This is a genomic window from Rothia sp. HMSC073B08 (assembly GCF_001812975.1).
Lineage (GTDB): Bacteria > Actinomycetota > Actinomycetes > Actinomycetales > Micrococcaceae > Rothia > Rothia mucilaginosa.
In genome coordinates, this window is sequence record NZ_KV811066.1 from 1 (window position 1) to 45,723 (window position 45,723).

Annotated in this window: 26 protein-coding genes, 1 tRNA gene and 1 pseudogene; 12 read left to right on the forward strand and 16 right to left on the reverse strand. The window is 61.5% G+C overall.

What is annotated here, in order from left to right:
* Positions 1-589: 589 nt before the first annotated feature.
* From HMPREF2884_RS04945 to HMPREF2884_RS04955, 3 genes are all read right to left on the reverse strand, one after another.
* Positions 590-666: transfer RNA gene (locus HMPREF2884_RS04945), tRNA-Met, on the reverse strand.
* A 405-nt stretch (positions 667-1,071) separates the two neighbouring features.
* On the reverse strand, positions 1,072-4,185 hold the full coding sequence (locus HMPREF2884_RS04950; protein ID WP_070616093.1) for a UPF0182 family membrane protein: 3,114 nt from the start codon (positions 4,183-4,185) through the stop codon (positions 1,072-1,074).
* A gap of 273 nt (positions 4,186-4,458) precedes the next feature.
* A complete protein-coding gene (locus tag HMPREF2884_RS04955; protein WP_070616096.1) occupies positions 4,459-5,682 on the reverse strand; it encodes a YlbL family protein in 1,224 nt (407 codons plus the stop codon).
* 321 nt (positions 5,683-6,003) lie between these two features.
* Here HMPREF2884_RS04955 and HMPREF2884_RS04960 point away from each other — a divergent pair, with 321 nt between their 5' ends.
* Entirely contained in the window at positions 6,004-7,467 is a 1,464-nt protein-coding gene (locus tag HMPREF2884_RS04960) for a zinc-dependent metalloprotease (RefSeq protein WP_070616098.1), read from the forward strand.
* A gap of 119 nt (positions 7,468-7,586) precedes the next feature.
* Here HMPREF2884_RS04960 and HMPREF2884_RS04965 read toward each other — a convergent pair whose 3' ends face one another.
* The gene (locus HMPREF2884_RS04965) at positions 7,587-8,225 is read right to left on the reverse strand and encodes a M48 metallopeptidase family protein (protein WP_070616100.1); all 639 of its coding nucleotides are present in this window, start codon (positions 8,223-8,225) and stop codon (positions 7,587-7,589) included.
* On the reverse strand, positions 8,209-10,143 hold the full coding sequence (locus HMPREF2884_RS04970) for an ATP-dependent helicase (protein ID WP_070616102.1): 1,935 nt from the start codon (positions 10,141-10,143) through the stop codon (positions 8,209-8,211). Before HMPREF2884_RS04970 ends, HMPREF2884_RS04965 begins: the two co-directional genes overlap by 17 nt.
* Positions 10,144-10,470: 327 nt before the next feature.
* Here HMPREF2884_RS04970 and HMPREF2884_RS04975 point away from each other — a divergent pair, with 327 nt between their 5' ends.
* On the forward strand, positions 10,471-11,472 hold the full coding sequence (locus HMPREF2884_RS04975; RefSeq protein ID WP_049341877.1) for a phosphotransferase: 1,002 nt from the start codon (positions 10,471-10,473) through the stop codon (positions 11,470-11,472).
* Between the two features lie 1,109 nt (positions 11,473-12,581).
* Here HMPREF2884_RS04975 and HMPREF2884_RS04980 read toward each other — a convergent pair.
* The 3 genes from HMPREF2884_RS04980 to HMPREF2884_RS04990 form a co-directional block, all read right to left on the reverse strand.
* Entirely contained in the window at positions 12,582-17,345 is a 4,764-nt protein-coding gene (locus tag HMPREF2884_RS04980; RefSeq protein ID WP_070616104.1) for an ATP-dependent DNA helicase, read from the reverse strand.
* A 79-nt stretch (positions 17,346-17,424) separates the two neighbouring features.
* Positions 17,425-21,276: a UrvD/REP family ATP-dependent DNA helicase gene (locus tag HMPREF2884_RS04985; protein WP_070616106.1), complete on the reverse strand. Its 3,852-nt coding sequence runs from the start codon at positions 21,274-21,276 to the stop codon at positions 17,425-17,427.
* A gap of 218 nt (positions 21,277-21,494) precedes the next feature.
* Positions 21,495-23,189, reverse strand: coding sequence for an SIR2 family NAD-dependent protein deacylase (locus HMPREF2884_RS04990; protein ID WP_070616108.1), 1,695 nt, complete (start codon positions 23,187-23,189; stop codon positions 21,495-21,497).
* A gap of 381 nt (positions 23,190-23,570) precedes the next feature.
* On the opposite strand from HMPREF2884_RS04990, the gene HMPREF2884_RS04995 reads away from it, so the two are divergent.
* From HMPREF2884_RS04995 to HMPREF2884_RS05020, 6 genes are all read left to right on the forward strand, one after another.
* Positions 23,571-24,266: a 3'-5' exonuclease gene (locus HMPREF2884_RS04995; RefSeq protein ID WP_012903182.1), complete on the forward strand. Its 696-nt coding sequence runs from the start codon at positions 23,571-23,573 to the stop codon at positions 24,264-24,266.
* 152 nt (positions 24,267-24,418) lie between these two features.
* On the forward strand, positions 24,419-25,786 hold the full coding sequence (locus HMPREF2884_RS05000; RefSeq protein ID WP_070616110.1) for a threonine/serine exporter family protein: 1,368 nt from the start codon (positions 24,419-24,421) through the stop codon (positions 25,784-25,786).
* A gap of 210 nt (positions 25,787-25,996) precedes the next feature.
* The gene (hemL, locus tag HMPREF2884_RS05005; protein ID WP_070616112.1) at positions 25,997-27,346 is read left to right on the forward strand and encodes a glutamate-1-semialdehyde 2,1-aminomutase; all 1,350 of its coding nucleotides are present in this window, start codon (positions 25,997-25,999) and stop codon (positions 27,344-27,346) included.
* A 32-nt stretch (positions 27,347-27,378) separates the two neighbouring features.
* On the forward strand, positions 27,379-28,560 hold the full coding sequence (locus HMPREF2884_RS05010) for a hypothetical protein (protein WP_049349425.1): 1,182 nt from the start codon (positions 27,379-27,381) through the stop codon (positions 28,558-28,560).
* A 141-nt stretch (positions 28,561-28,701) separates the two neighbouring features.
* Positions 28,702-29,895, forward strand: a complete 1,194-nt coding sequence (locus HMPREF2884_RS05015; protein ID WP_070616114.1) for a carboxylate transporter — start codon at positions 28,702-28,704, stop codon at positions 29,893-29,895.
* Between the two features lie 154 nt (positions 29,896-30,049).
* Positions 30,050-31,135, forward strand: coding sequence for a transcriptional regulator (locus HMPREF2884_RS05020; protein WP_246827928.1), 1,086 nt, complete (start codon positions 30,050-30,052; stop codon positions 31,133-31,135).
* Positions 31,136-31,229: 94 nt separating this feature from the next.
* Here the strand turns inward: HMPREF2884_RS05020 and hemB are convergent, their stop codons facing one another.
* The 7 genes from hemB to hemE form a co-directional block, all read right to left on the reverse strand.
* Entirely contained in the window at positions 31,230-32,231 is a 1,002-nt protein-coding gene (gene hemB, locus HMPREF2884_RS05025; RefSeq protein WP_070616116.1) for a porphobilinogen synthase, read from the reverse strand.
* A gap of 35 nt (positions 32,232-32,266) precedes the next feature.
* Entirely contained in the window at positions 32,267-33,163 is an 897-nt protein-coding gene (locus HMPREF2884_RS05030; protein ID WP_070616117.1) for a uroporphyrinogen-III synthase, read from the reverse strand.
* Between the two features lie 5 nt (positions 33,164-33,168).
* Entirely contained in the window at positions 33,169-34,302 is a 1,134-nt protein-coding gene (locus HMPREF2884_RS05035) for a hydroxymethylbilane synthase (protein ID WP_049354237.1), read from the reverse strand.
* 187 nt (positions 34,303-34,489) lie between these two features.
* On the reverse strand, positions 34,490-35,938 hold the full coding sequence (locus HMPREF2884_RS05040; protein WP_070616118.1) for a ferrochelatase: 1,449 nt from the start codon (positions 35,936-35,938) through the stop codon (positions 34,490-34,492).
* Entirely contained in the window at positions 35,935-36,756 is an 822-nt protein-coding gene (gene hemQ / locus HMPREF2884_RS05045; RefSeq protein ID WP_070616120.1) for a hydrogen peroxide-dependent heme synthase, read from the reverse strand. The genes HMPREF2884_RS05040 and hemQ overlap by 4 nt, the downstream gene beginning before the upstream one ends.
* 134 nt (positions 36,757-36,890) lie before the next feature.
* A complete protein-coding gene (gene hemG / locus HMPREF2884_RS05050; RefSeq protein WP_070616122.1) occupies positions 36,891-38,441 on the reverse strand; it encodes a protoporphyrinogen oxidase in 1,551 nt (516 codons plus the stop codon).
* A gap of 139 nt (positions 38,442-38,580) precedes the next feature.
* The gene (hemE, locus tag HMPREF2884_RS05055) at positions 38,581-39,780 is read right to left on the reverse strand and encodes a uroporphyrinogen decarboxylase (RefSeq protein WP_070616124.1); all 1,200 of its coding nucleotides are present in this window, start codon (positions 39,778-39,780) and stop codon (positions 38,581-38,583) included.
* Between the two features lie 222 nt (positions 39,781-40,002).
* On the opposite strand from hemE, the gene HMPREF2884_RS05060 reads away from it, so the two are divergent.
* The 4 genes from HMPREF2884_RS05060 to HMPREF2884_RS05075 all read left to right on the forward strand — a co-directional run bounded on the left by HMPREF2884_RS05060 (position 40,003) and on the right by HMPREF2884_RS05075 (position 45,217).
* Entirely contained in the window at positions 40,003-41,265 is a 1,263-nt protein-coding gene (locus HMPREF2884_RS05060) for a glutamyl-tRNA reductase (RefSeq protein ID WP_049354232.1), read from the forward strand.
* Positions 41,266-41,491: 226 nt separating this feature from the next.
* Positions 41,492-41,719: a DUF3107 domain-containing protein gene (locus tag HMPREF2884_RS05065; RefSeq protein ID WP_005505268.1), complete on the forward strand. Its 228-nt coding sequence runs from the start codon at positions 41,492-41,494 to the stop codon at positions 41,717-41,719.
* A gap of 502 nt (positions 41,720-42,221) precedes the next feature.
* Positions 42,222-43,937, forward strand: coding sequence for a DEAD/DEAH box helicase (locus HMPREF2884_RS05070; protein ID WP_070616126.1), 1,716 nt, complete (start codon positions 42,222-42,224; stop codon positions 43,935-43,937).
* 8 nt (positions 43,938-43,945) lie between these two features.
* Entirely contained in the window at positions 43,946-45,217 is a 1,272-nt protein-coding gene (locus HMPREF2884_RS05075) for a DNA-methyltransferase (RefSeq protein ID WP_070616127.1), read from the forward strand.
* A 132-nt stretch (positions 45,218-45,349) separates the two neighbouring features.
* Here HMPREF2884_RS05075 and HMPREF2884_RS09280 read toward each other — a convergent pair.
* Positions 45,350-45,723: pseudogene (locus tag HMPREF2884_RS09280) on the reverse strand (heme peroxidase); the annotation flags it as partial.

The window sequence follows — 45,723 nt, forward strand, 5'->3', positions numbered from 1 at the left end:
GGTGACCGCACCCATCACAAGCAACGGGCCGATCACCACACGGTTACACCACTATGCGGGACGCTACTCTTTCACCGCTTAGTTACCGCCTGTTTGAGGCTAAGCGGTATATCGAAAACGTTGGTATATCAGTCAAAACATGGTGTGTTGCCGCCTCTACCGCCTAATTTCTAAAAAGTGTACACGCGAGTGTTCATCTTCCTACATATGCGTGTGTATATATAAAAGTTTTCGGTTTTAGGCGGTGAAGGCGGTAAAGGGTTGGGATTCGGTTGAGATACGAGGGAAAATGCTATACCGCTTTTGCATTTTCAGGCGGTAAACAGCCGGTATCAACGCCGATTAGGCGGTGAAAATCCTCCTCTGCAACCTCCCTCCCACGAGATCATGCACGAGCGAAGATAGTCATACGCCCCGAAGGGGCGTTGGATGATAGTCCTCGATGTTGGGTGATAGTCCCCCCTCCCCCCACCTCGACGACGGGCCTGAGTTTGGCTGAAAGGTAGGGAATAACATAGGGATTCGGTCTCGTCAGGGCAAAACAAAACCCGGTATCTCAGCGACTTTTCGTTGAGATACCGGGTTTTTCTGGTTGCGGGGACAGGATTTGAACCTGCGACCTCCGGGTTATGAGCCCGGCGAGCTACCGAACTGCTCCACCCCGCGGCGACTCATATAACTATACAGACCCGAAACCGGGCGCGCAAGCCAAAATCACGATTTGTAACCAAGCACACAAAAACAGGGGGTGAGGGGCCAGTGCCAGGAGCTACGGGGCAGTACCGGGGGCTGTGGGCAGTATCAGGGGTAGAACGTACAGGAACGGGGTGGAAGCAATACGCTTCCACCCCGTTCCGTCAGATTCAGCCGGAGGTAGCCGCTACCGGCTAGCCGCTGTCGAATAGCCACAGCCGGATAACTAGCAGGAGCTACGCTCGGCGAGCACCCGAGCCTAGCTTCAGGACCTAGCTTCAGAGCCTAGAGCGAGGACGCTAGACCCCTGATTATTCGGCCCGTGAGCATCCGGTATGGGCAGCCGGTAGGCGCTACTCCCCCGCCGCCTCAGGCATCCTAGTGAGAAGTCGAAGGGCTCGCGCTGGGCTTAGCGCTAGCCGCTGCGCTCGGAGCCGCCGAGGCGCTGGGCGCTGCCGATGCAGAAGCCTTAGCGGACGCCGTGCTCTGCGCCTCCTCAGCCTCCAGAGCCTTCTTCACGGCTGCTTCCAGACGCTTCTGAGCCTCACCGTAGGCAGCCCAGTCGCCCTTCTTCATCGCCGCATCAGCATCGGTCATTGCCTTCGAGGCATCCGTCAGAGCCTGCTTCAGCTCCGAAGACTGCGAAGCCGAAGAACCTCCGGTCGAAGCACCCGAAGAACCAGAGGAGCCGGAGGCAGAAGCCGAGGGGCTAGCCGCCGAACCGTCCAGCTTCGCGCCCGAGGAGCCGCCGAACACCTGGTTCAGCGCCTCCTCCAGAGTCGGAGCGAAACCGACCTTATCGCCGAAGCTCACCAGCACACGCTGCAGACGCGGGTACTTAGCGTCACCGCTCGACTGCACGTACACCGGCTGAACGTACAGCATGCCGCCGCCCACCGGCAGAGTCAGCATATTGCCGTTAATCACCTCGGAAGAGCCGCGGCGCAGCAGGTTCAGCTGGTTCGACACCTCAGCATCAGAGTTGAAAATGTTCTGAGCCTGACCAGGGCCGGGAACCACCGAAGAACGCGGCAACTCCAGCAGACGTAGCTTGCCGTAATCGGGGCTACGCTCGCCATCCTTACCGGTACCGGCATCGCCGTTAGCCGCCAGGAAGCCGTACATCACGTTACGAGAGTTCGAATCGCTCTGCTGAGGAATGAACGTGGTCGTCAACGAGAAGTGCGCACGAGAATCGCCGGGCATCTGCAGGGACAGGTAGTAGGGCGAAATCGGCTGGTTACGATCATTGGTCGGGTCGTTCGGAATCGACCAGACGTCGTCACCGGCGTAGAAGCTATTCGCGTTCGTCACGTGGTACTTATTCAGCATGGTGCGCTGAATATTGAACATGTCAGTCGGGTAACGCACGTGGCTCATCAGCGAAGCGTTCATCTCACGGTAGCTCTTCACCGTGCCAGGGAAAACGCCCTGCCATGCCTTCAGCACCGGATCCTCCTCATCCCACGCGTACAGGGTCACCGAACCGTCGTACGCGTCCACGGTAGCCTTCACCGAGTTACGGATGTAGTTCACCGAGTTAGAACGCTGAGCACCCGCAGCGGTTGCCGCATCCTGGGAGCTACCCTGCGCGTAGGGGAACTGATCGCTCGTGGTGTAAGCATCCACAATCCACTGCACGCGATTATTCACAATCGCCGGGTACGGCTTAGAATCCACGCTCAGGTACGGCGCCACCTTACGCACACGATCCAGCGGGTTACGTTCGTACAGAATCTGCGAGCCCTCACGCACCGCATCCGACAGCAGAATGTCAGAGGACTGGAACTTAATCGCGTAGGACAGGCGAGCCAGCAGCGAATCAACGCGAGGACCACCGTAACCGGTGAAGGTGTACTTCGCATCGGAGGCGTTGGTTTCGTCAGCAGAAAGCGGACGGTCCAGCTCCAGGGTGTCACCCTTACCGCCCACAATCGAATACTCCGGCGAGCTCGTGCCGAAGTAAATACGCGGCTCGTAATCCTCGCTCAGGGTACCGGTCGCCTTAATACCGGACTGCAAGAACTTCGGGTTACCCGCAGAATCCACCTGGTTACCATAGGCGGCAATCACACCGTAACCGTGGGTGTACACCACGTGGCGGTTATACCAAGAATCGCCGCTGGTCTGCGCCGGGTTCAGCTCACGAGCCGCCAGCACCGTATCCTGCGTGGTGTTACCCACCGCATAGCGGTCCACCGACAGCTGCGAATCAAAACGGTAGTACGGGCGGAACTGCTGCATCTGCGCAAACGCCGAGGACACAACATTCGGATCCAGCAGGCGGATATTCGCAATGGTCGCGCTCGAAGAGCTCAACGCACCGGCGCGGGTATCAATCGTCGCGTCATACGGGGTGGTCTCAATCTTGTCCAGACCGTACGCGTAACGGGTCGCATCAATATTGCGCTGAATGAACTTTGACTGAGCGCCCTGCTCATTCGGAACCACCTGGAAACGCTGAACAATCCACGGGTACAGGCCGCCAGCAACCACGGCAACAATCACCAGCATCGCGGTGCTAATCAGCGGCAGACGCCAACGATTCATCGAAGCAGCCACCACAAACATGATCGCCACCAGCAAAGCAGAAATCGCCAAAATAGCGTTCACCGGAATCGACGAGTTCACATCCGTGTACATTGCGCCAGCCCAGCGGCCCACCTGCTGCTGAGTCGACGAATAGCGGTCCAACCAGAAGCTCACCGCACGAGTCAGCAAAAACACAGCCACCACAATCGCAGCGTGACGGCGGAACGCCACGGTAGTGCTCACACCACCGGGCTGAACCTTAATACCGCCGTAGAAGTAGTGCATGAACAGACCCGCGAGCGCCGACAGCACCACAGCAGAGGTCAGTAGAGTCACCACCATACGGAAGAATGGCAACGCAAACAGGAAGAAACCGTAATCCAGACCAAACTCCGGGTCAGTCTTACCGAAGGACTGCTGATTGAAGAACAGCGCGACGGTGCTCCACTGAGTCATCGTCGCTGAAGCAATGAACAGACCCAACAGCAGCGGAACCACAATCAGCAGAACCTTACGCGCCTTATCCACGCTCTCGTGGTAGCGGCGCATGCTCTCCTCAGCACGCTGCTGACCAAACACATCACGCAGCATCTGCTCGGCAGCATCCGTGCCGCTCGTCGGCACGCTCTGATTCGGGTTCGGCGCCTCCTGCGGCTCCTTCTCGGACGCCGGCGCCACATCAGCATGACGGACCGCGTAGGACATCGAAGCCCACAGCGGCACAGCAATCACCACGGCAGCCACCACAAACACGGCTGCCTTCAACAAAATCTGGGTAGTGAACACGGTGCTATAACCCAGCTGATCAAACCACAGCCAGTCCGTGTACACCTGGGACGCACCCACAAAAGCAGCAATGAGCACCGCCACCACAGCAATCGTCACCCGCAGGGGGCTACGACGCTTAGGCGTTGACTTCTTCGGCTTGGGATGCGCGGTGTTATTGGTCGACTCAGACACAATTCCTCGCTCATCATACGTTTAGAGAAAATAACTGCCTTTAAGTATCTCAGAGGTACAGCAGAAGGGCAGAACCTCGTAGAAGTTCGGGGCGAAATATGACCGGGTTGAGAGGTTTTGGGACGCGAAATGCTGAGGTGAGAGGTGCTGGCGAGGATTACGGAGACGCAGACGAGGACAGAGAATAGGGTGCAGAACAGCCCCGGTACCGTAAAGTACCGGGGCTGACTTCTACGCTATACGGGTGAGAACCTCGCGGAGAGAAACGTTACGTTAGGAACCGCAGCGGGGCAGGGAATCATCCGGGGTGCCGGACTTAATCGCCTCCACCGTCTTCACCGCTTCATCCAGGGTCGACACCGGCACAACCACCATCGTGCCGCGCACCTGACCGGCATGATAGTAGTTGAACAGGTCGGGGTCCTGCGCCTGCATCTTCACAATCGAATCGCAGTTCTCCTTAGGCGCCAAGAAGTAGCGCGCACCGTAACGGCCCGTCGCCAGGATCTTGTACTTGATGCCGCCAATTGCGCCGACCTTACCGTTCGCATCAATCGTGCCGGTACCCGAAATGTAGCTGCGGTACGGGTCGCCTCCGGCGTCCTCATCGGCGAGCAGAGTACCCTCGCTCAGCTTATCGACCGTGCCCAGTGCCAGCATCAGACCCGCACTCGGGCCGCCCACACCGTCCAGGTTGTACTGCACGTGTGCCGGCAGGTCATAGCTCTGCTTCAAACCCGCGCCCAGAATCCAGCGGCTATCGTCACTGGCACGAACCGGGGTCAGATTAAACGTCTGCTGCTTGCCGCCACGTTCCACAGTCACGTCAATCGGCGAACCGTTCGAGGCGTTCACCGCCTTCGGAACATCGGTGAGGGTCTCAATCTGCTTCTCCCCCACCTTCACGATGCGGTCATCAGCCTTCAGAGCGCTCGCCGCCGGGGAACCCTCCACCGTGGAAAGCACCTGCACCTTCTCGGTCACCGCCATCTTCAGCTGGCGCATCGCCGCGACCTTCGCCTGAGTCTGCGAATCAGCCATCTGCGCGCCGGTCGCCGCCGTCGCCTGCTCATGGCTCACGTGCGGGTACAGGGCATCGGTCGGCACCACGAGGCTGCGGTTACCGTCAAACGCCAACCAGCCGTAGAACGCCTCCGCGCCGGACAGCTCCGTGTACGGGCCGCCCGAAACCGACACCGTGGTCATGTTCATCTTGCCGAACGTCTTATAGCTCGGCGCACCCGAGACCTCAATGACGTCCTTCTCCTGGTAGGTTCCGAGCACATCAAAGAGCGGGCCGGGGCCCTCCTTCACATAGGAGCTGGGCAGAACAAAAGCACCAGCCAGCAGGGCGCACGTCGCCACAGCGCTGACCGAACGCAAGTTCACGCGGCGCGGCGCAAAACGCGAACGGCGCTTAGCCGCCTTCTCATTACTCTTCACGCTCGCGGAGGCGGCGTTCGGCTGCTGCTCAGCATCGGGGGTGGACTTAGTCATGGTTTCTACAGTACCGGATAAACCGGCTTTTCAGCACGCGGGCGGGCACTGTGACAACACGCAGGCGGGCACCGTCACCCCGCTAAAAATAGAGCAACCAGGAGGCGTTCACGCTCTGACCCGCACCGCGCTGTGTCAGCACCCGACGGTGACAGCGGCACGAAAAAGCTCCCAAACCCCGACCCCAAAGACAAGCTTGTGAGCCCTTAGCTGATTAACCCGCCTCCACAGAGTCAGCACGGGAAATTCTCAGCAAAAATCGGTAGGCTGGACAGCGAGCGGGCCAGCTACGCCCACCCCCGGATTACGAAAGGCTTCTACATGTCTGAGAACCCCACCGGCGGCGCCTCCAACGAGCGCGACCCCCTCGAAGAATTCATTAAGAAGATGCAGGAGCAGGGCTTCGACCCCTCCGCAGGGGCAACCGGCCAGGGCGGTAAGGGCGCCTCCTCCAACGCGCAGAACCCCTTCGGCGCGCTCTTCGGCGAAGGCGGCCAGAACCCCTTCGGCATCAGCATCGACCCCGAAGACCTGAAGAACATGGGCATGAGCTTCGACCCCGCCATGATGCAGAGCATGTTCGCGCAGGTACAGGCAATGTTCTCCGGCGCGGGCGCATCCGACAGCCCCAGCGGCGTGAACTGGGACAACGTGAAGAACCAGACCCGCCAGATGCTCGCCGCCAAGGGTGAAGACCCCTCCGTACCCGAAAACCTCAAGCGCGCCGTAGAAGACGCGGCGAACCTCGCCGACCTCTGGCTGGACGCAGTGACCACCATTGAACGCCACAACCACCCGGTACAGGCATGGTCCAAGGCAGAATGGGTTGAGCATTCCTTCGACTCCTGGCGCGAAATGGTCGAGCCGGTCGCAGCCGAAGTCACCCAGTCCATGGTCATGCCCGGCGCACCCGAAGACGTACCCGAAGAGATCTCGCAGATTCTCAACAGCGGTTTCTTGAACAACATTGGTTCCGTAATTTTTGGTGCGCAGATGGCACAGGCACTCGCGCAGCTCGCCGGTGAGGTGTACTCCTCCACCGACGTGGGCTTCCCCCTCGCGCCCGGTTCCTCCGCTCTGCTGCCCAACGGCTATCAGCAGCTCGCCGACAGTATCGAGGTGCCCCCGCAGGAGGTCCTGCTCTACCTTGCCGTGCGTGAATCCGCGCTGATCCGCCTGCACAAGGCAAACCCCTGGCTGCGTGAAGACCTGGTCCAGCTTGTGGCGCGCTACGCCCGCGGCATCCGCGTGGACATGAACCGCATGCAGGACGCCGCATCCCAGGTGGACATGAGCAACCCCGACGCCGTACAGGAAGCATTCGAAGGCGGCATGTTCAGCCCCCAGCGCACCGAAGACCAGGAACTGGCGGTACAGCGCCTTGAGGGTCTGCTCGCCCTCATCGAAGGCTGGGTATCCGTCGTCACCGAGGACGCGACCCGCAACCTGCCCAAGGCACCGCAGCTGACCGAAATCATGGCGCGCCGCCGCATCGACGGCGGCCCCAGCGAGCAGGTCTTCGAGAACCTGGTCGGCCTGGAACTGCGCCCGCGCCTGGTGCGTGAGGCACAGCAGTTCTGGCGCTGGTACGAAAACTCCCACGGCATTGAGGCGCGCGACGGCCTCTGGGACACCCCGGAGACCCTGCCCACCCCCGCCGAGCTGGAAGACTTCACCGCATACGATGCGCGCATGAACGAAATCAGCCTGGACGACGTGGACTTCGACTCGGAGCTGCAGAAGCTGCTGGACGGCGGCTTCGGCGACGCACCCGAAGAAAAGTAGAGCAAAGTAAAACTGAGCGGCGAAAGTAAATAGCTGACAGTCGAGCGGGGGTGGCTTGTGAATGTACAAGCCACCCCCGCTCGAATGTTTCGGTGGGTTGGTAGGTTTTTGGGTCTGCTTTAGTCGGCGCTGTTTTCGTCGCGCTCGCTCTCAGCACCTTCGCCCTCCGCACGCGAGCGCCCCAGCGCGTACCCCTCCAGGTAGGCCTGTGCTCGCAGCAGCTGCGGGTAGCGCGCCTCCAGGGCACGGAACGCCGCCGAATGATTCGGCTGCAACAGGTGGCAGAGCTCGTGGTGAATCACCGAATCCAGCACGTACTCGGGCACGCCCTGCAGCTCCGAGGAGATGCGGATCTGTGTGTTCGCGTAGGTTGCCGAGCCCCAGCGCTGACGTTGGTTGCTCACCCAGCGAATCGACAGCTTCTCGAGCCTGCCCGAGGCAACCAGCTCCGGCAGGTTCTTCTGCGCCAGGTGCAGGGCGCGGGAGCGCAGGTACTCGTCCGTGACCGTCAGCTGCGTGGCACGCTCACGGCGCGCGGCACGACGCTGAATGCGCGGCAGCAGGCGGGCAATATGCTCGTCAATCTCCTCGCTCGTGCTCGCGGCGGGAATGAGCAGGCGGTAGGCGGGGTTGCCGTGCTCATCCACACCGTCGCGTTGCATGCTGATGGTGCGGGTGCGGCGCGCCGAGCGGACTAGCTCAATCTGCGGGCGGTCCTCGGTGGCGGGCAGAATTTCACGTTTAAAACGCTGAGCCATAGTCTCCTCTTCCCTTCGACGAACGGCGAGTCTGAGCCGAGCAGGGCTGAGCCGAACGAGCCTGGCTATACGACGAGCCGGCGCTCTCAGCCCTGCGGCGGCGCTTCGCCGGATCAATATCGTCCAGGAAACGCGAGCGCTTACGCTGACCGCGACCGCCCACGGTGCGGGTCATCGTCCAGGTTAGCCACAGGTACTTGCGGGCGCGCGTAATGCCCACGTACAGCAGGCGGCGCTCCTCATCCACCTCGTCCGGGGTGGTCGCAAAAGTGATGGGCATGAGGCCCTCGTTCAGGCCGCACAGGAACACGGCGTCCCACTCCAGGCCCTTAGCCGCATGCAGGGAGGCGAGGGTTACACCGTTGACCTGCGGTGCGTCGTTGAATTCGCTGCGGTGGTTCAGGGTCGCCACGACCTCGTGCATGGTCAAAGGTAGCGGCTCGGGCACGCCCGGGCGCGGGTTCGCGCGGTGCTCCTGAAGCTGCTCTTGGCGGTGCTGCGCCATCATGTCCACCATGTGCACCAGGGCGGCGAGGGACTCCCACTTCTGGCGGGTGGCGCCTCCCGAAAGGGGGCCTTCCTCCTTATAGCCGAGGCCGCCGAGCACATCGCGGGTGTAGCGGGTGACGTCCTCTGTACCGTCCGTGGACTTCGCCGAACCGCGCAGGGCAAGCATCGCCTGCTTGACCTCGGGGCGCTCAAAGAAACGCTCCGCGCCACGCAGCTGGTACGGAATGTGGACGGCAGCCAGCGCAGACTCAATCGCCGCCGACTGCGCGTTCGTGCGGAACAGCACCGCAATCTCCGCAGGCGGCACGCCGTCCTTCTCAATCAGGTCGCGGATATCCTCGGCAATGCCGGCCGCCTCCTGCTCATCGTCGGCATAGCCGAACCACTCCACATCCACGCCGGGGCCGCGCTGAGACATCAACTCCAGCGGCGGCGCCCACGAATGCGGGCTCGAATCCGGATGCGGACGACGCGCCGCCAATAGGCGGTTCGCCAACTCCACCACCTGCGAATGGGAACGGTAGTCGCGGGTCAGCTTCACCGTGTGCGCGCCACGGTACCGGCGCGCAAAATCCAGCAGGTAACGGCTGGTTGCGCCGGTAAAAGAGTAAATCGTCTGGGAGGCATCGCCCACCACGCAAATATCGTCGCGGCCGCCCAGCCACACATCCAGCAGACGTTGCTGCAGCGGGGACACGTCCTGGTACTCGTCCACCACAAAATGGCGGTACTGGTTGCGGACGGTCGCGGCGAGCTTCTCGTCCTCCTCCAACATGGCGATGGTCAGCAGCAGCACGTCCTCAAAGTCGATGAGGTTACGCTCATCCTTCAAATCCTCATACGCCTGGAAAATACGCTGCATATTCTGCGGGGTAACCGCCGAGGGCAGCTGCTTCTCGCTCAGGCGCTGCATGATGGTGTCCGGGGTGAGCAGCTGAACCTTCGCCCACTCAATCAGCGACGCCAAATCACGCAGCAGGGAACGGTCCGTGCTGATGCGCAGACGGTTCGCCGCCTCCGTAATGAGCGCTGCCTTATTCTGCACGATGGACGGGAACGTACCGCCCACCACCTGCGGCCAGAAATACGCCAGCTGACGCAGTGCCGCCGAGTGGAAGGTACGCGCCTGCACGCCGTGCGCACCCAGCTGGTGCAGGCGGGTACGCATCTCCTCCGCCGCGCGCAGGGTGAAGGTCAGGGCGAGTACGCGCGGGCCCTGGTAGCGGCCGATTGCAATACCGTAGGCGATGCGGTGCGTAATCGCGCGGGTCTTACCGGTACCGGCACCCGCCAGCACGCGCATGGGCCCGTCAAGCTCGGTGGCGACCGCACGCTGGTCCGGGTCAAGCCCGGCGAGGATATCGTCTGCGGAGATTATATGCTGAGGCTGCTGAGGTGTGGCGGTCATAATGCTCCATCAGTAAGGCGGGCGGTACGGGCAGACGGCTTACGCTCGCGCGGGCATACGGACATGTGCGTATGCGGGTGCGCGAGGCGGTGATAGCCGGTCTTCCATTGTATTCTCCCAGACTATGTTCTCCTGACCCGCCGCGGCTTCTTAGCTGTTGCTTTCATTCAGGGCGTGAGGAACCCGCCTCTTTTGGAGTGGGCAAGTAGAAGCTCAACAGGCAGCGCAGGCGAGCACGTTTAGGCTTGTCCACAAGTATCTTCACCACTTGGCATAAAGATCCTAAAAACTACTAAACGGCACACATTGGTTTGGTAACCTTAACCCGTGACTTTATCTCCCCTTCAGCTAGCAGCCATTGTCTCCGCCGGAGTGCCCGGGATTTACCCCGTCGGCGCCGAACCGGTCCGCGAAGACAGCGACGACTTCGACTCGGCAATCATCGCCGACTCCACCGGTCGCCGCTGGCGAGTGCGCGCCCCGCGCCGCCCCGACGCCAGCATGCGCCTGGAAGCTGAACACCTCATCCTGCAGTCGTTCAGCCCCGGCCTGCGCGCCCGACTGCCCTTCGCCGTACCCACCGTCGCCGGCACCGTACCCTACGCGGGCGGCAACGTGTTCGTGTACACGCACATCCCCGGCACCATCTACGACGTGGACCAGCTCGCCGAGCTGAGCCGCCGCGAAGTTGCGGCAAACCGCCCCTCCCTGGCGTCCATCATCGCCAAGGACATTGCGACCCTGCACGTGATGCCCGAAGACATTATTTACGAAGCCGATCTGCCCTCCTACTCTTCGGAGCAGATTCGTCTGCGCAAGAACGCCGAGCTGGAGCGTGCCGCCGCAACCGGTAAGGTGCCCGCCGACCTGCTCGCGCACTGGCGTGCTGTGCTCTCCCCCGGACCAATGTGGCAGTTCCGCCCGCGTGTGGTCCACGGCGACATGGGCGCAGAGAACCTCGTACTGCACGTGACTCCTACGGAGGCGCGCATCGTGGAGGTCACCGGCTGGTCCGATGTGCACGTGGGCGACCCCGCGCAGGACTTCGCTTGGCTGTACTCCTGCCAGGACATCGACTTCACCGACGAGGCAATCGAGGTGTACCGCCAGCAGATGCCTCAGCTGCCCGACGCCTACCTGGCGCAGCGCGCGAACTTCTACGCAGAGTTCGCGATCGCCCAGTGGCTCACCCACACCGTGGAGGTCGGCGACCGCGACGGCGCAACCCACGCGGTGTCCATGCTCCTGGACATTCAGGACGACCTGCGTGCCTCCGGCGAACTGCTCGGACAGGAGGAGGTCGGCCCGCTGGTCGGCCCCGCCGAATAGATATTGGCCGGTCCCGCCGAGGAAGCTCATAAGGTAAGTAGCCGCCAGGTTGTTGTCAGCCAGGGTGTCACCTGCCGCATAGGTTTTTCAGTTCAGCTAGGTTTTCGGTTCAGCTAGGTTTTCAGTTCAGCTAGGTTTTCAGTTCAGCCCCGCAGTACTGCACTGCGGGGCTGAACTGTATCTACTGGGTTGTATATCCGCTGGGTTGTATGTCCGCTGCCTCGCACCCGGTGAAACCAGCTCTCCTGACTGTCTGTCAAACCGACGGGATGATGCCTATAAGGGCTAGTGGAGGGGCCTTAGTGGGCTTTTTACCAAAATTTCTTTAAGTGTTTCCCCTCACCTTTTGAGCACCAGTTTTGCATTTTTGTGCATGAATGACTCAGATTAAGGCTGAGACTTGAAGGTGCGCTAAAGGTGCCATTCACAATATTTCCCGGGCACAAATACGCCACAAACCCACATGAACCAACTTTTGACCTCGGGAGTCCACAGAGCCTCAAGTCCACCTTGAACTATGCTCAAAATAGTGCATTTTAGGGTAAAAACTTACCCTGTAGATTTTTTCAAAAACTCCTGGAATACTTTTGCTGTGCCGCGAGAAAACCAGCGGACACACTCCCCATAGCGCACTGACCAGCGCTGATATCGTGGCAGCGATAAATTGGGGAGACAGATTGGACGGGACCCTGACCGGTCATGTCAGACCCGAGCCGGATTCATGCACCGCGCAACCAATCACCGATGGCAGAAATCTATAGAGTTACTTTCGAGGTTGTGTTTGAGAGTAAAGACGCACGCAAACCCCACGGGGCGCCGGCGGCGCGAGTGAGGCCGCGAGAGCGGCAGTCGTTCGGCGCGATTCTTTCCCGGAGCGTGCGAGGGCACGAAGTACCTCTATAGTTCTTCAGCGGCTGAGGACGCCTCATCACCCTAATGCAGTGGGGTGAAGAGGCGTTCTCTGCCATTAACCGCAGAAGTCCACACAGAAAAGCAGCTCACGAGGCGCAATGCCTCCGTGAGCTGCTTTTCTGTATTCGGTTATTGGCTCAAAGCTAACGCGCGAGCGCATGTCTCCGCCGCCTAGCCTTGCCGCTTAGCCTTGCTGCCTAGCCCTTGCGCGCCTCACGAATCACCTTCGCCAGCTGCGCCTCCGTGGGCAGGCCGCCGCGGATCTGGTGGTCCCACACCTCCGCAACGCCCTTGCCGCCCAGGTACACGAACACGGTGCTGATACGCTCCGGGTCCACGCCCATAATGCGGGAGAACGCGATGCGGTACAGGCCCAGCTGGAAACGTCGAGACTGCATGGTCGCCATCTTCGGGCGGGAGCCGCTCTTCCAATCCACTAGGACCCAGCGTTCGCCGTCCTCGTCCTCGGTGCGGAATACCGCGTCGATACGGCCGCGCAGGCTTACGCCCTCGATGTGGGTTTCGACCGGGTACTCGACCGCCCAGATGCGGTCCTTCCACTCGTCGCTACCCCACTCGCTGGTGGCGAAGCGCTCCCAGAGACGCTGGACGGAGGCGTCCAGTTCGCTCTCGGACTCCTCGAAGTCGTCCTCGAAGGTGAACTCGTCCTGTTCCTGCAGGTCAGCCGAATCTGCAGAATCAGAGGAATCTGCTGGCTCAACGGGCGCGCTGGAGGAGGCGACAGCGGAACCAGGCAGGTCAACGCCCACCGTGTCCTCCGCATCGGGTGCCTCCAGCGGGTCGGCGGTCGGCGCCACTCCGAAGTGCTCCTCAATTAGCGCGTGCACCGCCGTACCAATCGTTGCCGCGCGTGAGGGACGCTGAGGCACCGGGCGCATCAGCTGATGCACCGTGCCCTGCGGGTCCTCGCTCAGGCGAATGAACGCGGATGCGGACAGGTGCCCCGGCAGCTGATCGCTCAGCACCGGGTCGGTCTGACCCATCATGAGCAGTAGCAGGTCGGCTTCGCGTTCCCAGTCCACCGCCTGCTGGCGCAGGGATTCGGGAATGGCGGACTCGCCGTGTACAGCGGGTGCGGCGGTTGCGGCGGTTGCAGGATGGCTTGTGCTCTCCCCCGATACATCCCCGCTCTGGTGCAGGTTATCTTCCCCCGCGCCGACGGCGAGCTCCACCGCCAGTGCGGCACGCTCCACCGCCTCGCGACGGCTCGAGGAGTTAATCTCAATCTCACGTTCCAGCTGCTCGTGCTGGCCGCGGCGAAGCACCGCCTCCGTGCCCCGGTTGAGGGCATCGTCAGAAGCCCAACGCCAAATCACGGGGCGCTCCAGCGGGTCAAAAGGCCACATGGCGGTCAGCACCGCACCCATGTTCGGGTTCCTGTCCTCGTAGTTCTTCTGGGCGAACTGGCCGCGCACCTCAATCGGCAGCGCCGCCGCCACCGTGGGCGAGAAACCAGGCTGAGGCGGTTGCGCCTCACGCCATTTCTCCCGCTCGGTGGCTTCGATAATCCATTCGGGCACCGGCAGGTTCAGGCGGGTACAGTTCTCCGCCACCGTGCGTGCTCGTACGGAAGGAGCCGCCAGCTGCCAATCCTGCGCGAGGGCGGGAGCCATGACCTCAACCAGCGCCCACGCGTAGCGTTGCACCTGCTCGGCGTAGGTTGCCCGAGCGTTCGCGCTCGCCTCCGCCTGTACGGGGGTGAGCTCGTCGGCGTCTAGGGGGTAGAGTTCCAGCTCTTCCAGCAGCGCCGCCTCATCGGGGGCAGGCGGCAGGTTCGAGGGATCCACGACCGTACCGTGCACCAGGGTCACCGGCTCCACCAGACGGTACTTCGACTCAGCCAGCTGCTCAGCCCAGCGGCGCACATGGTTCAGGTGCACCTTCTTGCGCTTATCGGCGGGGTTCGGCATCGTGTACGACAGGCCCATACCCACCAGCTGCGGCGCCGCCCAAGGGGTGTCCATTGTCTCTTCGAAACGCATAGAGGGCGCATCTAGACCCACGAACGGGTTGAAGAGCATCTCCAGCAGCTCCTTCCAGAAGGGCTGCACCGGCAGGGGGAGCATAGCGGCGCTCTTCCAGCGGTAGGCGCTCATCGCCAGCAGGTTACGGGCACGGGTCATCGCCACGTACATGAGGCGGCGGTCCTCCATGCCGGCATGCTCGGCGGCATCATCCTTATGCTCGCCCAGGTAGTCTTCCAGGTCCTTCGCCTTCTCGAAGGCGGTAATCTCCTCCGGGGTCTCAAGGATCGAGGGAAGGTACTCGCGGTCGCCACGCAGTGGCCAGGGCAGAGCCGCATTAGCCGACATCTGCCACAGGTTCGGGGTCTGCCCGCCGGTCGCACTACCGCACAGGCCCGGCAGAAGCACATGATCCCATTCAAGGCCCTTCGCGGCGTGCATGGTCATCAGCTGCACCGCGTTCGGGTCAGGTTCCACAGCGCCCAGCGCCAGGCCCTTCTCCTCGTCATCGGCACGTTCAAGCCACGCGAGGAAGCCCATCACGTAGCTCACGCCGCCCGAAGATAGCAGGAAGCGGCGCGCACCCGGGTCGCCTTCCTCCGCGCTCACGCCGTCAGAGCCGGCGTAAATCATCGCGTTAATACGAGGCGCCGACATGCCGTAGGCGGCGGCCACCTCGTGGAAAGCGTCCAGGTTCGCGCGCGAACCCAGCGGGTCGGTACCCGGGCGGACCGCCAGCTCAATATCCAGCAGCATGGTCCGCTCAATCTCGTACAGAAGCGTGCCCAAATCCTCACTCAAACCGGCACGCAGCACGCGCATCTGCTCGGCGAAAGCACGCAGACGCTCCAGCGCCGCCGGGGAGAAACGGCGGCCACGGTACTGCTCACCGTAGAGGGGTTCGCCGTCCGCGCCGTCCTGCGGTAGGTTCTCCACCGCCTCGATCAGGGAGGCGTAGCCGGAGGAATCCTCCACCGCGCCCTTGAGGGTTTCGTCCAGGCGCTCCTGGGCGGCGCGCAGGTGCTCTGCCTGCAGGTTGATAGCAGCAGCGTCGTCGGCGTCTTCAGCCTCGGCGAGCATACGCAACGCCATCTGCTCGCGCAGGGCACGCTCACGCTCACGCACCAGCGACTGAGCCCAATCACCCAGCGCCAACATATCCGCCGCGCCCAAACGCCAACGCGCACCCGTCAGCAGGCGCGCCAGAGCATCCGAACGGTTCGGATCAGCCAGCACACGTAACGCCGACACCAAATCCACAACCTCCGGTTGGGAAAGCAAACCGCCCAAACCCACCTGCTGCACCGGAATACCCAGACGCTCGCACTCCACACGAATCGGGTCCAGCTGACCGTGCACACGCGCCAACACCGCAATCTCAGGCATCTTCAAACGCGGATGCACAGAACCATCACCGGAACGATGCGCCGCGTAGGCGCGCTCATACTCGCGCACCGCCTGGGTACGCATCGCCGCAATACGCTCAGCGATAGCCACAGCCTCCTCGCGGTCAGAGTCGTGGTACGTCAAATCAACGCGCCCCACCATGCCCGCGGCAGCCTGCTCAAAGGCGGGTGAGCCCGGCTCCCCCACCAGAGCGCAGCGCGGGCGCAGGTCAGGAACCTGAGCGGCGGTAATATCGCCGTCGGCGGCACGCACCCACTCGGGAACCTCCTTCAGCTTCTCCGCCACGTGGTTCGCCGCGTTCAGCACCGAAATGTCGTTACGCCACGCGATGGACAGGAACAGCGGTTGCACATGCTTAGTCGGGAAATGACGGTAGAAGCTGAACATCTGACCGTCCGAAGCACCACGGAAACCGTAAATCGACTGCTTCGGGTCGCCCACAGCCATCACCGGATGCGCCGGAATACCCGCCGCCTCATCGGCACCGTAAATCGAGGAGAACAAGCTCATCTGCGCGTGCGAAGTGTCCTGGAACTCGTCCAGCAGAACCACCTTGAAGCGGGCACGCTCACCCTCGCGAATCGCCGGGTCAGCCTCCGCAATGCGGGCGGCAAAACGCATCAGGTCACCGAAATCCAGCACCTGCATGCGCGACTTCACGCGGGCGTAGCTGATCGCCATACGCGCGTACACTCGGCGGTTCCGCAGCAGACGCTGAACCTTCAGAATGTCCTTCTCAGTCTTCGTCTCGCGGCGCGGATCGGGCACCGCCGCATACGCCGCCAACTGCTCGGTGCAGAAGTCAATAACCTGTTGCGGCTCCACCAGGTGCTCCGCGCACTCGTCAGAAAGCTGCAGCATCTGGTTAATCATGGTCGCCGCAGAGACCGGCACGCCGTCCTTATCGAGGGGAAGCTCCCCCTCCCAGTACTGCACAATCTGCGCGGCAAGCTGCCACTTCTGCGCATCGCCAAGCATCTGCGCGTCCTGCTCCACGCCCAGGCGCAGACCGTACTCCTTGACGAGGTTATTCGCGTAAGAGTGGTAGGTGAGCACGGTCGGGTCAGCGATGCCCTCGCGCAGCTCCTCATCGCTCGGGGCGACGCGGCGGCTACGGCGCAGCGTGTTCAGGCCCGCACGCATACGGCTGCGCAACTCGGTTGCCGCCTTGCGGGTGAAGGTCACGCCAAGCACCTCTTCAGGGCGCACAAAACCGTTATCGACCAGCCAAATCACGCGGTCAACCATGGTCGCGGTCTTACCCGAACCGGCGCCCGCAATGACGAGGGTCGGGGCGGGGCCCGCCTCAATCATGCGGACCTGCTCGGGGGTCGGCTTCTTACCGTCGGCGCCGTTGAGCATCTCGGCAATGTCGAGGGCGCTACGGTAGTCGGCAGGCTTCAGCGCGGGGTCATTCGCGGCGGATTCAGCAGAGAAGAGCACGCCATTGGGCAGCTGCCAGCTATTGTGCTCGCACCACTGGGCGGGGGTGAGCATGCCGGCGCCGGGGGCAGAACCGGGGTTAGTAGCGCTATACATATCAGCGCCGTATGCGCCAGAGTCAGTCATGATTCCTCTTCCTCATGGATCATTCTCATGGGAGGTTCGGGGTGAGTGATATCAAAAGTAAACGTAGGGTACGCAGCTACTAGGGCTGCGTCACCTGACGGCCGCGCGTACAAATCGGGCAGATCTCCGGCAGACGGCACCCATAGCCGCCCTCACGGTGACGAGCCTGCACCTGCGAGCCAGCAATCAGCTCCGCGGCGTGCTGCACCAGCTCAGCCGCCCACGAATCGTGCTCAGTCAGGGCCGGCTGAACCTGCAGGCGAGTCTTGCTCTCGTCGTTCACGCCTGAGGCGCCCAACTGCACGAGCGCCGCGCCTGCGGAATGTCCCGTGTAGCCGGTGTACTCCAGCTCCTGGGGGCGGGCATCCGGTAGCGGTTCACCCGTCTCCAGGGCGGCGGCTTCGGCGCGGTAGCGCTCCTCCAGCTGCTCGCCCGCGCCAGCCTCCACCGCAATCTGGTAGGCGGCAAGCTGCGGATGCGTCTCCATCTCCGAGCCGGTCGGCTTAGACTTACCAGTTTTCAGGTCAACAATGGCGTAGCGGCGGGTACCGTCCTCCGCCGGGGCGGTACCCTCGAGGCGGTCCACACGGCCGGTGAGCAGCGCATCCAGCTCGCCGATCTCACCGGCGGGGTCGAAGGGCACGGGCACACGCACCGCGAAGGAACCTTCAACACCGAGGTTCTGCCAGCCGGCGTCGCCCATGTGCTGACGGTAGTAGTAGCTCAGGCGCAGAATCATGCGCTTGGCGCGCTCGTAGAGGGCGTAGGATTCCCAGGGCACGCGCTCGCGGTACTCTTCATCGGTCTCATCGTCCTTGCGGGCGGGCACGCCGAGGGAGCTAATGCGCTCGTCGAGGGCGGTTTGGAGCTCTTCGAGGGTGCCGGTCGGGTACTCCTCGGCGATGGCGTGAACGAGCGTACCGAGGGAGCGGGACAGGTCGGTTTGGGCTTCCGCGCGGGCGGCGGAAACCAGCCAGTCCAGCGGGGAGCTGTGGATGGTTTCCAGGCGCGAAGGCGAAAGCGTAATCGTGCGGCGGCCGGGCTTTTCAGCCTGTTCTTCGCCGTGTTCTTCGCCGCCTTCACCGTGGTTTTCGTCCAGCTCAGCGTGGTCTGTCAGGCGGTGCGCAAAGAGCAGCTCCGTGCTAGAAAGCGGCAGCAGACCCCACCACTCGTCGGGTGCGGCGCCGGGCGCCTGATCGTTCGCCAGGCGCGCCAGAGTGCGGGAGGCGGCATCGAGTCGGTACGCGGAAGCCTCCGGGGTGAGTTCCTCTTCCTCCGGCGCGTTGTGCCTCGGCGCGCCGTCCTGAGCGTCTTCGGCGCGCATCGCGTTCAGCGATTCCTCAACGAGGGTGCGGCGAAGCTCCGCCACGAGGGAACGCAGGGTCGCGGGGCGGCGCACGCGGGTGATGGGCACGTCCGTGGAGTCGCCGACCGCGTCGGTGGGCAGCACGAAGTCGAAGAACTCGCCGGGTGCCTGATCGTCGTTGCGCACGGCGGTGAGCACGAGGCGGGTGCTAGCTCGGGTGGCGGCGACGGCGAACATGCGCAGCTCGTCGTGGCGGGTGTCGCGCACGCGTTCGGGGTAGCTACGGATGCGGGCGGGCGGCACAGGTTGCTTGCCCTCCCCCGCCTGCTGTTCTGCTTGCTGGGCGCGCTGGCGGAGGCGCGCATCGCACAGATCAACGAGGTCGCCGGTGCTCAGCAGGGAGCCGCGCACGGTGGTGTTGGGCCAGGTGCCTTCCTGCAGGCCGCATACATATACGGTGCGCCAGGACTGACCGGCGGCAAGCGCGGGGGTGAGAATCTCGACCGCGTCTTGGCGTACGCCGCGGGCGGCGAGGGTGTCCATGGGTAGGTCCTGTGCGTCGATGAAGTCGAGGAACTGCTCGGCACCGGCGCCGCGCATCTGCTCGTCGAATCGGTCGGCGGCTTCGAAGAGGCCGATCATGGCGTCGAGGTTTCGGTGGGCTGCGTCGGCGTCGGGGCCTGCGCCGCGCGACTGGGCGACCCAGGTTTTTTCGAGGCCGCTGGCTTCCCAGAGCGCCCAGAGCACTTCGGTGCTGGTGGATTCGGGGCGGGCGAGTGCTTTACGTCCGGCGGAGAGCACGGCCGCGATGCGGTGCACGGCGCGTCCTACGCCCTCTTCGGGGAGGGTTTCGGGGTGTAGCAGGGCACCGAGGAGCAGGTCGTCGCTGGGACGGTGGCCGCCGCTTTGCAGTTCGATGGATCGTAGCTGCTGGCGGAGTCGTCGCACGTCCATGCTGGATGCGCCACCGAGCCGGGAGGTGAGCAGGGTGATGGCGCTCTGCGCGCCGCCGAGGGGGTTGGCGCGGCTTTCTTCGGCGATGACGTCGTCTAGGCTTCGGCGCATGAGCTCTTCAGCTTCGGTGGCGCTGAGGGTTTCGTAGCCGCCACGCTCCGCCGCCTCCGTACCTTCTGCAACGGGCATGTGCACGGCAGGGTTGAGTGCCTTCTCGCCGCGCTTGCGGGCGTAGACGAGCAGGCTGAGCGCGTCCAGGAAGGGGCGTACGGCGGGCTCGTCGCGCACCGGCACGAGCGCCGCGGAGGTACGCGAGGGAATACCGTTCGAGGAGAGCACGCGGCGGATGCGCGCCACGTCCGCGCTGCTACGCACGATGATGGCGGACTCGCGGTAGGGGTGGTTGCCGTAGATGCGTTCTTCGAGCAGCATTTGGGCGATGAGGTTCGCCTCGTCCTGAGAGCTGGAGAGCGCATACTTATACACGCCGGCGGGTGCGGTGCGGTAGTGCGCGGGGTCGAGGATTTTGCCGTCGGCGCCCAGGTGCAGCAGCGGTTCGTCTGCGGCGCCCCAGGTGAGGGCTTCGTCGGCGGGGGTGGTGTTGATGCGTCCAAAGGTTGCGGGCGCACTGTTCTTTGCGCCTCCCTGCACACCATTCTTCGCCCTATCCTGTTCAGCGGTGAGCGGCACGAATCGGGTGTAGCGCGGCAGGCGGCGGCGAATATCCGCCACGAGCGGCATCATGAGTGCGGGCAGGCGGTACGAGGTGGTGAGCGTGCGGGTGCGCATGCTGGGGAAGCTTGTCTGCAGGGTGGTGACGAGGTCGGGGCGGGCGCCTCGGAAGCCCTGGACGACGGCTTCGTCGCTGTAGGTCATGACAACCTGGGGGCCTTCAGCGAAGAGGTCGGGGTGGGTTTCGGTCAGGTGCGCGGCGTCTGCGGGGGCGACTTCTGCGGCGATGAGGCGCAGCAGTCGGTAGATAGAGGGGCTGAGTTCCTGCACGTCGTCGATGAGGATCAGGTCGTAGCGGCGGCGTTCTTCGGCGAGGAATTCGGGGGCGCGCAGTAGCAGCCGGCAGGCGTCGTTGATGAGTACTGCCGGGTCGTAGGCGTTTTTGGCGCGGAGGGCTCGCACGGCACGGTATTCGGTGTGCAGTTGGGCGAGGGCGTGCCAGGCGGGCTGGTTGTGTTCGGTGGCGAGGGCGTGTACGTCTTCGGCGGTGAGGTCGTATTCTGCCATGCGGTCGAAGAAGTCGCGGATTTCGTGGCGGAATCCGCGGGTTGCGAGGGCGTCGCGGAGTACGTCGGGCCAGGCGGGTCCGGGGGCGATGCCTTCGGCGTGGTTGGCGAGTAGTTCGCCGATGATGACGTCCTGCTCGGGGCCGGAGAGGAGTTTGAGGTTGCCTTCTACGCCGCTGAGTAGCCCGCGGGTTTGGGCTCGTTTGAGCAGGTCGAAGGCGTATGCGGCCCAGGCGCGGGTGGGTGCTACGGAGAGGCTGCGGTCGCTGGATGCGGCGATGGTGTCTCGCATGCGGGTTGCGGCGGTGCGGGTGGGTGCGAGGATGAGCAGGCGGGCGGGGTCGTTTCCGTCGGCGAGGTAGCGCAGGGCGCGTTCGGTGAGGTGGTGGGTTTTACCGGTTCCGGGGATGCCGGTGAGAAGTTGGGTTGTCATGGTTTCAGTCTATCGGGTGGGCGGCGGGTACGCCCCGCCGCCCGTCATAAAATATTTCAATAATATCTACAAATATCAAAGAATAAATGTATCTAATTTCAACACCCCCCCAAAAAGAACACCCATTTGAAATATAACAACTTTATCCACAATCATGCGCCGCATGATATAACTGTGAACAAAATTTAAGGGAGCGCAATAAAACCTAATTAAATACTTTACAGTTTCAATACATGTTGAGACACAGGATTGTCTGCATATTTAATATAATCATATAAGCAAATAATTTTCGAATAGACCGACCCATACTTCTCCAATTTATCCTTATTTTCTGATATAAATTTAAATAAATCAGCTTCGGAAATCTTTGATTCATCCATCTTGAGAATTATACTTCCCATATGCCCAACCGTCACGCTCTTCTCTTTGCCAGAATTATCTTTATATTTATGAGCGCCAAGATTTACAACTTGATTGATACTCTGATATTCTCCATTCAACAGAGCAGGAACGTGAATATGCGAAGATTTAATCTTCTCTACTGTTACCTTTTTAACTTCCACAGACAGCATGTTAGCCTCTTCGGTCGATATATTAGATTTAAAATCCTGCAACGAAATCTTTTTAAGATAACGATGTATCGGCAACCACTTACCACTGTTCGGTGTTAAAAAATGCCTTATATATCCATAGACATTCCAGCTAGAGTCCTGACCCAACATAAATTTATCTCGGACAACATCCGCACGCATTGTCTGGAAGCCAGGCCCCAAGCCTATATTCTGTGGATCACTAAAAGTCAACCCAGCAATAAGCTTTTCGCCGTTTCCTTTATTAACTTCCTCCACAATTTCATCTATAGGCCTCAAAAGAATACTACTTATTTTTTGAGGATCACTAAAAGTGTCGTACAGATGTTCCACAAAGAATTTCATAGTTTTAGCTGGAACCTGCAATTTCACATCATTTGCCAAAACATCAAATAGATCAAGATAATTATTTAGATAAACCTTCTGTGCTTTAAATATAATTCCATCAAGAGAGATTTCACACGGTTCAATCCTTGGATACGAGTCACCCCGAGGCCTATCAACAATATACATACGGCTAGAAAATGAATTATACTTTTCTTGATTTCCCCCAATGCAATCAACAATGCCTCGGATAATCTCTTGAATATTTTTATCACTAAGGCTGTACCCTAGGAATACAATCGGGTTTTCAGCAAAAATTGTAAGAATTTTTGCATGCAAGTATTTATCATGCGCTTTAAATCTATCGTAGTCACTTTTAGTCAAAACAATTGAATTCGGAACATTTATATCTCCATGAATTTTATAAATTTCACCGACACCCTGAGTGTGGGACAGAATAAGGTCATCCTGCCCCACAAAAACATCATATTCCAGAAGTTTTTCAATCAAAGAATCATAGTTAGTTGTAATTAGGCACGGAGAATTAATTTTCTGGAATAATTCAAGCTCATCAGACAAAACTTTTTGCGTCTCATACCCTAAGGCAGTTTCAGGAAAATCTCCATTCAAAATATCAGGAAAGGACAAATCCTGACTAAGGACATGACATGCAACTTGTTTTAATGGGCCATAGTCTCCAGCTGCAATTTTTCGGTTTTCATTATCCCCGTAGATATACGAATACCTATCAGAATTCCACCATAAATTTTTAATATCATCTGCCATTTTTTCAGCGTAACCCGGCAAATCTGGTGGAGTTACCTTGGGGTCAATATATTTCTCTTGCGGATATGAATCCCCTAAAGTTGCCCGAATCTTCTCTAACAGCTCACCCCAGGAAGGGGAAGCTAGATATCGTTTTGAAAAACCAGAACCCACGAAAAGGTACGGAGGGTTTTGCCCTTCAAAAGCATTTTTGAGATCTTCTTTAAAAGACATCTTAAATCCTATCCAATATCTTCAAAGTAACAACGCTGTTCACGAGAATATTTCAGGAATCCTCGTACATTTTGAACGACTTCCTCGTTGAGATGGTCATCCTTGATAATTATAAGCTCTTGGAGTGCTCTTCGATACTAGTCAGGCCGAATCTAGCGTCCCACGATGAATAAATAGCGGTGCCAGAGCCTAGACAGAGATTCCATAGCCCAGCTAGGGGTCACCTGAGCTAATTGATGGCCATCGTCCATGACTTACGTACGGATATTAGCGTTGCTTCCGAACAGGTTATATAGCAGGAGAAAGAACCGTTTCTCGCTTATCCACAGCCGCGTGACCACCGGGCGCGCGCCTCCTTCTCTGCTGGGTTAGTCTTATAGCATGACCTGGATGAACGGCCTGCGCGCCACTTTTGACCTTGAAACCACCGGTGTGGACGTCACCACCGCCCGCATCGTGACTGCTTCCCTGATCCTGCTGGACCCTCAGGGTAATGTGGTGCGCCGTGGCGAGTGGCTGGCCGACCCCGGCGTTGAGATCCCCGCCGGTGCCGCCGCCGTGCACGGCATCACCACCGAGTACGCGCGTGAGCACGGCCGTCCCGCCCGCGAGGTCGTGTGGGAGCTAGCCGGCGCGATTGGTGCGCTGAACCTTGACGGTGTGCCGATTATTGCGTTCAATGCCGCCTACGATTTCTCGGTGCTGCACCACGAGATGCTGCGCCACAATATTGCCAATGGTGAGCTGCCGCCGGGTGTGGTGCTCGACCCGTACGTTCTGCATAAGCACGTGATTCCGCGTAAGCGCGGCAAGCGCACCCTTGAGGTTCTTGCCGCCGAGTACGGTGTCTCCCTGGAGAACGCCCACACCTCCGCTGATGATGCCCTGGCGGCGGAGCGTCTGCTGGTGAAGCTGACCGAGCAGTTCCCCGAGGTCCTCAACGTGGATGCGCGCCAGCTGCACGAGCAGCAGATTCAGTGGGCGGCGGAGCAGGCGGCGAGCTTCCAGGCGTGGTTGCGTACGCAGCCGGGTAAGGAATCTGAGGTTATTGACGGCCGCTGGCCTGTGCGCCGATAAAACTGCGCCGCTAAAAACCTAGGCAGCATCCCCAAACACTTCTCCTTTGCTGACGGGCTGACACTATCCCCGTTTGGGCTTCTCCCCTATGCTAGATAAGGAACCACACCTACACGAATAGCACGTGAATAGCACGACCCGGAAGGCCTCTCATGGATGATCAGCCCCGCACTACCGAGCCGTACCCTGACACTAATACGCGCAGTATTTATCTGGGGTCTACCCGTCTGGCTCATGAGCATTTGGTGGCGCAGTCGCAGGTGGTGCTCCGCCTGGGCCGCATCCTGATGAAGTCGGGTGCGAGCGCATACCGTATTAAGGCGTCGATGGCGCGTTTGGCGAAGGCTGTGGGGTTGAAGGAGCATCACGCGCAGGTGACCTTCACCGAAATTTCGACGTCTTCGTACACGGAGGGTAATTTCCGTACCGAGGTGGCTGAGCAGCGCACGATGGGTATTAACGCTCATAAGCTGGATCAGTTGGGTAAGTTCATTTCTGAGCTTCCTGAAAAGATTACTCCGGCGGAGGCGAATGCTGAGCTTGACCTTATTGATTCGGCGAAGCCTCTGTACACCCGCTGGATGTTGGCGCTGGCGTCGGCGGTGGCGTGTGCCGGGTTCGCGTTCTTGAACCGTGGCGGTCTGGTGGAGTGCACGGTGGTGTTCTTCGCGGCGGGTGCCGGCCAGTTTTTGCGTTCGACCCTGCTCAAGCGCGGGGTGAGCCATTTGGCAACGTGGATGGCGTGCGGCTTCCTGGCGGCGGGCCTGTACATTGCGCTTGTTAATGTGCTGGTCGCGGCGGGTTGGATTAGCCCGAACCACATGATTGGTTTTATTTCGTCGGTACTGTTCTTGGTGCCCGGTTTCCCCATGGTGACGGGCATGCTCGATATTTCCCGCATGGACTTTTTGGCGGGTATTTCGCGTCTAACCTATGTGGGTTTGTTGTTGCTGAGTGCGTCGTTTGCGGTGTGGGTTTTGGGTTCGCTCTTCCACCTGCCGTTGGCGGCTCCTGCGCCTCTTAACCTTGACCCGACCCTGTATTTGGTGTTGCAGGTGCTTTCCTCGGGTGTTGCGGCGGCTGGCTTCGCGATGCTTTTTGCCGCTTCCCCGGTGGCGTGTGTGTGGGGCGGCGTGATTGCGGCGGTGGCGAACCCCATCCGTATTCATATGGTGGAGGCGGGTATGCCCGCGCATATGGCAGCGACGATTGCCGTGTTTGGTGTGGGTATTTTGGCTGAGATTGTGGCGCCGCTGCATCAGCGCAAGTACACGCGTATTTCCCTGTCGGTTCCGGCGGTGGTGACGATGGTTCCGGGTGTTCCGTTCTACCGTTCGATGTCGCATTTTGCTAGCGGTGACATGTACTCGGCGGCGAGCGGTTTCGTGCAGTCCCTGCTGATTTTCATGGCGTTGGGTATGGGCCTGGCGTTTGTGCGTCTGCTCTTTGATAAGAACTGGCTGTTCGATCAGGACACTCAGGTGCTCAACCGTCTGGACACTGACCGGCACCTGCGTTAGCGCGTTGCGCATCCTCTCTGTTCCCTAACTTGTCTGTTGTGTTTTATCGTCACCTTTCGGTACGTTCAGGTGCTTGTCACCTGCGGTTCATCTGTAGCGCCTATGATGGTTAGGGTACGGGACGTTAGTAACGTGCGGGCTCTGTCGCCTGCCGTGCGTCGTCCCTTGTAATTCTTTAGTTCGCCGTCTCGTTTGAAAGGCACCGATACGATGACTTCCTCTTCTACTCACCCGCTGCATCATGAAACCAGTGAGAAGCTTTTTGAGCGTTCTCGCGCGGTGATTCCCGGTGGTGTGAATTCCCCGGTGCGCGCCTTCAATTCTGTGGGCGGCACTCCTGCGTTTGCGGCGAAGGCTAAGGGCGCGTACCTGTACGATGCGGACGGCAACGAGTACGTTGACCTGGTCTGCTCGTGGGGTCCGTCGATTCTGGGTCACGCGCATCCGCAGGTGGTTGAGGCTGTTCAGCAGGCGGCTGAGCGCGGCCTGTCGTTTGGTGCGGCGAGCGCGCCGGAGGCTGAGCTGGCTGAGCTGGTGGTCAACCGTATTAACGCGGTGATTCCTGGCGCTATTGATCAGGTGCGTATGGTGTCGACCGGTACTGAGGCGACCATGACTGCGATTCGTCTGGCGCGTGGTGTGACCGGTCGCGACAAGATTATTAAGTTTGCGGGCTGCTACCACGGTCACGTGGATGCGCTGCTCTCTGAGGCTGGTTCGGGTGTGGCTACTTTGGCGTTGCCGGGTTCTGCTGGCGTGACTGCCGCAACCGCCGCTGAGACCATCGTTCTGCCCTATAACGACCTGGACGCTGTACGTGAGGCGTTCGCGAACCATGAGGGTCAGATTGCCGCAATTATTACTGAGGCGGCGCCCTGCAACATGGGCGTGGTGACCCCCGAGCCCGGTTTCAACCGTGGCCTGCACGAGATTGCTCACGCGAACGGTGCGCTTGTCATTTTTGATGAGGTGCTGACCGGTTTCCGTGTGTCTTCGGCTGGTTACTGGGGTTACGCGGCTCCCGAGGATGGCGGCTGGGGTCCCGATATTTTCACGTTCGGCAAGGTCATTGGTGGCGGTATGCCCATCGCGGCGCTGGCCGGTAAGCGTGAGGTCATGGAGCACCTGGCGCCGGTCGGCCCGGTCTACCAGGCGGGTACCCTCTCCGGTAACCCGCTGTCGGTTGCGGCGGGTATTACGACCCTGACCCTGGCTGATGCCGCGGTCTACGCGCATCTGGATTCGCGTAGCGCCCAGCTGCAGCAGGCTCTGACCGAGGCGTTCAACGCCGCCGGTGTGGACCACTCCATCCAGAGCGCCGGTAACCTCTTCTCGGTCGCGTTTGGCACCTCCGAGGCGGGCGTGCACAACTACGCCGACATCAAGGCGTCGGCAACCAGCCGCTACAACGCGTTCTTCCACTCCATGCTCGAATCCGGCGTGTACCTGCCGCCGAGCGCATTCGAGGCATGGTTCGTTTCTGCCGCCCACAATGATGAGGCTATGGACCGTATCATCTCGGCTCTTCCGGCTGCCGCAGCTGCTGCCGCATCCGCGTAAGGGTTCGAGAGACGTAAGGAGGTGAGCCGCTCATGGATCTGAGCGCTCTGGGACTGCCTATGGAGCAGCTACGCGACGTGTGGCTGATCGCCTTCATGGTGTACCTGGGCTTGTGCCTGCTGGTGGATATCGCCTACCCGGTGCCCATCAAGAAGGAGAAGGCAGCCGAACTGTACCTTGAGGTGTCCGGCTCGCCCGTTGATGAGGCGCGCCGCGCCACCGCGGAACGCACCGCGATGGGTGCGCCGCTGAGCTCCTCCCGCAAGGGTAGCGCCACGAAGAAGGCGAAGAAGAAGCTGGATTCTATTGAGGGCGCCGGCGTGTTTAGCGGCTGGTTCCACGTGGTCATGTACCTGTGGGGCTGGATTGTGGCGGTCTCTATCTTCACCCTGTACTGGGATATCGTGTACGACGGTGTTGTACTACCGGCGCTGATTCTGCCGTTCCTCATGGTGTACCTGGGTGCGCGTATTGGCCGCCGTCAGTGGCGTGCAGTTCGCGGATACAGCAAGGACGACCGTGTGCTGGGCATGCCGCGCATCTACTCGGCGACGCTGGGTAAGCTGAGCGCACCGTTCCGTGTGCGCGGCACGGTGCCGGGTGTAGAGCCGATCCGTGACGACCGCACCGCCTACTGGATCCTCGGCGGTATTGCGTTCCTGCTCGCCTCGGTCTTCCTGGTTTCGTTGGCGGGCTGGAGCATTGACGAGGATTGGGAAGCGATCTATATCGGTCACGCATCCTGGTTCTTGCTGGCGGCGGGCGTTCTGCTGATTATCATATTGCTGATGCGTAGCCGCGATTACGTGCTGTACAACCCGGATTCGTTCCAGGCTGGGCGTCTGCTCCTTCCGGCGAAGTCCCGCCCCTACTCTGAGGTTCGCGCATTCCGTGTGTACCCGAAGAACCCGGACGCTATCAAGCTGAACCCGAAGGACGCGAGCCAGTGGACGCTGGAGATTCTGCTCCCCGGCGGCCGCAAGCACGACTATTCGCTGAATGAGCACCAGATTGATTGTTTGGTGGCGCAGATTGCGTTCAATATTGAGCAGGGACGCTGGGCGCAGCTGGATTCGCCGGCGGACCGCGAAATGTTGGCGAAGTACTTCGTGGACGGCCGCGTAATCTGCACGACCATGGGGTATAAGCCTGCCGGTAAGCATGCGGAGGAGGCGGCACGCCGCGCGTCCTTCCAGAAGGCGCAGTACAAGTAGGCGGACTGCTCTTAACCGCTCTTATACCGCGAGAAGCCACATGTGTTTCGAGAAGCCACGTTTTATGCTGCTTTTCGAAACACATGTGGCTTCTCAGCACCGTAGACACACCATCACCGATACCCGTAGAGAGGACAATTCATGGACCTTGCAGCCCTGGGCCTGCCCATGGAGCAGGTGCGCAACGTATGGCTGGTGGCGTTCTTCATCTACCTGGCGTGCTGCCTGCTGGTGGAGGTCGCCTACCCGACGCTCATTGGCGCCTCGCGAGCACGCGAAGTCTACACCTCGGTGATGGGTTCCCCCGTCGAGGATGTGAAGGAGGCAATTACAGAGCTCGCGGATGCTGGCACTCACCTCACGCCCGAGCAGGAAGAAGCGGCATTCCGCAGGGCTGAAGCCCAACTGGAAAGCATTAAGGGCTCGAACATCATTATGGATTTCGGGCATATCCTCGTGTACGGCTGGGCGTGTGTCATCGTCTATTCGACGTTCGTTCTGTACTGGGATATGGCGTACGACGGGATCCTGATTCCGGGACTGCTTCTGCCGTTCCTCATGGTGTATTGGGCGGCGCGCTGGGGTCGCCGCGGCTGGCGGGTCGCACGCGGTTTCAGTCCGAACGAACGTCACCTGGGCATGCCCGCTATCTATACGAGGACGCTGGGTCGGCTGAGTGCCCCGTTCCGCGGCACGGTCGCCATGCCCAGTAGTGAGCCCATTCAGGTTGATTGGAAGGGGCAGGGAATTTTCCTCTTTGTGGCTCTTCCTGTTGGTGGTTTCTTCCTGCTCTGCTACCTGCATTCGCTCGCGAACACCGAGCTACTCGAGTATGTGCCCACCTATATCGGTAAGACGTCAATAGCGTTTCTTGTTGTCTACGCGTTGGCTATTCCGTACCTGTGGTGTACGGTGCGTTCGTACTACCAGTTCACGCCAACCGTGGTGAAGCGCGGGCGGTTTTTCCGTTCGCCTAAGGTCTACCAGTACTCCGATATTGAGCGGTTCAAGGTTTACCCCTGGTACACGGGCGATCCCGAGCACATAGATCCCGATGAGCAGATGCCCAGCGATTGGCGTCTTGCCGTCACCTTCTCCAATGGTGCCCAGCAGATTTTTGGGTTTGGGGATTACCGCATTGATTGTTTGGTGGCGCATATTGCGTTCAACATTGAGCAGGGACGCTGGGCGGATGTGGATTCCCCGGCAGACCGCGAGAGGCTGCCCCTGTATTTTGTGGAGGGGCGCGCCATCTGCCTCACGTTGGGCTACAAACCGACAAACGAGCTGACGAAGAAGGCGGCGCGTATCGCATCCTTCCGCGCAGTGAATTAGTGCCCAGCGAGAAGCCACACATCATCACCGATCATCATCACCGACAACCCCGTAGAGAGGACAACTCATGGAGCTAAGCGCTTTGGGGATACCCCTAGAGCCGGTACGCTACATATGGCTCATCGCCTTTATCGTTTACATAGGGTTATGCGTAGTGCCCGCTATCACCCATCCGGCAACCATCACCACGGAGAAAGCAAAAGAGCTCTACATCGCCCGTTACGGCTCTCCCGTCAACAAGGCGATGAGGTATGCCGAACGTCGCTCCCTGGAGGGTAACCCGCTGCCAAAACATAAACTGCGCTCTAACCTCACCCGTGCCCGCAAAGAAATCGATAGCGTCTACGGTATCTCCTCGATTGAGGCTTGGTTCCACGTGCTCATGTATGTGTGGGCATGCCTTGTCGCACGGTCCATCTTTCGTCTGTACACAGATATTGCCCATAATGGCATTCTGCTACCGGCTCTGTTGTTGCCGTTCTACATGGTGTTCGTGGGTGCACGTTCGGGTCGCCGCACCTGGCGCAAAGCCCGAAGCATCGATACGGATGACACGACAGCCGGGTTGCCTCAAATCTATAGCGCAGCATTGATGCGTCTCAACCTTTTTGCTGTGCCGAATGGGGCTCATCCTCAAGCTAAACCGGTTCGGGCAAAGAATGATTTCTACGTTGAAACCCACTTTGTGTTGGTTGTGGCTCTCATCGTCTTCTTCTATTCGCTTGTCGGTTGGACAGTTCTAGGTGTCCAGCCAATGCCCATTGGAGGAGCTTCCATAACCCTGGCAATTGTTACCACCGTAACTGCAGTAACTCGGTGGTTTCATATGAGGCGGTACTTGCTGTTCAACCCCGATTCGTTCTACGTCGGGCGGCTTTTCCTGCCCGCGAAGAAGTACAGTTACCCCGACATTGAGGAGTTCTGCGTCTTCCCGAAGAACCCCGAACAGATCAAGCCAACCTTCTACGAGCCCTCGCAATGGCAGATAGAGATCAAGGTGCCGTCCAAGATTCCGCCGCACCTCGCTCAGCGCATGCCGTGGCTGCGCAGGCATATTGTGGCGGTGCACGATGAGCGCGTCGTCTGCCTGACCTCCCAGATTGCGTTCTACCTGGAGCAGGAACGCTGGGCGGACCTGCGCTCCCCCGCCGACCGCGAAAAGCTCGCGGAATACTTCACCAACGGCAACATTGTGTGCACCTCCCTCGGGTACAAACCTATCAACGAAGAACAACCATAAACGGCGAAAAGCCACATGTGTTTCGAGAAGCCACCAAAGACGTGGCTTTTCGAAACACATGTGGCTTCTCGGCATTAATGAGGGAGGGAGGGGGTTAGGCGTCCAGCTCGCGGAGCCAGCGTGCCGCCTCCGTACCGTAATAAGTCAGGATGACGTCCGCACCGGCACGATGAATCGAACGCAGCGACTCCAACACCACAGCCTTACGGTCAATCCAGCCGTTCGCAGCAGCAGCCTCAATCATCGCGTACTCACCCGACACCTGATACGCCGCCACCGGCACCGGCGAAAATTCCGCCACCTCACGCACAATATCCAGGTAGCTGCCGGCGGGCTTCACCATGACCATGTCGGCGCCCTCCTCCAGGTCGGCGCGCACCTCCAGCAGCGACTCGCGGCGGTTCGCCGGGTCCTGCTGGTAGGTCTTACGGTCGCCCTTGAAGGTCGACTCTACCGCGTCACGGAACGGCCCGAAGAACGCAGAAGCGTACTTCGCCGAATACGCCAGAATCGACACATCCTCAAAGCCGGCCTCGTCCAGGGCGGCGCGCATCGCCGCGATCTGGCCGTCCATCATGCCCGACGGGGACACCGTGTGCGCACCCGCACGCGCCTGTGAAACCGCCATCTTGCAGTACAGCTCCACGGTCTCGTCATTATCCACCACGAGGGTGCCGTGGCCGTCATCGACCAGCACGCCGCAGTGGCCGTGGCTCGTAAACTCGTCCAGGCAGGTGTCAGCCATAACCACCAGGTCGTCGCCGAACTCCTCACGGCACACAGCAATCGCACGGTTCAGGATGCCCTGCGGATCCCACGCGGTCGAGCCGACCTCGTCCTTATCCTCATCGCGGGGAATACCGAACAGGTCAATGCAGCGGATGCCCGCTTCGTACGCCTCACGCACGGCGGGGATGATGCTCTCCAGGGTGTGCTGGTACTGGCCGGGCATCGAACGAATCGGCTGCGGATCGTCGATACCGTCGCGAACAAAGAACACCTGAATCAGCTGCGCGGGGCGCAGAGTGGTCTCAGCGACGAGGGAGCGCATGGCTGCGGTGGTGCGCAGGCGGCGCGGGCGGCGGGTAAGGTTCATGATCTCTCCTGAAAACTCGATAAAAATATGTGGTCTTAGTAGATGAGGGATACAGCGGCGCACGCCAAATCCTGCGGTGACGGCGAATCGGCCTGTACGTAGCGCAGATTCAGGGCGCGGCATGCGGAGGCGGTACTCGCCCCAATTGCCACCACCGGCGGCACGGATTCGGGCGGTAGCGCGGGTGCGCCGTCGAGTAGGGCGTGCAGGCGGGAGGGGGCGGTCACCACCAGCACATCCAGCGCTGGGGTTTCCGGGGCGGGGGCATCTGCGGTAGTCCCCTGCACGAGCGCGCGGGCGGTGCTGAGGCTCAGCTCGCCGGGTGCCACCTGCTCGGCGGGCACCATATCGTAGAGCACGCAGCGGTGGCTGTCCCAGCCCAGGTTTTTGAGGCCTTCGCGCAGGGTCGGGCGGGCGTTGGAGCCTTCCAGAACCAGCACTGCAGCTGAATCAGTCGCGGCGGGATCAGCTGCGGGGTCTACGGCGGCGGGCTCGGTTGCAGGCTTTTCAAACTCCGCGAGCATACCGGCGGCGCTCTGCACCTGCGGCTGAAAATCCGTATCCAGCCCCAGCTGGGTGTGCACGGCGCGGGCGGTTGCCGCACCCACGCAGGCGATACGCACTCCCCCGCTCGCGCAGGCGCGGGCAAACTCCGCACCCCACAGCTCGGCGCAGGCGCGAACCGTGTTGGCGCTCGTGAAGCTCACCCACGCGTAGTGACCGGAGGCGAGCGCCTCCAGCGCGGCGGCGTGGTCTGCGCCCGGTTTGACGGTGCGTGCCTGCTGTAGCGGGGCGAAGAGTACCCGGGGCTCCCCCAACCCGTTCTGTGTGCATTCTTCGGCGAGGGCGCGTGCGAAGGCGGCGCCCTGGGTGGCGGAGCGGGTCAGCAGAACCGTGCGCGCGGGTTCAGCTTGCGGACTAGCGGCAGACATGACGCCTACTTCAGATCCAATCCGGCCAGGGCGGCGGCACCCATCTGCAGCAGGTCTTCCGCTACGCGCACGCCCAGGCGTTCGGCGCCGGGCACATCCAGTTCGGCGGTTGCCGAGGTGTGGCGCAGCATGTCGGTGCCGTCCGGGGACGCCACCACAACGTTAAGCACCAGGTCGCCTTCAACCACGTGCGCGTACGCGCCGATGGGCGCGGCGCATCCGGCTTCGAGGCGGCGCAGCAGGGCACGTTCGGCGCTGACGGCGAGGCGGGTTTCGTGGTGGTTTGCGGCGAGCAGGGCACGGCCGAGGGCACGCACCGGGCGCGCTACCTCGGGGTCGGCGAGCACGGCGGGGTCCGGGTTCTCGAATTCACTTTCGCGCACTTCCAGGGCGAGCGCACCCTGGCCGGGGGCGGGCAGCATGCGGGTGGGGTCAAGGTACTCGGTGATGAGTTCTTCCTTGCCCAGGCGCTTAAGGCCGGAGACTGCGAGCACCACGGCGTCGCAGTCGCCGCTGCGTTCGGTGCCGACACCGTGGTCGGCTCGTTCGGAAGTTTCAGCGTTCTGGCGGAGTACGACCTGTTTGCCGGCGTGCTCTTCCAGGCCCTTCACACGGCCGATGCGGGTGCCCACGTTACCGCGGATGTCAACGATTTCAAGGTCGGGACGTAGGGCGCGCAGCTGGGCGGCGCGGCGCGGCGAACCGGTGCCCACGCGGGCGCCCTCCGGCAGGGTGTCGACGGTCAGGCCGTCGCGTGCCACGAGGGCGTCGCGGGGGTCTTCACGCTTGAGGGTTGCGGCGACCACCAGGCCGGGGCAGGGCGCGGAGGGCAGGTCCTTGAGGGAGTGTACTGCCATGTCCACGCGGTTTTCTTCGGAGGCGTTCTCGCCGTCGAGCAGGCGCTGGCGCAGTGCCGCAGCGAATACGCCGGTGCCGCCAAGGGTCGCCAGGGGTCCGGTGAGCACGTCGCCTTCGGTTTTGACGGTGCGCAGGGTGAAATCCACGACCTCGGCATCTGCGGCGCCGTGGTGTGCCTGGTGTTCGGTGTAGAGGGAGGTGACGGTTTCAGCGGCAATACGGCTTTGGGTCAGGGCGAGAGCAGACCCGCGGGTGCCCAAGATGTACTCGTGATGGCTCATATCTCTCCTTTTCGGTGATGTGTGTGATAGCCCGTAGGCGTGTGCGTTTCCCCCAGAGGCTGTGTGTTTGCGACGCTGTGTGTTTGTCTAAATTCTGGGGGTAGCCTGTAGGCACGTGCGCTCCGACCCGCCCGCACGCCCCGGTCAGGGGGGGGTGTTGGGGCGAGCCGGAGCTACAGGGGTGGTGTTAGTGGGAGCAGCATCCGCCGGAGCCGCATCCACCGGAGCGGCTGGCGGGTGCGTTCTCAGAAGCGCTGTCCTCAGCGCCGGTAGCGCCGGCTGCGTATTCGGCGATGACCGGCTTCGGCGCACCGCGACCGGGCTTGCAGCAGCCGGGGTCGCACTCGTCGAACCAGCCGTACTGACCGCTCGCGCTCGGGGCGAGGACGCTCTCACGTTCGGGGCGCAGGTCGGCTGAAACACCGTTCTCCACACGCTCCTCAATGAGACGGCGCAGCGACTCCACGTACGCCGGATGCGTGCCGGGAGTGGGGGTGCGCACGGCGACCACGCCCAGGCGCTCGCAGGTGTCCAGCGCCTCGGTGTCCAGGTCCCACTTGACTTCCATGTGGTCGGAGACGAAGCCGAGGGGCACCAGCACGACGCCCTCCACGGGGGCCTCGCCGTCCTCGCCGGGGTTGGCGGGGGTGGGCAGCGCCTCCAGGGCGTCGTTGACGTCCGGCTCCAGCCACGGCATGGACGGCGGGCCGGAGCGGGACTGGTACACCAGCTCCCACTCGACGTTCTGCAGAAGCTGCGGGGCCTCATCGCGAACCAGCGAAAGCACGGCGCGAGCGACCTGCAGGTGCTTCTCCACGTAGGCGGAGCCGCCCTCGTAGTTCACGCCGCGCGGGCCTGCCTCGTTCGCCGCGGAGGTCGGCACCGAGTGGGTGCAGAACATGATCCGCAGGCGCGGGTTCAGCGAACCGCTATCGCGTGCGGCAAGCTGCTCACGCACCGTGGCGAGGCCGTCCTTCAGCCCGTCAGCGAAAGCGCGGGAGAAGCCGGGCACGTCAAAGAACTGACGAATCTTACCCACGTGCACGCGACCTTCCAGGCCGAGCTGCTCGATCGCCATACCGTAGTCTTCACGGTACTGGCGGCAACTCGAGTAGCCGGGGTAGGCACTGGTCGCCAGCACGAGCACGTTGCGGTGGCCGTTCTCGTAGGCTTCGGCGAGCACGTCCTTCACGTAGGGCTTCCAGTTGCGGTTTGCCCAGGTGATCGGGATGTGCGGGCCGCGCTCGGCGAGCGCCTGCTGCAGTGCGGCGAGCAGGGCACGGTTCTGCTCGTTAATGGGCGAGATGCCGCCGTTGGCGCGGTAGTGGGTGGCGACCTCTTCGAGGCGCTCATCCGGGATGCCGCGGCCAGCGGTTACGTTGCGCAGGAACGGGATGACGTCCTCCTGCCCCTCGGGGCCACCGAAGGAGGAGAGAATCACCAGGTCGTAGGGGCGTGCCTCTTCGGCACGGTCACGGGTGATGCTGCGTTCGCTTCGGTAGTCACCGACGGTCTGCTCGTTGAGCGTGGCGGGGCCGTTGGAGGCGGTGTTCGCCGGGTCGGTGCGGTTAGGTACCACGTCGTCCGGCAGGAGCGTGCCGTTGAGGGTTACGCCGTTGTTCGGCTGATGGCTCACGCCAGAACCTCTGCTACTTCGTCTGCGCCGATGCGGCGGCCGGTGTAGAAGGGGGTGTCTTCGCGAACGTGCAGGCGTGCTTCGGTGTTGCGGAAGTGGCGCATCATGTCGACGAGGTCAACGAGTTCGGGTGCTTCGAGGGCGAGGACCCACTCGTAGTCGTTCATGCCGAAGGTTGCGACGGTGTTTGCCAGAATCTGCGGGAAGTCGATTGCCTTCATGCCGTGGTTCTTGAGCATTTCTGCGCGGCGTTCGGGGTTCATGTAGTACCAGTCGTAGGAGCGTACGAAGGGGTAGACGCAGACCCATGCTTCGGGTGCCTTGCCGCGTGCGTAGGCGGGTGCGTGGTTGCGGGTGAATTCTGCTTCGCGGTGTACGCCCATGGTGGACCAGACGATGGTGGTGCCTGCGAAGAGTGCGGTGCGGCGGATCTTGCGGACTGCTGCCTGCAGCTTTTCGGGGGTTGCGCCGTGGGTCCAGATCATGACGTCTGCGTTGTCGCGCATTGCGGAGACGTCGTAGATGCCGCGCAGGGTCACGCCGTCTGCTGCGAGCTGTTCTGCGACCTTCTCGAACTCGGCGCGTGCCTCGTCGGTGTTGGACTCTGCGGGGCGTGCGCCGGAGCGTGCGAACACGGTGTACAGGGCGTAGTGCAGGGTTTCGCCCTCTTCGCGACCGCGGCGGTTCTCGTCAGCTGCGGAGTGCTGGACTGCGTAGCCCTTGGGTGCGCCGCCGTAGCCGTGACCTGCGTGGGTGTAGCCGCCCTGACCTGCGCCGTGTGCGCCGCCGTGGCCGTGTGCTGCGTGATCGTGAGACATTGTGTATTCCTTTCTTCAGCGAGGGTTCGCTGTGCTGGAGGCGCGGCTTCCGTAGCTGCGCGTTTTCTCAATTTTTTGGTCTAGTTACTGGCTGAGCTGAGTTATTGGCTGAGCTTCTGCCGCCGCTGCGCCGTCTACTTGGCGGTTGCGGCTTTCGGGGAGGTGACGCCTTCCCAGTCCTGCGCCGCGTGGTAGATGAGGCGGTCCATCTGCTCGTAGGTGTCTTTGACGGTTAAGACCAGGCCGGAGCCTGCCGCCCAGGAGCCGACGGTGCTAAGGGTTCCGAGTTCGCTGGCGCGTTCGCGGAATTCCTTGACTCGGTCGCGGTGGCCGGGGGTGGAGGCGGGTAGTACACCGCGCCAGCGTACGACGTCCGCGTCAACGAGGTTGTTGTGGGTGAGGGCTACGTCCATCATGCGGCTTGCGTCGCGCAGGGCGAGGGTGATGAGCTGCTCGTCTGCGAGGGCGACTTCGGAGAAGCGGGAGTCTTCGCCGCCGCGGCCGTAGGACAGGCGTACCACGTGGCGTCCGGGGCCTGCGGCCTCGGCGACCCACTGCCATTTGGCGGTGGCGTGGGTGAGTGCCTTGGCGCGTACGGCGGTGGCTTCTTCGGAGACGAGCAGGCCGGTACCGCGGGGGTGCTTGTCCAAGGCGGGGGCATCAACGACGAGGGTGACGAGGGCGACTTCGGGGCCGGGTTCCAGGGCGGGTAGTGCGGTGGAGACGTGCGGGCCGATGAGTCGTGCCACGGTCGGGCCGTCGGTGGCGAGCACCAGGTAGTCGGCGTAGAGGGGGGTGTTTTCGCCGTCGGTGGTGTGGCGCTGGATGATGAACCACTGACCGGTGGATTCGTCACGGTCAACGGCGATGACGTCGAATCCGGTGACGATGCGAACACCGGCGGCGTACAGGTCTTCGACGAGACGTTCGGAGAGCTGGTTCATGCCGCCCACGATACCGGCGACCTGTGAACCTGCGGGGGCTGCCGAACGGAAGGCGTGCGCTGCGGCGGAGAGGGAGCGGTGCTTGCGGAAGGCTTCGCGCAGACCGGGGATGGTCGCATCGACGTCGAGCTTGTCGGGGTGGGTGGAGTACACGCCGGAGACTACGGGTGCGACGAGGTTGTCGAGCACTTTCTGGCCCATGCGGATGCGCACGAGCTCACCGAGGGTCTTCGCGTTCTCGCCTGCGGAGACGGGGAGGAACTTGTCCACCTGGGCGCGGCGCAGACCGTTCTTACCGATGACGGGGATCAGCGACTTATCGTTCACATTGCCGGGGATGCCCATGATGCCGGTGCTGGGGGTGCGACGGGCGCCCTGCGGCAGGTACAGCCACGAGCCGTAGGAGTTGGGGGTGACGATCTGGTCGCCCAGGCCGAGTTCCTTGACGAGGTCGCTGACAATGGGGCTGCGGGTTGCGAAGGATTCTGCGCCGGAGTCCAGCAGAAGGCCGCCAACTTCATGGGCACCAACGGCACCGCCAAGGTGGTGGCGCTGTTCAAGCAGGGTGACGCGCATACCGGCTGCGGCGAGGCGGCGTGCGGAGATCAGGCCGGAGGGGCCGCCACCGATAACGATGGCGGTGGGTGCCTTCTCTTTGCGGGTGAAAGCTCGTGCGTTCTGGGGCGCGGCGGAGGAACTGACCTGTGCGGTGCGGTGCGGTGCCTGGTTGGTGTGGCCCATGGTGGTTCTCCTTCGGTCTGTCTGCGGTGGAGTTGCCCATTGCGGTAACGGGTGTGGTGGTTGGTTCGGGGGGGTAGGTGTTCGGTGCAGATGCCGGAGGGTGCCCGGCATCTGCACCGTCTATTTATCGTTATTTATCCTATGCCTGCGCGGTGCGTTCGTGGATATATGCCACGAGGTCGGTGAGCACCTGCGGGTCGGTGGTCGGGGGTACGCCGTGGCCGAGGTTGACCACGTGCGAGGGGGCGGCGTTACCTTCTGCGAGGACCTCGTCTACGTGTGCGTAGAGGTTTTCGCTGCCTGCGGCGAGCAGTGCCGGGTCGATGTTGCCCTGCAGGGGTACGGCGCCATTGAGCAGGGTGTTCGCTGCCGAGAGCGGCAGGCGGTAGTCCACGCCGATGACGTCTGCGCCGGCTTCGTGCATGGCGGGCAGCAGGGCGGTGGTGCCGGTGCCGAAGTGGATACGCGGCACGCCGTATTCGCGCACCATATCGAGGGCAGTTGCGGAGTGTGCCTGCACGTAGCGGCGGTAGTCGCTTTCGCCGAGGGATCCTGCCCAGGAGTCGAAGAGCTGCACGGCGGATGCGCCCGCCTCGATCTGCGCGCGGAGGAACTGGCCTGCGGTGCGGGCTGCCCATTCGGCGAGTTCGTGCCAGGCGGCGGGGTCGGCGTGCATCATGGTGCGCGGGCGCAGGTGGTCGCGGGAGGGGCCGCCTTCGACCATGTATGCGGCGACGGTGAAGGGGGCTCCAGCGAAGCCGATGAGCGGGGTGTCGCCGAGCATTTCGACGGTTGCGGCGACGGCTTCGCGGATGGGGTCGAGGTCGCTGTCTTTGAGTTCGGGCAGGGCGCGCACCTCGTCGAGGGTGCGTACGGGCTGGTCGAGGACCGGGCCCCTACCGGGCACGATGTCGACGTTGACGCCCGCGAGCTTCATGGGGATGACGATGTCGGAGAAGAAGATGCCGGCGTCGACCTTGTGGCGGCGGACGGGCTGCACGGTGATTTCTGCGGCGAGCTCGGGGGTGAGGCATGCGTCCAGCATGGGGATGCCTTCGCGTACCTGGCGGTATTCGGGCAGGGAGCGGCCTGCCTGGCGCATGAACCAGACGGGTCGGTGGCTGGAGGGGCGGCCGGTGAGGGCGCGGAGCATGGGCGAGTCGGCGGCGGCGCCTGCGCGCAGGGGGTGGTTGGCGGGTAGGTGTGCGAGCTGTTCGTCGGTGAGCAGGGGTCGCTGGGTGTCAGTGGGGTGTGCGGGCAGGGAGGGTGCCTGTGCGGTGCCCTGTGCCGACGCGGGGCCCTTTTCCGATGCGGGGGTGGTGTGCTGGTTTTCGCTCATAGTCTCTAGTGTGACAGGTTTATGTGGGTGTTTTTGCGACACTATGTCATGGTGACTCTTACCTAATGATGGCTTTCTTAGCAGTGAGGGACACCTTAGTTCGTGCCTACTCTTCGTGCCCGCATCCCCCACCGCGCAGATTTTCTTGCCCCCTACGATGATGGAACTTAGGTTCTATGAGCTTTACAGGGGCTTAGTCGGCGTGGTTATGATTAGTCTCTAGTGAGTACTTATGCATTTGTGGCATCGCACCACACCGTTGATTTGACCACCGTCGCTGCGTTGAGCGCCGGTGCCTCTGGCGTACCCGATGTTCTGGCGGCGGATATCGCACGTCAACTCGGTGTTAAGGGTGCAGTAGTTCTTGCCACCTGTAACCGTCTTGAAATGTATGTTCAGCTGCACGTCTCTGCGCATGTGCACATGGTTCGTGAGCTGATTGTTGATTCGATTGCGCAAACCTCCGGCCTGGACAAGGAACTGGTCAATACCAGTTTCGACGTGTACGCAGACGAGGAAGCGGCACGCCACCTGCTGACGGTCGCCTCCGGCCTGGAATCTGCCGTGGTCGGCGAGCGCGAAATCACCGGTCAGGTACGCCGCGCGCTGGCCGCCGCGCAGGCGAAGGCACAAGAGGACGGCGTACCCCTTCCCGGCGAGCTGGTGCAGCTCTTTGAGCATGCGGCGCATACGGCTCGTCAGGTAGGTCAGCACACGGCGCTTGGCGCCCAGGGCCGCTCCATTGTGTCTGTTGCCCTGGATCTTGCGGATGAGGTTGCCGAGAAGGACTGGTCGACCCGACGCGCCCTAATTTTTGGTACGGGTGCTTACGCGGGCGCGACCATTGCGGCGCTGCGTGAACGCGGTTGCACCGATATTTGGGTCAATTCCCGTTCTGGTCGTGCCGCCGAGTTCGCAGCAAAGCGCGAGGTTTCTGCGGTGCCGGTGGACGGCATGGAGCAGGCAATGGCTTCTGCCGACGTCATTATTGGTTGCTCCGGCGGATCCGACCCGCTGCTTCCCGAGCAGATTCCGGGCGGCCACCACACGATTCTTGACCTTGCTCTTTCACGTGACTTTGATCCGTCGGTCGCTGACCTGCCGAATGTTGAGCTGATTACGCTCGAGTCGGTGCGCCTTGCCGCCCCCGAGGAGACCGAGGAATCCGTGGCGACGGCTACGCGCATTGTGGAGTCTGAGCTGGCGGCGTTCCTGTCCCGTCAGCGTTCCCGCACGATTGACTCTGCGATTGTTGCGCTGCGCTCGCACACGCTGGATGTACTGGATTCCGAGCTGGAGAAGGTGCGTAACCAGTTTGGTTGCGGGGCGGCGACGGAGCAGTTTGAGCTGGCAATGCGCCGCATGGTGAAGTCTCTTCTGCACACCCCGACGGTGCGCGCTAAGAAGCTGGCGTCGGAGGGCCGCGCAGAGGATTACGTGCAGGCCCTGGAGACTCTCTACGGTATTCAGGTGGAGGAGTCCTAAGAGCCTGCGCTCCCCCTCCCCTGTCCTGCACTGTGTCCTGTACTGTTTGGCGCTACTTTCGCGCCTGTTTCTGCGCATCCTGCGGCGAGTATTTTATTAGCCCCCGGCGAAGTACCGCCCGTTCACGGTGCCGATGGGCGCATTCGCGCTAGAGTAGATGCTAGATAAGACAGTTCCCATACCCGGCGCACGTTTGGTTGCACCGGACTATTCTGCGAGGAGACTCATGGAAATCAAGATTGGCATTCGCCACATTGCTCGTGAAATCGTTGTTGAGACCAGTGAGGCTAAGGAAATCCTCATGGAGAAGGTCTCGAAGGCTATTGAGGATGGCTCGCTGTTGCAGATTATGGATGATAAGGGCAACACCACCCTGATTTCTGGCGCTCAGATTGGCTACGTTGAGCTGGGTTCCGACGCTAAGCGTCACGTTGGTTTCGGTATCGGCGCCTAATTAGTTCGGTAGCTGAACCCCCTTTAGCTTGAGCTTTCCCCGCATCCGTCACGATGCGTAACCGCGCTTTATGCGCCGTGTGCGTGCGCTTTATGCGCCACGTGGTTACGCCGTGCCGAATGCGGGGGTTTGCGTTTTAAACCGCCCGCACAAAAACCTCGCGGCACCCGGTTTTGAGGCGGTATATCGCCCATCACGGGCGCACACCACAACCGGTCGGGGGTGCGCCGAAAGCAAATCCAGGTTAATATTGAGGGGTTAAGTGAATGACCGGTCGTACCCCTTTCAAGACCCCGAGGCTGCACCGCTTTCTCATCATGAATGAACCATGAGTATTAATCATGCGTGCAGGCGGCGTCTCGGCAAGAATTTCCCGTGTAAGAATTTCCCGCGGCCGGCTTTCGACGCCCGCCCGTCACCGCCTCCACCGTTGGGGCGCTGGCTGGCACACCCCGTCTCGGGGAGAAACACACCCCGAACAGGGGTAGAAAGATACGGTCCAGTGACTGAAACGAACACGCAGGAAACCACTCAGACTGCAAAGTCCTTCGCCGACTTCGGCGTTCGCCAGGATATTAGCGACGCCCTCGCGGCGGTTGGCATTACTTCCCCCTTCCCCATCCAGGAGCTGACTCTTCCCGTGGCTCTGTCTGGCCAGGACATCATTGGCCAGGCGAAGACCGGTACCGGTAAGACCCTCGGCTTTGGTCTGCCCACCATTCAGCGTGTGGTCGGCCGCGACGATGAGGGCTGGGCTGATTTGGAGCACCCCGGCGCACCTCAGGCGCTGATTCTGGTTCCGACCCGTGAGCTTGCCATTCAGGTGGGCGAGGACCTGGCGATTGCTGCGAAGCTGCGCAACGCCCGCGTTGCTACCCTGTACGGTGGTGTGCCGATTGAGCCTCAGGCTGAGCTGCTACGCCGCGGCCTGGAGGTTGCGGTGGGTACCCCCGGCCGCATTATCGACCTGTACCAGCAGGGCTTCCTGAACCTGAAGCAGGTTAAGATTGTGGTCCTCGATGAGGCTGACGAGATGCTGGATTTGGGCTTCCAGCCCTCGGTTGAGAAGATCCTCAGCTACCTGCCGGAGGACCGCCAGAGCATGCTGTTCTCCGCAACCATGCCCGGCCCGGTCATTGCGATGGCGCGCCAGTACATGACCAAGCCCATGCGCATTAGCGCCGCTGACCCCGAGGACGCCTCGAAGACTAAGGCGTCGATTCGCCAGGTCGTCTACCGTGCGCACCACCTGGATAAGGACGAGATGATTGGCCGCATTCTGCGCGCTACCGACCGCGGCCGTACCGTCATCTTCACTAAGACCAAGCGTGATGCTGCCCGCGTGGCGGAGGAGCTGGTGAACCGTGGCTTCGCTGCCGCTCCCCTGCACGGTGACCTGAACCAGGTTGCGCGTGAGCAGGCACTGAAGGCGTTCCGTACCGGCAAGGTCGACATTCTGGTCGCTACCGACGTGGCGGCTCGCGGTATTGACGTTGAAGACGTGACCCACGTGATTAACCACCGCGTGCCCGAGGATGAGAAGACCTACCTGCACCGTACCGGCCGTACCGGTCGTGCGGGCAATGAGGGTACCGCCATCACCCTGGTTGACTGGGATGACCTGCCGCGCTGGAAGGTCATTAACGACGCCCTGGAGCTGGGTGTTCCTGAGCCGGTTGAGACCTACTCTTCCTCTGAGCACCTGTTCTACGACCTGAACATTCCGGCTGGCACTAAGGGCCGTCTGCCGCGCGAGGAGCGTGTGGCTGAGGGCATGGGCGATGAGTTCTTTGAGAGCGCCCGTGACTCGCGTGATGGTCGTCCGGCTCGTTCCCGCGGTGGCCGCGACGGTTCCCGTGAGGGTGGCCGTAATGGCGAGAAGGGTTCGCGCCGTTCTCGCGGCGGTCGTGACGGCGGCCGCGAGGGTCGTTCCGGTGAGGGCCGCGGCGAGCGCCGTAGCCGCTCCGAGGGCCGCAAGCGTACTGAGCGTTCCGAGCGTTCTTCCGAGCGTGCGGAGCGTACCGAGCAGGGCGCATCCGAACGTTCTGCTGAGCGTTCTGAGCGTGCGCCTCGCCAGCGTCGCCGTACCCGCCGTGTTGAGGGTCAGCCGGTGGAGGGTGAAGGTCGTCGCCGTACCCGCCGCCGCACTGAAGGTTCGCGTTCTGAAGGCTCGCGCGGTAAGGGCCGTGGCGCTGACCGTGCTGGTTCTGAAGGCTAGGGCCGGGGTTGGGTATTTCAGCATCCCCGGCGCCCGCCGCACCCTCCCCTGCCGCTGAGGCGCACCCCGCGGATTCGGCGCTTTTCGACCCGCAGGGCCCGTCGCTGCTGGTGCAAGCAGATAACCTGGAGTATCTGCGTGAGCTACCCGATGGTGCGTTCACCGTGATTTACATTGACCCGCCGTTCAATACGGGCAAGAAGCAGACGCGCCGCACGTTGAGCGCGGAGGCTTCTGAGAAGGGTGACCGCACCGGTTTTAAGGGCAAGAGCTATTCGAGCACCCTGCAGACCCTGGCGAGCTATAACGACTCGTTTGAGGATTATTGGGCGTTCCTTGCTCCGCGTATTGAGCAGGCGCATCGTCTGCTTGCGCAGGACGGCACCCTGTACCTGCACCTGGATTGGCGTGAGGTTCATTATGTGAAGATTATGTGCGACATGATTTTTGGTCGTGAGAACTTCATTAATGAGCTGATTTGGGCGTACGACTACGGTGCGAAGTCTACGCGCCGCTGGCCGACGAAGCACGACAATATTCTGGTGTATGCGAAGGATCACCGCAGCTATTACTTCAATACTGCGGAGGTTGATCGCGAACCGTATATGGCTCCGGGCCTGGTGACTGAGGAGAAAGCTTCTCGCGGTAAGCTCCCTACGGATGTGTGGTGGCATACGATTGTGTCGCCGACGGGTAAGGAGAAGACGGGTTATCCTACGCAGAAGCCTACGGGTCTGTTGCGTCGTATGATTGCGGCGAGTTCCCGCCCGGGTGATTGGGTGTTGGATTTCTTCGCTGGTTCTGGTTCTACGGGTGCGGCGGCGGCTCAGTTGGGTCGTAAGTTCGTGTGTGTGGATCAGAATCCGCCGGCTATTGAGGTGATGGCTAAGCGTCTGGGCGTGGACCCGGTCTCTTTCGAGGCGTACCGCGGTGTGCCCCGCGGGGCGAGCGTGCTGTTCACCCCCAAGCGCACGGTGGGCGTGCGCGGCGGTACGAGCCGAGACGCGCTGACGGCGGCGAGCCGTCATGCGCTGAAGGCTGTGTTGGATACGTTGACGGAGACTACGCAGCCGGTTGAGGGTGCGTCGTGCCGGTTTGTGCGTCACCGGTCGATGGATGCGGTGGACAAGAAGATGCGCGTCGACGGGCGGAACGAACTGCGCCGCCAGCGTCAGCATCAGGCGCGGGCTAAGGCTCGTGCGGCGCGTGCGGCTGCGCAGCTGGATGCGGCGGCTGCGGGTGCGGTGTTGCAGCATCATGCGTCGCGTGAGAGCGTCTAGGCTGTCTTTTCTGCGCGTTCGTGAGAGCACGTGTTAAGAGTGTGGGGCGGGTTCCCGATAAGGAACCCGCCCCACACTCTTTTGCGTTGCCCTAGTGTTCTGTTCTAAAGTGCTTTCTCTTTATAAATGTTTTTAGAATGCACCTCGAGTATCTGCCATTCGCAATACTTCAAAAGCCTGTTCATATGTTGCTTGGAAAGTCCATTGGCTCACTCGTCGACCTTCATAGTCCATGCTCGCTACGTCATGGTGTCTAATCGATTCGTGGAAGCCAGTGTACTTCTTATCAGAGCCGGCTCCAGTGTATTTCAACCAAACATAGGCCCGATGCAACTCTGAGCCGTAAGGAAGGTTGGGGTTCCGCTTGGTCCAGGGCTCTTCCTCATTCGGAGGATTCATATCGGGTAGCTTGACCGCCGGACTACCAGCTAGGCGGTATGCCATGATTACTGTCGTCGTTTCATTCGCGGGGGCATCGTAATGGAAATTCCCATCACTCCAACCCC

What these genes read in the sequence shown, in the direction of transcription:
- HMPREF2884_RS04955 (WP_070616096.1), bottom strand. Translation starts at nt 5,682, where the DNA reads ATGACTAAGTCCACCCCCGATGCTGAGCAGCAGCCGAACGCCGCCTCC.
- HMPREF2884_RS04960 (WP_070616098.1), top strand. Translation starts at nt 6,004, where the DNA reads ATGTCTGAGAACCCCACCGGCGGCGCCTCCAACGAGCGCGACCCCCTC.
- HMPREF2884_RS04965 (WP_070616100.1), bottom strand. Translation starts at nt 8,225, where the DNA reads ATGGCTCAGCGTTTTAAACGTGAAATTCTGCCCGCCACCGAGGACCGC.
- HMPREF2884_RS04970 (WP_070616102.1), bottom strand. Translation starts at nt 10,143, where the DNA reads ATGACCGCCACACCTCAGCAGCCTCAGCATATAATCTCCGCAGACGAT.
- HMPREF2884_RS04980 (WP_070616104.1), bottom strand. Translation starts at nt 17,345, where the DNA reads ATGACTGACTCTGGCGCATACGGCGCTGATATGTATAGCGCTACTAAC.
- HMPREF2884_RS04985 (WP_070616106.1), bottom strand. Translation starts at nt 21,276, where the DNA reads ATGACAACCCAACTTCTCACCGGCATCCCCGGAACCGGTAAAACCCAC.
- HMPREF2884_RS04990 (WP_070616108.1), bottom strand. Translation starts at nt 23,189, where the DNA reads ATGTCTTTTAAAGAAGATCTCAAAAATGCTTTTGAAGGGCAAAACCCT.
- HMPREF2884_RS04995 (WP_012903182.1), top strand. Translation starts at nt 23,571, where the DNA reads ATGACCTGGATGAACGGCCTGCGCGCCACTTTTGACCTTGAAACCACC.
- HMPREF2884_RS05000 (WP_070616110.1), top strand. Translation starts at nt 24,419, where the DNA reads ATGGATGATCAGCCCCGCACTACCGAGCCGTACCCTGACACTAATACG.
- hemL (WP_070616112.1), top strand. Translation starts at nt 25,997, where the DNA reads ATGACTTCCTCTTCTACTCACCCGCTGCATCATGAAACCAGTGAGAAG.
- HMPREF2884_RS05010 (WP_049349425.1), top strand. Translation starts at nt 27,379, where the DNA reads ATGGATCTGAGCGCTCTGGGACTGCCTATGGAGCAGCTACGCGACGTG.
- HMPREF2884_RS05015 (WP_070616114.1), top strand. Translation starts at nt 28,702, where the DNA reads ATGGACCTTGCAGCCCTGGGCCTGCCCATGGAGCAGGTGCGCAACGTA.
- hemB (WP_070616116.1), bottom strand. Translation starts at nt 32,231, where the DNA reads ATGAACCTTACCCGCCGCCCGCGCCGCCTGCGCACCACCGCAGCCATG.
- HMPREF2884_RS05030 (WP_070616117.1), bottom strand. Translation starts at nt 33,163, where the DNA reads ATGTCTGCCGCTAGTCCGCAAGCTGAACCCGCGCGCACGGTTCTGCTG.
- HMPREF2884_RS05035 (WP_049354237.1), bottom strand. Translation starts at nt 34,302, where the DNA reads ATGAGCCATCACGAGTACATCTTGGGCACCCGCGGGTCTGCTCTCGCC.
- hemQ (WP_070616120.1), bottom strand. Translation starts at nt 36,756, where the DNA reads ATGTCTCACGATCACGCAGCACACGGCCACGGCGGCGCACACGGCGCA.
- hemG (WP_070616122.1), bottom strand. Translation starts at nt 38,441, where the DNA reads ATGGGCCACACCAACCAGGCACCGCACCGCACCGCACAGGTCAGTTCC.
- hemE (WP_070616124.1), bottom strand. Translation starts at nt 39,780, where the DNA reads ATGAGCGAAAACCAGCACACCACCCCCGCATCGGAAAAGGGCCCCGCG.
- HMPREF2884_RS05065 (WP_005505268.1), top strand. Translation starts at nt 41,492, where the DNA reads ATGGAAATCAAGATTGGCATTCGCCACATTGCTCGTGAAATCGTTGTT.